Origin of the sequence: Sphingobium tyrosinilyticum, assembly GCF_042654265.1 — a bacterium.
Lineage (GTDB): Bacteria > Pseudomonadota > Alphaproteobacteria > Sphingomonadales > Sphingomonadaceae > Sphingobium > Sphingobium tyrosinilyticum.
Map to the genome: position 1 here is coordinate 1 of NZ_JBHSFZ010000011.1, position 54,360 is coordinate 54,360.

General features: G+C 64.0%; 58 protein-coding genes and 1 tRNA gene (1 of these 59 only partly in view). 26 read left to right on the forward strand and 33 right to left on the reverse strand.

Annotated elements, in window-relative coordinates; translation table 11 throughout:
* The first annotated feature begins 133 nt into the window (after positions 1-133).
* Positions 134-210 (forward strand) — tRNA-Met (locus tag ACFO3E_RS07245).
* A gap of 684 nt (positions 211-894) precedes the next feature.
* Positions 895-1,806, forward strand: a complete 912-nt coding sequence (locus tag ACFO3E_RS07250; protein WP_225870509.1) for an oxidoreductase — start codon at positions 895-897, stop codon at positions 1,804-1,806.
* A 68-nt stretch (positions 1,807-1,874) separates the two neighbouring features.
* On the opposite strand, the gene pgeF is transcribed toward ACFO3E_RS07250, so the two are convergent.
* On the reverse strand, positions 1,875-2,633 hold the full coding sequence (pgeF, locus tag ACFO3E_RS07255) for a peptidoglycan editing factor PgeF (RefSeq protein WP_066528890.1): 759 nt from the start codon (positions 2,631-2,633) through the stop codon (positions 1,875-1,877).
* A 146-nt stretch (positions 2,634-2,779) separates the two neighbouring features.
* Here pgeF and ACFO3E_RS07260 point away from each other — a divergent pair, with 146 nt between their 5' ends.
* On the forward strand, positions 2,780-4,396 hold the full coding sequence (locus tag ACFO3E_RS07260; protein ID WP_066525783.1) for an amino acid permease: 1,617 nt from the start codon (positions 2,780-2,782) through the stop codon (positions 4,394-4,396).
* A gap of 38 nt (positions 4,397-4,434) precedes the next feature.
* On the opposite strand, the gene ACFO3E_RS07265 is transcribed toward ACFO3E_RS07260, so the two are convergent.
* Positions 4,435-5,712, reverse strand: a complete 1,278-nt coding sequence (locus ACFO3E_RS07265; protein WP_066525780.1) for a multidrug effflux MFS transporter — start codon at positions 5,710-5,712, stop codon at positions 4,435-4,437.
* A 197-nt stretch (positions 5,713-5,909) separates the two neighbouring features.
* On the opposite strand from ACFO3E_RS07265, the gene ACFO3E_RS07270 reads away from it, so the two are divergent.
* Positions 5,910-6,206 carry an SEL1-like repeat protein gene (locus tag ACFO3E_RS07270; RefSeq protein WP_066525778.1) on the forward strand — a complete coding sequence of 99 codons (297 nt, stop codon included), beginning with the start codon at positions 5,910-5,912 and terminating at the stop codon, positions 6,204-6,206.
* Positions 6,207-6,209: 3 nt separating this feature from the next.
* On the opposite strand, the gene ACFO3E_RS07275 is transcribed toward ACFO3E_RS07270, so the two are convergent.
* The 5 genes from ACFO3E_RS07275 to ACFO3E_RS07295 all read right to left on the reverse strand — a co-directional run bounded on the left by ACFO3E_RS07275 (position 6,210) and on the right by ACFO3E_RS07295 (position 9,449).
* On the reverse strand, positions 6,210-7,373 hold the full coding sequence (locus tag ACFO3E_RS07275; protein WP_197486241.1) for a GNAT family N-acetyltransferase: 1,164 nt from the start codon (positions 7,371-7,373) through the stop codon (positions 6,210-6,212).
* Positions 7,336-7,968, reverse strand: a complete 633-nt coding sequence (locus tag ACFO3E_RS07280) for a glycerophosphodiester phosphodiesterase family protein (RefSeq protein WP_082919654.1) — start codon at positions 7,966-7,968, stop codon at positions 7,336-7,338. Before ACFO3E_RS07280 ends, ACFO3E_RS07275 begins: the two co-directional genes overlap by 38 nt.
* Positions 7,969-8,038: 70 nt before the next feature.
* A complete protein-coding gene (locus ACFO3E_RS07285) occupies positions 8,039-8,503 on the reverse strand; it encodes a RidA family protein (RefSeq protein ID WP_066525771.1) in 465 nt (154 codons plus the stop codon).
* Entirely contained in the window at positions 8,500-9,156 is a 657-nt protein-coding gene (locus ACFO3E_RS07290) for an HAD family hydrolase (protein ID WP_066525768.1), read from the reverse strand. Before ACFO3E_RS07290 ends, ACFO3E_RS07285 begins: the two co-directional genes overlap by 4 nt.
* The gene (locus ACFO3E_RS07295; RefSeq protein WP_066528888.1) at positions 9,153-9,449 is read right to left on the reverse strand and encodes a DUF3572 domain-containing protein; all 297 of its coding nucleotides are present in this window, start codon (positions 9,447-9,449) and stop codon (positions 9,153-9,155) included. The genes ACFO3E_RS07290 and ACFO3E_RS07295 overlap by 4 nt, the downstream gene beginning before the upstream one ends.
* A 73-nt stretch (positions 9,450-9,522) precedes the next feature.
* Here ACFO3E_RS07295 and ACFO3E_RS07300 point away from each other — a divergent pair, with 73 nt between their 5' ends.
* Both ACFO3E_RS07300 and ACFO3E_RS07305 read left to right on the forward strand, forming a co-directional pair.
* Positions 9,523-9,885 carry a response regulator gene (locus ACFO3E_RS07300; RefSeq protein ID WP_197486240.1) on the forward strand — a complete coding sequence of 121 codons (363 nt, stop codon included), beginning with the start codon at positions 9,523-9,525 and terminating at the stop codon, positions 9,883-9,885.
* Between the two features lie 149 nt (positions 9,886-10,034).
* Positions 10,035-11,906 (forward strand): PhoX family protein, encoded by a 1,872-nt coding sequence (locus tag ACFO3E_RS07305; RefSeq protein ID WP_066525764.1) that lies wholly within the window; start codon positions 10,035-10,037, stop codon positions 11,904-11,906.
* A 179-nt stretch (positions 11,907-12,085) separates the two neighbouring features.
* Here the strand turns inward: ACFO3E_RS07305 and rpmG are convergent, their stop codons facing one another.
* Positions 12,086-12,253, reverse strand: coding sequence for a 50S ribosomal protein L33 (gene rpmG / locus ACFO3E_RS07310; protein WP_007687342.1), 168 nt, complete (start codon positions 12,251-12,253; stop codon positions 12,086-12,088).
* Positions 12,254-12,466: 213 nt separating this feature from the next.
* Between rpmG and ACFO3E_RS07315 the strand changes: the two genes are divergently transcribed.
* From ACFO3E_RS07315 to ACFO3E_RS07325, 3 genes are all read left to right on the forward strand, one after another.
* Positions 12,467-12,793 (forward strand): hypothetical protein, encoded by a 327-nt coding sequence (locus tag ACFO3E_RS07315; protein WP_066525763.1) that lies wholly within the window; start codon positions 12,467-12,469, stop codon positions 12,791-12,793.
* 18 nt (positions 12,794-12,811) lie between these two features.
* Positions 12,812-13,378, forward strand: a complete 567-nt coding sequence (locus ACFO3E_RS07320; RefSeq protein ID WP_066525760.1) for a TMEM165/GDT1 family protein — start codon at positions 12,812-12,814, stop codon at positions 13,376-13,378.
* A gap of 119 nt (positions 13,379-13,497) precedes the next feature.
* Positions 13,498-13,989 (forward strand): Dps family protein, encoded by a 492-nt coding sequence (locus ACFO3E_RS07325; protein WP_066528884.1) that lies wholly within the window; start codon positions 13,498-13,500, stop codon positions 13,987-13,989.
* A gap of 58 nt (positions 13,990-14,047) precedes the next feature.
* Here the strand turns inward: ACFO3E_RS07325 and ACFO3E_RS07330 are convergent, their stop codons facing one another.
* The 6 genes from ACFO3E_RS07330 to ACFO3E_RS07355 form a co-directional block, all read right to left on the reverse strand.
* Positions 14,048-14,518 (reverse strand): GreA/GreB family elongation factor, encoded by a 471-nt coding sequence (locus tag ACFO3E_RS07330; RefSeq protein WP_066525757.1) that lies wholly within the window; start codon positions 14,516-14,518, stop codon positions 14,048-14,050.
* A gap of 50 nt (positions 14,519-14,568) precedes the next feature.
* Positions 14,569-16,395 (reverse strand): cobaltochelatase subunit CobT, encoded by a 1,827-nt coding sequence (gene cobT / locus ACFO3E_RS07335; RefSeq protein ID WP_066525754.1) that lies wholly within the window; start codon positions 16,393-16,395, stop codon positions 14,569-14,571.
* Positions 16,395-17,180, reverse strand: coding sequence for a tyrosine-protein phosphatase (locus ACFO3E_RS07340; protein WP_380803520.1), 786 nt, complete (start codon positions 17,178-17,180; stop codon positions 16,395-16,397). Before ACFO3E_RS07340 ends, cobT begins: the two co-directional genes overlap by 1 nt.
* Positions 17,177-17,596 (reverse strand): OsmC family protein, encoded by a 420-nt coding sequence (locus ACFO3E_RS07345; RefSeq protein ID WP_066525749.1) that lies wholly within the window; start codon positions 17,594-17,596, stop codon positions 17,177-17,179. The genes ACFO3E_RS07340 and ACFO3E_RS07345 overlap by 4 nt, the downstream gene beginning before the upstream one ends.
* A gap of 4 nt (positions 17,597-17,600) precedes the next feature.
* Complete coding sequence (gene cobS, locus ACFO3E_RS07350; protein WP_066525747.1) at positions 17,601-18,608, reverse strand: cobaltochelatase subunit CobS; 1,008 nt, start codon at positions 18,606-18,608, stop codon at positions 17,601-17,603.
* 86 nt (positions 18,609-18,694) lie between these two features.
* Positions 18,695-19,342, reverse strand: coding sequence for a J domain-containing protein (locus ACFO3E_RS07355; protein ID WP_066525744.1), 648 nt, complete (start codon positions 19,340-19,342; stop codon positions 18,695-18,697).
* A 44-nt stretch (positions 19,343-19,386) separates the two neighbouring features.
* Here ACFO3E_RS07355 and ACFO3E_RS07360 point away from each other — a divergent pair, with 44 nt between their 5' ends.
* Both ACFO3E_RS07360 and ACFO3E_RS07365 read left to right on the forward strand, forming a co-directional pair.
* Positions 19,387-19,674, forward strand: a complete 288-nt coding sequence (locus tag ACFO3E_RS07360) for a BolA family protein (RefSeq protein ID WP_066528882.1) — start codon at positions 19,387-19,389, stop codon at positions 19,672-19,674.
* A 16-nt stretch (positions 19,675-19,690) separates the two neighbouring features.
* Positions 19,691-20,596, forward strand: coding sequence for a pirin family protein (locus ACFO3E_RS07365; protein ID WP_066525743.1), 906 nt, complete (start codon positions 19,691-19,693; stop codon positions 20,594-20,596).
* 139 nt (positions 20,597-20,735) lie between these two features.
* Here ACFO3E_RS07365 and ACFO3E_RS07370 read toward each other — a convergent pair whose 3' ends face one another.
* Positions 20,736-21,557 carry an MJ0042-type zinc finger domain-containing protein gene (locus ACFO3E_RS07370; RefSeq protein WP_066525741.1) on the reverse strand — a complete coding sequence of 274 codons (822 nt, stop codon included), beginning with the start codon at positions 21,555-21,557 and terminating at the stop codon, positions 20,736-20,738.
* 170 nt (positions 21,558-21,727) lie between these two features.
* Between ACFO3E_RS07370 and ftsE the strand changes: the two genes are divergently transcribed.
* From ftsE to ACFO3E_RS07390, 4 genes are read left to right on the forward strand one after another with little or no spacing between them, the layout of a single operon-like run.
* Positions 21,728-22,444 carry a cell division ATP-binding protein FtsE gene (gene ftsE, locus ACFO3E_RS07375; RefSeq protein WP_066525739.1) on the forward strand — a complete coding sequence of 239 codons (717 nt, stop codon included), beginning with the start codon at positions 21,728-21,730 and terminating at the stop codon, positions 22,442-22,444.
* Positions 22,441-23,343 carry a cell division protein FtsX gene (locus ACFO3E_RS07380; protein ID WP_066525736.1) on the forward strand — a complete coding sequence of 301 codons (903 nt, stop codon included), beginning with the start codon at positions 22,441-22,443 and terminating at the stop codon, positions 23,341-23,343. The genes ftsE and ACFO3E_RS07380 overlap by 4 nt, the downstream gene beginning before the upstream one ends.
* A complete protein-coding gene (locus ACFO3E_RS07385) occupies positions 23,340-23,870 on the forward strand; it encodes a YdcF family protein (protein WP_380803527.1) in 531 nt (176 codons plus the stop codon). Before ACFO3E_RS07380 ends, ACFO3E_RS07385 begins: the two co-directional genes overlap by 4 nt.
* Before the next feature lie 11 nt (positions 23,871-23,881).
* Positions 23,882-24,598 (forward strand): lysophospholipid acyltransferase family protein, encoded by a 717-nt coding sequence (locus ACFO3E_RS07390; protein ID WP_066525731.1) that lies wholly within the window; start codon positions 23,882-23,884, stop codon positions 24,596-24,598.
* 73 nt (positions 24,599-24,671) lie between these two features.
* Here ACFO3E_RS07390 and ACFO3E_RS07395 read toward each other — a convergent pair whose 3' ends face one another.
* Genes ACFO3E_RS07395 through ACFO3E_RS07405 form a run of 3 tightly spaced genes read right to left on the reverse strand, consistent with a single transcriptional unit; the run spans position 24,672 to position 27,671 of the window.
* Positions 24,672-25,577 (reverse strand): prephenate/arogenate dehydrogenase family protein, encoded by a 906-nt coding sequence (locus ACFO3E_RS07395; protein ID WP_380803529.1) that lies wholly within the window; start codon positions 25,575-25,577, stop codon positions 24,672-24,674.
* A gap of 3 nt (positions 25,578-25,580) precedes the next feature.
* Positions 25,581-26,678 (reverse strand): histidinol-phosphate transaminase, encoded by a 1,098-nt coding sequence (gene hisC / locus ACFO3E_RS07400; protein WP_066525728.1) that lies wholly within the window; start codon positions 26,676-26,678, stop codon positions 25,581-25,583.
* Between the two features lie 42 nt (positions 26,679-26,720).
* Positions 26,721-27,671 carry a 2-hydroxyacid dehydrogenase gene (locus ACFO3E_RS07405; protein WP_066525727.1) on the reverse strand — a complete coding sequence of 317 codons (951 nt, stop codon included), beginning with the start codon at positions 27,669-27,671 and terminating at the stop codon, positions 26,721-26,723.
* 66 nt (positions 27,672-27,737) lie between these two features.
* On the opposite strand from ACFO3E_RS07405, the gene metX reads away from it, so the two are divergent.
* Positions 27,738-28,874, forward strand: coding sequence for a homoserine O-acetyltransferase MetX (gene metX / locus ACFO3E_RS07410; protein WP_380803533.1), 1,137 nt, complete (start codon positions 27,738-27,740; stop codon positions 28,872-28,874).
* Entirely contained in the window at positions 28,871-29,464 is a 594-nt protein-coding gene (metW, locus tag ACFO3E_RS07415; protein WP_066525721.1) for a methionine biosynthesis protein MetW, read from the forward strand. The genes metX and metW overlap by 4 nt, the downstream gene beginning before the upstream one ends.
* Here metW and ACFO3E_RS07420 read toward each other — a convergent pair whose 3' ends face one another.
* The 8 genes from ACFO3E_RS07420 to rpmI form a co-directional block, all read right to left on the reverse strand.
* Positions 29,465-30,085: a glutathione S-transferase gene (locus ACFO3E_RS07420; protein ID WP_066525720.1), complete on the reverse strand. Its 621-nt coding sequence runs from the start codon at positions 30,083-30,085 to the stop codon at positions 29,465-29,467.
* A 22-nt stretch (positions 30,086-30,107) separates the two neighbouring features.
* Positions 30,108-31,673: a peptide chain release factor 3 gene (locus tag ACFO3E_RS07425; RefSeq protein WP_380803535.1), complete on the reverse strand. Its 1,566-nt coding sequence runs from the start codon at positions 31,671-31,673 to the stop codon at positions 30,108-30,110.
* 155 nt (positions 31,674-31,828) lie between these two features.
* The gene (locus ACFO3E_RS07430; protein WP_380803538.1) at positions 31,829-32,710 is read right to left on the reverse strand and encodes an aldose 1-epimerase family protein; all 882 of its coding nucleotides are present in this window, start codon (positions 32,708-32,710) and stop codon (positions 31,829-31,831) included.
* 148 nt (positions 32,711-32,858) lie between these two features.
* Positions 32,859-35,273 carry a phenylalanine--tRNA ligase subunit beta gene (pheT, locus tag ACFO3E_RS07435; protein ID WP_380803540.1) on the reverse strand — a complete coding sequence of 805 codons (2,415 nt, stop codon included), beginning with the start codon at positions 35,271-35,273 and terminating at the stop codon, positions 32,859-32,861.
* Positions 35,270-36,361, reverse strand: coding sequence for a phenylalanine--tRNA ligase subunit alpha (pheS, locus tag ACFO3E_RS07440; protein WP_066525712.1), 1,092 nt, complete (start codon positions 36,359-36,361; stop codon positions 35,270-35,272). The genes pheT and pheS overlap by 4 nt, the downstream gene beginning before the upstream one ends.
* A gap of 71 nt (positions 36,362-36,432) precedes the next feature.
* On the reverse strand, positions 36,433-37,050 hold the full coding sequence (locus ACFO3E_RS07445) for a LysE family translocator (RefSeq protein WP_066525710.1): 618 nt from the start codon (positions 37,048-37,050) through the stop codon (positions 36,433-36,435).
* A gap of 214 nt (positions 37,051-37,264) precedes the next feature.
* Positions 37,265-37,627, reverse strand: a complete 363-nt coding sequence (gene rplT, locus ACFO3E_RS07450; protein WP_022682430.1) for a 50S ribosomal protein L20 — start codon at positions 37,625-37,627, stop codon at positions 37,265-37,267.
* A gap of 13 nt (positions 37,628-37,640) precedes the next feature.
* Positions 37,641-37,844 carry a 50S ribosomal protein L35 gene (gene rpmI, locus ACFO3E_RS07455; protein ID WP_007689506.1) on the reverse strand — a complete coding sequence of 68 codons (204 nt, stop codon included), beginning with the start codon at positions 37,842-37,844 and terminating at the stop codon, positions 37,641-37,643.
* A gap of 157 nt (positions 37,845-38,001) precedes the next feature.
* Between rpmI and ACFO3E_RS07460 the strand changes: the two genes are divergently transcribed.
* Together ACFO3E_RS07460 and ACFO3E_RS07465 are read left to right on the forward strand one after the other, a co-directional pair.
* Complete coding sequence (locus ACFO3E_RS07460) at positions 38,002-40,182, forward strand: AsmA family protein (protein WP_066525708.1); 2,181 nt, start codon at positions 38,002-38,004, stop codon at positions 40,180-40,182.
* Between the two features lie 135 nt (positions 40,183-40,317).
* On the forward strand, positions 40,318-40,848 hold the full coding sequence (locus ACFO3E_RS07465) for an O-acetyl-ADP-ribose deacetylase (protein ID WP_066525701.1): 531 nt from the start codon (positions 40,318-40,320) through the stop codon (positions 40,846-40,848).
* 3 nt (positions 40,849-40,851) lie between these two features.
* On the opposite strand, the gene hisN is transcribed toward ACFO3E_RS07465, so the two are convergent.
* A complete protein-coding gene (gene hisN, locus ACFO3E_RS07470; RefSeq protein ID WP_066525698.1) occupies positions 40,852-41,637 on the reverse strand; it encodes a histidinol-phosphatase in 786 nt (261 codons plus the stop codon).
* Between the two features lie 76 nt (positions 41,638-41,713).
* Here hisN and ACFO3E_RS07475 point away from each other — a divergent pair, with 76 nt between their 5' ends.
* Positions 41,714-42,142 (forward strand): VOC family protein, encoded by a 429-nt coding sequence (locus tag ACFO3E_RS07475; protein WP_066528879.1) that lies wholly within the window; start codon positions 41,714-41,716, stop codon positions 42,140-42,142.
* A 52-nt stretch (positions 42,143-42,194) separates the two neighbouring features.
* Positions 42,195-42,434, forward strand: a complete 240-nt coding sequence (locus ACFO3E_RS07480) for a hypothetical protein (RefSeq protein ID WP_066525696.1) — start codon at positions 42,195-42,197, stop codon at positions 42,432-42,434.
* A gap of 24 nt (positions 42,435-42,458) precedes the next feature.
* Here ACFO3E_RS07480 and ACFO3E_RS07485 read toward each other — a convergent pair whose 3' ends face one another.
* A complete protein-coding gene (locus ACFO3E_RS07485) occupies positions 42,459-43,394 on the reverse strand; it encodes a ribose-phosphate pyrophosphokinase (protein ID WP_066525693.1) in 936 nt (311 codons plus the stop codon).
* A 118-nt stretch (positions 43,395-43,512) separates the two neighbouring features.
* Between ACFO3E_RS07485 and ACFO3E_RS07490 the strand changes: the two genes are divergently transcribed.
* Together ACFO3E_RS07490 and gltX are read left to right on the forward strand one after the other, a co-directional pair.
* The gene (locus ACFO3E_RS07490) at positions 43,513-45,168 is read left to right on the forward strand and encodes an NAD+ synthase (protein ID WP_066525689.1); all 1,656 of its coding nucleotides are present in this window, start codon (positions 43,513-43,515) and stop codon (positions 45,166-45,168) included.
* Positions 45,169-45,290: 122 nt separating this feature from the next.
* Positions 45,291-46,616: a glutamate--tRNA ligase gene (gene gltX, locus ACFO3E_RS07495; RefSeq protein ID WP_066528876.1), complete on the forward strand. Its 1,326-nt coding sequence runs from the start codon at positions 45,291-45,293 to the stop codon at positions 46,614-46,616.
* A 69-nt stretch (positions 46,617-46,685) separates the two neighbouring features.
* On the opposite strand, the gene ACFO3E_RS07500 is transcribed toward gltX, so the two are convergent.
* From ACFO3E_RS07500 to hemC, 4 genes are all read right to left on the reverse strand, one after another.
* Positions 46,686-47,435 (reverse strand): esterase/lipase family protein, encoded by a 750-nt coding sequence (locus ACFO3E_RS07500; RefSeq protein ID WP_066525687.1) that lies wholly within the window; start codon positions 47,433-47,435, stop codon positions 46,686-46,688.
* Positions 47,436-47,548: 113 nt separating this feature from the next.
* Positions 47,549-48,436, reverse strand: a complete 888-nt coding sequence (locus ACFO3E_RS07505) for a hypothetical protein (RefSeq protein WP_066525685.1) — start codon at positions 48,434-48,436, stop codon at positions 47,549-47,551.
* 10 nt (positions 48,437-48,446) lie between these two features.
* On the reverse strand, positions 48,447-49,115 hold the full coding sequence (locus ACFO3E_RS07510; protein ID WP_380803548.1) for a uroporphyrinogen-III synthase: 669 nt from the start codon (positions 49,113-49,115) through the stop codon (positions 48,447-48,449).
* Positions 49,112-50,050 carry a hydroxymethylbilane synthase gene (gene hemC, locus ACFO3E_RS07515; protein WP_066525680.1) on the reverse strand — a complete coding sequence of 313 codons (939 nt, stop codon included), beginning with the start codon at positions 50,048-50,050 and terminating at the stop codon, positions 49,112-49,114. The genes ACFO3E_RS07510 and hemC overlap by 4 nt, the downstream gene beginning before the upstream one ends.
* Positions 50,051-50,095: 45 nt before the next feature.
* Here hemC and tsaD point away from each other — a divergent pair, with 45 nt between their 5' ends.
* From tsaD to ACFO3E_RS07530, 3 genes are read left to right on the forward strand one after another with little or no spacing between them, the layout of a single operon-like run.
* Positions 50,096-51,130 (forward strand): tRNA (adenosine(37)-N6)-threonylcarbamoyltransferase complex transferase subunit TsaD, encoded by a 1,035-nt coding sequence (tsaD, locus tag ACFO3E_RS07520; protein ID WP_066525678.1) that lies wholly within the window; start codon positions 50,096-50,098, stop codon positions 51,128-51,130.
* Positions 51,127-52,098, forward strand: coding sequence for an NAD(P)H-dependent glycerol-3-phosphate dehydrogenase (locus tag ACFO3E_RS07525; protein ID WP_380803552.1), 972 nt, complete (start codon positions 51,127-51,129; stop codon positions 52,096-52,098). Before tsaD ends, ACFO3E_RS07525 begins: the two co-directional genes overlap by 4 nt.
* Positions 52,099-52,147: 49 nt before the next feature.
* Complete coding sequence (locus ACFO3E_RS07530) at positions 52,148-53,671, forward strand: lipopolysaccharide biosynthesis protein (protein ID WP_066525672.1); 1,524 nt, start codon at positions 52,148-52,150, stop codon at positions 53,669-53,671.
* A 167-nt stretch (positions 53,672-53,838) separates the two neighbouring features.
* Here ACFO3E_RS07530 and ACFO3E_RS07535 read toward each other — a convergent pair whose 3' ends face one another.
* Positions 53,839-54,360, reverse strand: partial view of an adenosine kinase gene (locus ACFO3E_RS07535; RefSeq protein WP_066525668.1) — the 3' portion only. It continues 480 nt past the right edge of the window; only the last 522 of its 1,002 coding nucleotides appear in the window; its start codon lies beyond the right edge, outside the window; the stop codon is at positions 53,839-53,841.

The following is a 54,360-nucleotide window of genomic DNA, read 5'->3' on the forward strand; positions in this document are numbered from 1 at the left end:
GAAGAGTAGGGCGTCGCCAGGCATTGAAGCTTGCGCTTTGGATAAAACCCATTCACATCTCACAAAAGGGCGGCCCATAAAGCCGCCCTTTTGCGCCTCCTGGCCACGCAACGGCAGGAGCAAATATCGGTGACGCGGGATGGAGCAGCCCGGTAGCTCGTCAGGCTCATAACCTGAAGGTCGTAGGTTCAAATCCTACTCCCGCAACCAACATAACCAAAAAGGCCCCCCGCAAACCGCAGAGGGCCTTTGGTCGTTCTAAACAACCCCATTCCGCCCACTCAAGACGACGCTCACCTCAAAAGTCGAGCGCCAGCGCAGAAGTGCCCGCGCTCGCGGTCAAACCGTTTTGTGCTCCTGGCTCGGTATCGAAGCAAAGCCGCCCGCAGCGTTCCGGGCGTAATCGTACTTCCGGCTTCGTCGCCTGCCCCATCTCGTGCTGGACACCGCGGCCAGCCACACCTCCTCCATCGGCGCAGGACGATCCGGCCTGAGGTGAGCGTGACGCATGTCTCATCCGCCCCGCGCCGCGCCGAGACCGCCAGCGCAACCCGCCCACCAGCCGGATAGGCCCGCTGACATTCGCCCATGCTGCCCCGCGGGTCGGGCAACATCGCCCGGATGAGCAGCATATCAACCCCCGAATCCATTTGTGACCGGACGAGAAAAGGTGCGCACATCAGGCCGAGGCAGGCCGCTGTAAACCAGTCCGCCGACAGCTTTGATCGCGCCCTCCTGCCCTTCGCTAAAATGGACTCAAGCCCCCAATCTCCACCAGCATCAGGGCCAATCAGCACGTCCCGCTCGCCGCTCCGCAACCCTATGACGCATGGCGTTGTCTTTGCGCTTAGGAAGCGGCATTAGGAAACTCACCACCCGGCATAAGGGATGCTCATGGGCTTCAAGACTGCCGATGTACCAGATCAGCACGGCCGCACGATCCTGATCACCGGCGCTAACACTGGCATCGGTTTCGAGGCCGCCAAGGCGCTCGCCAGTAAAGGTGCGCGAGTGCTGCTTGGATGTCGCGATGCGGATCGAGGCGAAGCGGCGATCAGGGACATCGCCGCGGCGGCGCCGGGCGCCGACCTTGATCTGGTTCTGTTGGATCAGGCCGATCTAGTGAGCGTCCACGCCGCAGCCGAGCGTATCGCTGGGGAGCCGCGACTTGATGTCCTGCTCAACAATGCGGGCGTGATGATCCCGCCGCTCTCCCGAACGGTGCAGGGTTTTGAGCTCCAGTTCGGGGTCAACCATCTCGGCACCTTCGCGCTCACAGCCTTGCTACTACCCAAGCTCGCCCAAACGCTGGGCTCACGCGTCGTCGTCACGTCCAGTCTGGCGCACCGCAGAGGCCGTATGCTGTGGGACGATTGGAATGCGGAACGGAGCTATGATCCGGCGCGCTATTATGGTCAGAGCAAATTGGCCAACCTGCTGTTCGTCCTCGAACTTGATCGACGGTTGCGGGCAGCCGGCTCTCCGGTCCATGCAATCGGTTGCCACCCTGGCGTGTCGCTGACCGAGCTGATGCGCCATCTGCCTCGATGGACGCAGTCACTAATGCCGCTGGCGCGGCCCCTGTTCAACCCGGTATCCGCAGCCGCCTGGCCAGCGCTTCAAGCCGCCACCGATCCGCAAGCACAAGGCGGTGACTATTTCGGACCGCAAGGCCCTTGGGAGATGAGGGGTGTGTCAGGTTCCGCGGTCGTCGAAAGTTTCGCGCGCGAAGCCGAGAATGCGCGGCGGCTTTGGGACCTCTCCGTTGAGTTGACGGGAATCGATCCAGGGCTACCGGCGGTCTAACGAAAAAGCGCACCGGCGCATGCTGGTGGATTACGGCGAAGGACAGTCGATAGCTTCCACCGTCCTGCTCACCCCACGGCGATCATCGAAATTTGCCGTCCGTAGCTCGCCTCCCCCAAGTGGCAGGAGCGCCGATAGCTGAAGAAGCGCTCGGGTTGGCTGTAGGTGTCCTGATCGAGCATCTCGATCCGTCCGACGCCAGCGTCAGCAAGGCGCGCCGCTACATAGGCGGCAATATCGAACTGACAGTGGCCTTCTCGCCCTTCGGTGAAAAAGCGGCCATTTTTCGCATCCTTAGCTTCGAAATTGCGCGCGAAATCCAGCGTCACTTCATAGGAGCTGCGGCTAATACAAGGGCCGATGGCAGCGCTGATCCGGTCGGCGCGCGCACCCATCTTCTGCATCGCCGCGATCGTCAGGTCCGTCACGCCCGTGAGTGCGCCTTTCCAGCCCGCATGCGCTGCGCCGACAATGCCCGCCTCCGCATCGGCGAGCAGCACGGGTACGCAATCCGCCGTCAATATGCCGAGGATCAAGCCCGGCCGATCCGTCACCATTGCATCGGCAGCCGGACGATGCGCGTCGGTAATGGAGCCGGTTACGGTTATGACATCCGGCGAGTGGACCTGCCGCACCGTCACCAAGGCCGCGCCAGGCAGCAGGGCATCCTTCGCCAAGTCCCGGTTACTCAGGATGGCATCCCGCTCATCTTCCGAACCAAGCCCGACGTTCAGGCCCGCATGCACACCGGTCGATACGCCCCCCCGGCGGCCTGCAAAGCCGTGCGGAACGCCCTGCAGGCTTGCGGCGCGCAGCAGTTCGACCATTGAAAACTCCCTTTGGACAAGCGTGTCGAGGTCGCGCAACATACTTGCGCGCGCCATAATAAGCGATAGTCTCGGGCACAGAACAGAGGGGAACGGCCGCCGTGCGCCGTTTGGGCAAAAGATATGAAATATAAAGGGCTCCACACATGATCTTCGGCCGCATCAAGTCCTTGGACGCCATATTGGCGACGGCGGAAAAAAAATCGCTGGTGCGAACCTTGGGTCCGATACAGCTGACCCTGCTTGGGGTCGGGGCCATCATCGGGACAGGTATCTTTGTATTGACCGCCGCCGCCGCGCAAAAGGCTGGCCCGGGCATGATGTGGAGCTTCGTGATTGCAGGCGCCGTCTGCGCCTTCGCAGCGCTTTGCTATTCTGAAATCGCGTCCATGGTTCCCGTGTCGGGCTCTGCCTATACCTACACCTATGCGGTGGTGGGCGAACTGCTGGCCTGGATGGTGGGGTGGGCCCTCATTCTGGAATATGCGGTGGCTGCCAGCGCGGTTTCGGTCGGTTGGTCAGGCTATTTCATGGGCCTGATGAAAAGCCTCACAGGGCTTGAACTGCCTCAGGCGCTTTCGGCGGGTCCTGCCTGGACCATGAATGGCCTGCTGCCCCATGCTGATTTTTCTCATGGGGTCATCAACATTCCCGCGATCGTCGTGGCGCTTGCGGTGACAGCCCTGCTTGTCATCGGCACCACGGAAAGCGCGCGAGTCAACGCCGTCCTGGTCGCAATCAAGGTCGCGGCGCTTACGGCTTTCATCGCCCTCACATTGCCAGTTCTCGATACAGGCAATTTCTCCCCCTTCGCACCCAATGGCTGGTTTGGCCCGGAAGGGACGAGCGGCATGGGGGTCGTGGGCGCGGCGGCTTCTATCTTCTTCGCCTATGTCGGCTTTGATGCCGTCTCCACTGCAGCGGAGGAGACCAAAAACCCTCAGCGCAACGTGCCCATCGGCCTGATCGGCAGCTTGGCGATCTGCACGATCTTCTACCTGCTCGTCGCGGCCGGGGCGATCGGCGCCATTGGCGCGCAGCCGGTGATCGGCCTGGACGGTTCGGTCGTGGCGCCGGGATCGAAGGGTTTCGCTGAAGCCTGCGCCACCGCCGCTCATGCCGGAGACCTGGTCTGCTCCAACGAGGCGCTTGCCCATGTGCTGCGTTCGATCAACTGGACGGTTGTGGGCAACGCGTTGGGCCTCGCCGCTAACTTGGCGCTACCGTCCGTCATTTTGATGATGATGTTCGGCCAAACCCGCATCTTCTTTGTGATGGCTCGCGACGGCCTGCTGCCCGAAAAGCTCGCCAGCATTCATCCACGCTTCAAGACGCCCCATATCGTCACCATGGTGACGGGTGTTTTCGTCGCCATTGGTGCGGCCTTGCTGCCGGTGGGCCAACTGGCGGACATTTCCAATTCCGGTACGCTTTTCGCCTTCTTCATGGTGTCGATCGCGATACTCGTGTTGCGCGTACGCGATCCTCACCGCGTCCGTCCATTCCGCACGCCCGCCGTGTGGTTCATCGCGCCCATGGCCGCGGTCGGCTGTCTGTTTCTCTTCTTCAACCTGCCGGTCGATGCTCAGCTGGTCCTGCCGGTTTGGGGCGGCCTCGGCCTGTTCCTCTATTTCCTATATGGCTATCGCAAGAGTCATGTGGCCCGCGGCATCGTCGAAACGCATGAGCAGGATATCGGCATTCCGCCGCAACCCGTGCCGCCCATGCCGGGTGCGCACACGCCGGGCGGGCAAGACGCCTGATCAAGCAGGGGGGCGGCGGCGCGAACCGCCGCCTCTTTTCAATGAATCGTATCTAATTCCGGTTCGCGCAGCGCGTCATGACGCGGGCGGGTGAACAGCTTGCCCCTCTCCGCGAACAGCACGATCAGGAAAGCCGCGCCGCCAAAGATCAGCATGCCCACGGTCAGCGGCAGGGTGGTGCCGTCAAATGCCCGTCCGACCACACTACCCAGCGCACTGGACACGGCGGTCGTCAGAAATGCCTGGAAGGATGAGGCGGCGCCCGCTCCCCTGGCGAACGGCTCCATGGAGATCGCGCCGAAATTGGACGCGGTGAAGGCCACCGCCATCATCGTCGCCGATTGGAAGAACATGAAGCTGTACATCGTCTCCATTCCGGCGACGATCACGACAAGGTGGATGGCGCTGGTCAGGATCAACGACAGCACTGCGCCTTGGCTGAGCCGCCGCGCGCCGAAGCGCGATACCAACCGGCTGTTCAGCAGGCTGCCGACACCCATGCTGCCCGCCATCACGGCGAAGGCGAGAGGGAAGGCCTTTTGCGCATGGAAGATGTCGAAGAAAATCTGCTGCACGGACAGGATGAAACCGATCAACCCGCTCATCACCACGCCGCTGGCCAACATATAGCCAGCAGAGCTGCGATGGGTCATTACGGCAGCCATGGTGCGGAAGATCGTCGCCGGGTTCATCCGCAGCCGGTTTTCCGGCCTCAACGTCTCGGGCATGCGCAGGATCATCCATATCAGGATCAGCGCCGCTTGGATCGCCAGTATCCAGAAGATCCATCGCCATGGCGCGAACCACAATATGGCTTGGCCAAAGCTGGGAGCGACCACGGGGATCAGCATGAATACGGCAAGTATAAGGGACATGACCTTCGCCATGGCGTCGCCCTTGAACCGGTCGCGGATGATCCCGACCGCGACCACCCGGCTCGCTCCCGCGAAGAATCCGGCAAGGAAACGCCCCACCAGCATCATGGGAAAGCTGTGCGCCACGGCACAGCCGATCGTGGACAGGATGAAAAGCGCCAACGCGCCGCCCAGCACGGGTTTGCGGCCAAAACGGTCCGACAGCACGCCAAACAGCAACGACCCGATCCCCAGGCCCAGAAAATAGGTGCTGATGATGAGCTGGCGGTCATTGGCCGCCTCTATCGCCAGGTCGCGGCCGATGTCCGGCAGCGCCGGCAGCATCGGGTCGGTGGACAGCGCGTTCATCGCCATCAGGCATGCGCTGAGCACGACGAACTCGCGGAAGCCGACATCTTTTTGCGATACTGTGGCGGCGACCGGAAGGGGTGGGTTGGTCATGGCGCGGCTATGGGGATAAACCCTCCGTGAAGCCAGCCCTAGATGGGTCGCCCCGCCGCATTAACCTTGCTCATCCCGCTTTTCCGGCCTTGGCCGATTATCACCACGAACGTGCGTTAACCATTTTTTATCGCCTGCCGGTGCACCGTGACGTCTGTAGAGAAGCTTTATGTCGAAATCCACAGGGGGATTCGGTCGTGGCGAACAGTCTGAAGAGTGCACAGTTTCTCATGGAAAGCCGCCTGTCGGACACAGGCTGGGAATCGGCGGAGGCCTGTTTTGACCTCGGCGTCGCCTATAGCTGCGGCACCGGCGGCATGCCGGTCGATCTGATCGAAGCGCATAAATGGTTCAACCTCGCGGCCCTGCGCGGCAGCGAAGAGGGCCAGGCGATGCGCGCCGAAATTGCCGAAGAAATGACAGCGCGCGAAATCGCCGAGGCCCAGCGCCAGGCCCGCGCCTTGCTTGCCGCGGGTCAGCTGCGCGCCGCCTGATCGTCAGCCGTCCTTCCGGAACGGCGCGCGTTCGGAAAGCCAGATGCGATCGCGCTGCACGCCCGTCCGCTCCGCCGCCAGAAAGTCGGCCACTGCTCGCCGAAAGGACGGATTGGGCAGAAAATGCGCGGAATAAGTGGGCTCAGGTCCATAGCCCCGCGCCAGCTTGTGACTGCCCTGCGCGCCCGCCTCGACCCGTGCCAGTCCGCGCGCGATGGCGACATCGATCGCCTGATAATAGCATAGTTCAAAATGCAGATGGGGCACATCCTCGACGCAACCCCAATAGCGGCCATACAGGGCTTCGTCGCCAATCAGGTTGAGCGCCCCTGCAATCGGTCTGCCCTGCCTTTTCGCCAGCATCAGCAGCACGCGATCGGCCATGCTTTCGCCCAGCATCGAGAAAAAGGACCGGGTGAGATAGGGCCGACCCCATTTGCGTGAGCCGGTATCCTGATAAAATCGCCAGAAAGCGTCCCAATGCGCTTCCTGAAGGTCGCTGCCGGTCAGGTGGACGATCTCCAGACCTTCGACTGCGCGCTCACGTTCCTTGCGAATATTCTTCCGCTTGGCGCTCGACAAGGTGGCGAGGAAATCGCCAAAGTCGCGATAGCCGCGATTAGTCCAATGGAACTGGCTGTCCTCGCGGATCAGCCAGCCCGCCGCTTCGAACAGCGGCACCTGCGCCGGATCGATGAAGGTCGCGTGGGCGGAGGACAGGTCGTTACGCTCCACCACCGCCTCAATGCCCGCGATCAGCGCCGGAGCGAGCGCGGGATCACGTAACAGCAGCCGGGGGCCGGGGACGGGCGAAAAGGGCGCGGCGAGCTGAATTTTGGGATAATATTGGCCTCCAGCGCGCTCCCAGGCATCGGCCCAGCCGTGGTCGAACACATATTCGCCCTGGCTGTGCGTCTTGCCATAAAGCGGTGCCGCAGCCGCGATGCGCCCATCCGCGCCGTCGATGACTAAAGGCAAAGGCTGCCATCCGGTGCCGGGGCCTACGCTGCCCGACCGTTCCAGCGCGCCTAGAAAATCCCAGCTCATGAAGGGATTGCCGCCTCCGGAGCAGGCGTCCCACTGGTCACGCGGAACATCCGCCACGCCGCCAGCCATCCGCGCGACGCATTCAGTCACGCGGAATCTCGAATATGATCTGGTCGGCATGGATTGCGGCATTGGCGCGCTCACTCGCCGTCCGCACGGTCCAAGTCAGCACGGGCAGGCCCTGCTCGCGGGCTTTTGCCGAAAAAGAGGGGAGGTCGCGAATATCACAAGCGACAAAATCGGGTTTCGCCACCCAAAGTGCAAGGCCGCGTCGGGCCGCGCCGCGCCAACCGGCTTCACCCTGCTCCGTCACCACCAGCCCCCGCACCACTTGCGGCATGCGCCGGGCGAACCAGCGGATCGCTACGGGGTTGAAGGACATGACGGCGGCAAGCGCGCCAGGATGGCGCGCCAGATCCCGAGCGACAGCGGCACAGAGCGGTCCCACATGACGGCCTATCACCTTGAGTTCGATCAGCAGCGGGACGTTCGGTCCGCATAGCTGGAGCAATGCCTCCAGACGGGGGATGCCGCCGCCGTCCGTTAGCTTGGTCTGTTCGAGTCTTTCTGCGGAGAGATCCGACAGCAGCCCTTCGGCGCCGGTCATGCGCAGCAGCGCCACATCGTGAAAAACCATCGCCACGCCATCGCGGCTCAGCCGCACATCGCACTCGATGCCATGGCCTTGAGCAATGGCTGCGCGAAAGGCGGCCATGCCATTTTCGCTGATCCCCACCCCATGCAGCCCGCGATGGGCGAAGGGACGGGCGGTCAGGAAGGAAAGGTCATGCCGCCGGCCGGACAAGGACGATCGCGTCGATTTCGACTGCTGCGCCAAGCGGCAGCACCGGCACACCCACCGCGCTGCGGGCATGTTTCCCCGCCTCGCCGAAAATTTCGACCATCAGTTCGGATGCGCCGTTCGCAACCTTGGGCTGATCGGTGAAGCCGGGGACGCTGCTGATGAAGGCGCCCAGCTTCACGATCCGCTCGACCCGGTCCAGGTTGCCCAGGGCCGCCTTCATCTGCGCGATCAGGTTGAGCCCGCAGGCGCGCGCCGCCTTGACGCCAAAGTCGAGGTCGCGATCCTCGCCGAGACGGCCGGTCATCAGCTGACCATCGGACAGGGATATCTGGCCGGAAATATGCAGCAGGCCGTTGACCTCTACCGTGGCGACATAGGCCGCGACCGGCGCGGCGGCTTTCGGCAGGGTAATGCCTAGTTCGGTCAGGCGGGCTTCGACGCTCATGCAGGGGCTCCATCGGAATGATAAATGTCAGAAGGGGCGGGGCCTTCGCCCAGCCGCGCCATGATCCATGCTTCGGCGCTGGTCCAGTCGTCGATCCGTGCATGGGCGAGGGGCGCTACATCGATCTGAGGCGCGATTTCCCGCTCACCGACCATGTGCAGGCGCCACACGCCCGGCGCATGCTGCGCAACCGATTGATGATGTTCCGCCAGATCGTCGATGAAGAGGGCGGTCGAAGGGCGGCGCTCAGCCACGATCGCGGCCAAGGGTTCGCCCTTGGGGCCATGATTCCAATGGACCGGAAAGTGGAGGCCGTGGGCCGCCAATTGCTCGACCCGCTGCTGGTGATGCCGCTCGCCGATATTGGTGAGAACCACAATGTCGGCGACATGCGATAGCCGCGCCATCGCTTCTACCGCGCCGCTGATGGGCTTTTGCCGGTGCATTTCCGTGTCGAAAAAGCCGACCAACAGTTGCCACACCAGTTCGCGCTCCAGCGGGATGCCGCTGTCTTTGTGGCGCAGCGCCTCGGCAAAGCCGCGTTCGCGCATGTCGAAATGGACGTCATGATGCTCGTCCAGCCATTCGCGAAAAGGGACGACCATGTGCAGCAGCACTTCGTCGCAATCGGTGATGATCAGCGGCCGGCTCATCGCCCCAGTTCCTGCCGGGCGGCGATCAAGGCTGCTGGTTTTGTATCCAGCGCCTCGGCGCAGGCGATCAGGTCCGGCTCATGATCGGCCAGGAATTCCAGTACCGCCCGCAACACGGCCGGATTGCCGACCCCCGCGCGCAGCGCGTCGGCGTCAAGGCCCGTCAACGCCAGCAATCGGTCGGCGCGCCGCTCATCATTCAGCGTCCAAGCCAGCGCCATCAGCGCCAGCGTGCCGGCTTCCTCGCCATCTTGGCGGCTATCCTGCTTGCCATCGGGGTTCTCGGGACGCATGATCGATTCTCGGCCAAGGGCAGTTTTAAAAAAGCGCGCTTTTCTTATGCGCATTATCTAACGCGGGTGACTGGTGGCAAAGCGCGTGCTCGTTGTCGAGGACAACGAACTCAATCTCAAACTTTTTTGCGATCTGCTGCGCGCGCATGGCCATGAGGTGCTGCCGTTGCGCGATGGCCGCGATGTCGTGGCGCAGGCGCTGGAATTTCGCCCAGACCTGGTGATTACCGATATTCACCTGCCCCATGTCAGCGGCCTTGACCTCATCATTTCCCTGAAACGCGACCCACGGCTGGCGCTTGTGCCGATCATGGCCGTGACTGCCTATGCCGGAAAGGGCGACGAAGACCGGATTCGCGGGGCAGGGGCGCAGGCTTATGTGTCCAAGCCGATTTCGGTGCTGCGCTTCATCGAACAGGTGAACGCCCTGCTGTAACGCGCGAGTCACAACTGTCATTATACGGTCATTCAATTTTCATGGGCGCGCCTTTGAAGTGAAGCCTTGATTACATGCGCCTCTGCCAACTCCCCGGGCCAAGGACGCGGCATCCCGCCGACAGTCCGATCCGCAACAGGGGTAAATCCATGTCTCACCTCACCGACGAGGCGCGCGCGCCGTTTCGTGATGCCGAGCCCAAGATCGACGCTGGCGACAATTGCCTGGAAGCGATCGTCGCCGCCAACCCGGCTCGCCGCTCTGTCCTGAAGAACGGCCTGCTCGGCCTGTCCATGCTGCCGATGCTGGGCGCGCTCGCCGCTTGCGGCGATGACGATGATGGTAGTTCGCCGACTCCCTCACCCAGCCCGACGCCGACCCCGACTCCCGCGCCCAGCTATTCCATCGCCTTTGCACCCGTTGCAGCCAACCAGAATGACACGGTCACCGTTCCCACCGGTTACACTGTCGATGTGCTGCTGAAGGCTGGCGATTCGGTTGAGGCAGGCACGGCCTATGCCGGCAGCTTCCCGACTCCCGCTGACGCCGAAAAATGGGCCGGCGGCAATCATGACGGCATGGAATATTTCGAGCTGTCGGGCGTTAACGCCAACGGTGGTGGTCTGCTCGCCATCAACCATGAACTGGCCGACTATAATATCCTGTTTTCCGGCAGCTATAATGCGGCCACCGCGACGGCGGACCAGAAAGCGCTCGCCCTGTCGGCGGTCGGCATTTCGGTCGTTGAAGTCGCCAAGGGGACGGACGGCAAATGGGCGGTGAAGGCGGGCTCGCGCTTCAACAAGCGCTACACGGGTAACGGCAGCTACCGCGCGGGCGGCCCCGCCGCGGGCCAGCTTTCGGGCTCGATCAAGGGCATGCTGAACAACTGCTCTTCCGGCCGTACGCCCTGGGGCACTTATCTGACCTGTGAAGAGACCACGAACAATTATCTCGATCCGACGCAGCCCGCCACCAACTATGGTTGGGTTGTCGAGATCGATCCGTATCAGGAATTGGCCGAGCCGACCAAGCGCACCGCCATGGGCCGGTTCAGCCATGAAAATGTCGCCTATCTCAACGACAGCAACAATCGCGTCGCCTTCTACATGGGCGATGACTCGACGCCGGGCTGCATCTACAAATTCGTTCCTAACCGGGCCTACAGCGCGAACAATCGCGCAGCCAACACCGACCTGCTCGACTATGGCACGCTCTATGTCGCCCGCTTCAACGCAGATGGCACAGGCGAATGGCGCGCGCTGGTGCAGGGGCAGAACGGGCTGGTCGCCGGTGCGGCCGATCCGGGCAATGTCAGCCAATCGACCACGCCGCCCCCGCCGGTCACGGTCAATTTCAACACGACCGCCGATGTGTTGATCAACACCCAGGCGGCTGCGCGCGTGGCTGGCGGCACGCTGATGGACCGTCCGGAATGGATCACGGTTGCGCCGAACAAGCAGGCGATCTTCGTGACGCTGACCAACAACAGCGGCCGTCGCGTGACCGACAATCCCAATCCGCGCGTCACCAACCTGCACGGCCATATCCTGAAGTTCCGCGAGGCCGGCGATTCGCCGCTCGCCACCACATTCACTTGGGAACTGTTCCTGCTGGCGGGCAATCCGCAGCTGGCCGAAGCGAACCTCAAGGGCAATATCAACGGCGACTTCTTCTCCAGCCCCGATGGTCTCCGCATCGATCCGCAGGGCCGCCTATGGGTGCAGACTGACCATAATCTGACCGGCAATGCCGGCACGTTGAACGGCGCCGCGGTCAACATGGTCCAGGCTTTCGGCAACAATTCGATGTATTATATCGATCAGGCCAGCAAGCAGTCGAAGCGTTTCCTGGTCGGGCCAACCGGCTGCGAAATCACCGGCATCGCCTATACGCCGGACCTCAAGACCTTCTTCATCAACATCCAGCATCCGACCGGCAACTGGCCCGTGGCAGGGCAGCAGCCGCGCTCCTCGACGATCGTCGTGACGCGGACGGACGGTCAGCCGGTCGGCAACTGATCCTTCTCCCTCCGTTCGTTTCGAGCTGGGCGAGAAGGTTTCTCAACTTCGCTCGAACGAACGGACGGTTAAAATTTGCTCGATTTTATCGCGAACAAGGAAAGGCCCGTTCCCACAAGGGGACGGGCCTCTTCTGTCAGCCACGCAAGTGGACCGAGGCGGGCGAACCCGCCTTCAGATCACTTGATCTTGGCTTCCTTGAACTCGACATGCTTGCGCACGACCGGGTCATATTTGCGGAAGCTCAGCTTCTCGGTCTTCGTGCGCGGGTTCTTCTTGGTGACGTAGAAGAAGCCGGTGTCAGCCGAGCTGACGAGGCGAATCTTGACGGTTGCTGGCTTGGCCATGGCCCTGGTTCCTGAATATCGTGAAAAAGAAAAGCGGCCCCCCAATTCTTGCGAAAAAGGGCCGCCCCGTTTCAGCAGCCGCCCATGAGGGAGATTCGGAATAATGTCAATACGCGCGTGGCAGGGACTCACTGGCCATGCTAGGCTTTACGCGGCCTTAACCCGTTCCGGTACATGCTGTCATCGGAGCGACAGGACAGGGGGAGACTTCCCATGCGACATGATCCGATGCTGGCCATTCTTGTAGATCTGCTGCGCCGTGTGGACGGCCTTGCCGGACAGCGAGGCCATGTGAGCTTGGCGCGATTGCGGGATGAGGTGGATCATATCCGCCATGTCGCGCGCGCCTATCAGATCGACAGCGTCGAAGGATTGGCGGGAACGCTGCAGTCGGCCTTGTCGCTGCAGGGGATGGGCCCTGTGGTGCTTTCCTATCTTGATCTGATGCGCGACGCGATCGCGGCCGAAATGCCGGAGGCGCAGGTCATACCGATGCCCATGGCCGTCAAGCCGATCGCCGGAACGCCGATGTCTCTCTGACGATCGGCCGGCGGGTTCATGGATGCATTGCTGACCGCGCTGCTCGGGTGCTTCCTGGCTGAGATCGGTGACAAGAATCAATTGCTGGTGCTGGCGCTCGCGGCCCGGTTCGGACGCGACGGCGCGATGATTGCGGGCATATTTATCGCGGCCGCCGCCAACGCCGCGATCGCCGCTGCGGCTGGCGCCTTCCTCGCGCCGATGCTGGGATCGGACGCGCGGCTGCTGTTCCTTGCTCTGGCGTTGCTGTTCCTGGGCATTGGCCTGCTCTGGCCGGTGAAGCCGCCCGATCCGCTCGTCGGCTGGCCTACGGGCCCGCTGTTGACCTCCGCGCTCGGGCTCTTCATCCTGGGCTTTGGCGACGGCTCGCAATTCCTGATCCTCGGCATCGCTACCCGCACCGCTGACCCGATACTCGCGGGCATAGGTGGTGCTTTGGGAGTGGCGACCGCCCTAGTCCCGGCGGTGCTGCTGCGGGAGCGACTGCTACGCGTCGTCCCCGTCCGGGCGATCCGCTATGGCGGCGCTGCGGTCACCCTGATCCTGGCGGCAGCTCTTGCCATCAGCGCGCTGCAACTGGCCTGATCGAATGCGTCCATCAGACTGAACGAGGATTTTGGCGGGCAATTCACGCCTTGTCATGGCACCTTCTCGGCACCAGATCATTATACGCGCGAAATCATCGCATGAGCCAGGAGCACAGCATGACAGCCCCCGACCTCAAAACCCCGACGGACCTGCGCAACAACGCCACCAAATCTGTGGCACAGGCGCTGAATGGCGTGCTGGCGGACAGCTATGCGCTCTATTTCAAGACCAAGAATTTCCACTGGCATGTGTCGGGGCCGCACTTCCGCGACTATCACCTCATGTTCGATGAGCAGGCCACGCAGATTCTCGCTACCACCGACGCCATTGCCGAGCGTGTGCGAAAGACCGGCAACACCACGTTGCGCTCGATCGGCGACATCGGCCGCCACCAGTCTATCGCAGACAATGACGCGGATTATGTCAGCCCCGCCGACATGCTGAACGAACTGCGCGAGGATAATCTGCGCCTGGTCGAAGCCCTGCGCGCCGCCAAGTCCGCCGCCACCGAAGCAGGCGACAATGCGACAGAGGGCATTATCGACGACTGGACCGACCAGGCCGAAGAACGCGCCTGGTTCCTGTTCGAGGCAGGCCGGAACGGCTGATCAGGTCGTTCTTCGCAGACACGCGCTCCATGCGCCTCTGCGAAGAACAAGATTGCGATCAACCCTCCTGGATCGGATCGATCGAAAGGATCTCCACAGCGTCCGCCTTCCCACCGAAATCGAGCAGCTCGCCCACTTCGGCATTCATCATCGCGCGGGCAAGTGGCGAAGAGAAGCTGATCCGCCCTTCATTAGGATCAGCTTCGTCGTCACCGACTATGGCGACGGTCTTGGTTCGGCCATTCAGCCGATAAGTAACGCGCGCGCCAAACGCCACGGCTCTGCCATCCGGCGCCGGTCGCAACTCCGCCGTCGCCAGCCGCGTGCGCCAATAGCGCAGCTCGCGCTTCAGCTTCTTCGCCTCGTCCTCGGCCATAGCGGCGATATCGATCGCTTCCAGCGCATCGACCTTCTCGCGCGTCAGCCGAAGCCCGCGCTCTGTCACCCAGTTGGGGCCCAGCGGCAGCGGGATCTCGAAGGTGGGCTCCAGATGCTCCTCATCGCTTTCGCGGCGAAAGGCGACGCTCATAAATATCTCCTGAGAATATCCGGCCGAGATTGGGTGGCCAGAGCGGCCTTTCAATCCTCGTCGAACAAACCGGCGAGTTGCTCGACCATCGTGCCGCCCAATTGTTCGGCATCCATGATGGTGACGGCGCGCTTATAATAGCGCGTGACGTCATGACCGATGCCGATCGCCACAAGCTGGACGGACGACCGATTTTCGATCCAATCGATCACCTGTCGCAAATGCCGCTCCAGATAGGTGCCGCTGTTGACCGACAGGGTGGAGTCATCCACCGGCGCGCCATCGGAAATCACCATCAATATGCGGCGTTCCTCGTTGCGCGCGATCAGCCGGCTATGCGCCCACAGCAGCGCCTCCCCGTCGATATTTTCCTTCAGAAGCCCTTCGCGCATCATCAGGCCCAGATTACGGCGCGCCCTGCGCCACGGTTCGTCGGCTTTTTTGTAGATGATGTGCCGCAGGTCATTCAGCCGCCCCGGCATCGGCGGCCGTCCCGCAGCCAGCCAATCCTCGCGGCTCTGGCCGCCCTTCCAGGCGCGCGTGGTGAAGCCCAAAATCTCGGTCTTGACGCCGCAGCGCTCCAGCGTGCGCGCCATGATGTCGGCGCTGATCGCCGCGATGCTGATCGGCCGCCCGCGCATCGATCCTGAATTGTCGATCAGCAGCGTGACGACGGTGTCGCGAAATTCGGTATCGCGCTCAATCTTGTAGGACAGCGACCGCGTGGGATCGATGATGATCCGCGCCAGCCGGGCCGCATCCAGCATTCCTTCTTCCTGATCGAAGTCCCAGCTACGCGATTGCTGCGCCATCAGCCGCCTTTGCAGCCGGTTGGCGAGCTTCGTGACCGCACCCTGCAGGCTGACCAACTGCTGATCCAGAAAGCCCCGCAGCCGGTTCAGTTCCTCCTCGTCGCACAGATCCTCGGCCGTCACGACTTCATCATGCGCTTGGCTGTAGGGCTTATAGTCGAAGCCCGGCGGCAGGTCAGACAGCGGCCGGTTGGGGCGAACCGGCATCATGCCTTCTTCGCCCATATCGTCGGCGCCTTCATCGCTGTCGGCGTCGAACTCGTCGCTATATTCGGTTTCGCCCTCCTCGGTGTCGCCGCCCTTATCCTCGGCGCGCGCCTCGGCGTTCATGTCGCTGTCGCCAGCCTCATCCTCGCCGGAATCGCCGTCGTCCTGCTGCTCCTCCTCGTCCTCGCCTTCTTCCTGCGGCTCATTCTCGTCGGTTTCAGGCGGCACATCGCTGTCGACCAGCTGCAAATGCTCCAGCATCGCCTGGGCAAGCTTCTGGAACGCGCGCTGGTCGTCGATCGCCAGTCCCAGCGCGTCGAGGTCGGCGCCCGCCTTCTCCTCGATCCAGGCATCGACCATAGCCATGCCCGACGCCGCATCCTTGGGGATAGCCTGCCCGGTCAGCCGCTGTCGCACCTTGAGCGCTAGCGCGGTCGATAGCGGCACTTCATCGGCTGAGCGCGCGCGGCGCAGGGGGTCCGACTTCAGCCGCAACTCCAACGCATGGTTGAGATTGGCGCGCACGCCCTCCATCGCGCGCGATCCGATCGCTTCCACCCGCGCCTGCTCGACCGCGTCATAGACCGCCCGGGCCGTCGCATCGGCTGGCGCAGCCGCCGCGTGCATCCGCAAATTATGGTGGCGCAACCGCAGCGCATTGGCATCGGCAAAGCCACGGGCAAGCGCGACCTGTTCGGGCGGCAGGTTACGGCCGGGCATCGGCACTTTGATCGCCTTCCCCGCCATATGCGGCGCGTCGGCGGTGAAGCCCACCTCCACCTCCGCATCGCGCGCCATCGATCGCGCCGCGCCTGACAGCACATCCTTGAAGGCGTCGAGGGGTGACCGCTCCGCCATCAGTCGAGCAGTCTCGTGCGCAGCGCCTTGCGTGCCGCCTCATCGACGCCCAGCGCTTGGGTCAGATAGCCGTCAACCCCGCCATGCCTTTCGTCCAGAACGGCGAACAGAGCGTCTAGATAGGCCACATCGACCGTGAGCAGCGGCTCCAGCACCTCCGGCCGCACGCGCCGTGCTCGCGCGACGAGCGTGTTGCGCTGGGCCAGAAGCCAGTTCCAATCGGCATGCTCATTGGTCAGAAGATAATCTGCGACGATGGTCTCTCGCGGCACGCCCAGCGCCGCCAGGATCAGCGCGGCGCCAACACCGGTACGATCCTTACCCGCCGAACAATTGATCAGGATGGGAACGCGCCCGTTCGCGATCTGCGCGAACATGGCGCGATAGGATGCGGCATGGTCAACGGGAATGACACGATAGAGCGACAGCATCGCTTCGCGCATGTCTTCGGCCGTCGCGTCCGTACGCTTCAGCATCTCGCCCAGAAGGCCGCTGCTCTCGCTATAGTCGCGGCAGAAATAATCGACCTCCGCCCCATGCCAGAGCGTCGGTTCGGCGGTCCGTTCATTGCCCCGCCGGAAGTCGCAGATCGCCCGGATGCCGAGCGAGCGGAGATGCGCGGCATCCGCGTCGCTCAGCAGCGCCATTGTTCCCGAACGGTAAAGCATGCCCCGCCGGACCACGCGTCCGTCGGCGGTCGCGTAACCACCAAAATCGCGCAGGTTGAACGCGCTCTCCAGTCGCAGGCGGCCCCTTTGGGCAAACGGCGCGTCCGCGCTGTTCACGGCCGCTCGCCTTCACCCACACGCGGCACGGCTACGGTTTCGATCCGCGTGTCGACTTCGCTCATCAGCTTGTGGACAGGGCAGCGCGCGGCGACGCCGATCAGCGTGTCATGCTGCTCGTCGGTCAGCGGGCCGCTGAGCGCAATGCGCGTGGTCAGCCGGTAGATGCCGTCCCGTTCCTGGCTCGCGTCGCGGATCACCCCGACATGAATGCCTTCGACCGGGATGCCCTTGCGCTGCGCATACCAGAGCATGGTCATCGCCTTGCACGCGCCCAGCGCCGAATCATACAGGTCGTGCGGATCGGGACCCGCATCATGCCCGTCCGGTGCGGTCATGTCGGCGATCAGCTCATGCCCGCGGATGCTGATCCGGTGGGCGCTGCCGTCCGGGGCGATGCGTTCGACGACGATCATCGCGTCATGCCGCCCGGTGGGCGACGCTTTCGGGCAGATCCTTGCCGAACACGCGCTGATAATATTCGGCCACCAACGGCCGCTCCGCCTCATCGCACTTGTTGAGGAAGGACAGGCGGAAGGCAAAGCCGATATTTTTGAAGATCAGCGCATTCTGGGCCCAGCTGATCACGGTGCGCGGGCTCATCACCGTCGAAATGTCGCCGTTGATGAAGCCCTGGCGGGTCAGTTCCGCCACCTTGATCATATTCTCGACTTCCTTGCGGCCGCCCTCATGATCGTACTCGCCCGACTTGGCGAGGACGATCTGCGCCTCGGTCGCGGCGGGCAGATAGTTGAGCGTGACCACCAGGTTCCATCGGTCCATCTGGCCCTGGTTGATCTGCTGCGTGCCATGATACAGGCCGGTCGTGTCGCCTAGGCCGACCGTGTTGGCGGTCGCGAACAGGCGGAAATGCGGGTTCGGCCGGATGACCCGGTTCTGGTCGAGCAACGTCATCTTGCCGTCGGTTTCCAGCACGCGCTGGATCACGAACATCACATCCGGACGGCCCGCATCATATTCGTCGAACACCAGCGCGACAGGACGCTGCAGCGCCCAGGGCAACAGCCCTTCGCGGAATTCCGTCACCTGCTGCCCGTCCTTGAGGACAATGGCGTCGCGCCCGACCAGGTCGATACGGCTGATATGCGCGTCGAGGTTAATGCGGATGCACGGCCAGCGCAGCCGCGCGGCGACCTGCTCGATATGGCTCGACTTGCCGGTGCCATGATAGCCCTGCACCATGACGCGCCGGTTGAAGGCGAAGCCCGCCAGGATCGCGAGCGTCGTGTCCGGATCGAACACATAGGCGGGGTCCAGGTCCGGCACCCGCTCATCCGCTTCGGAAAAGGCCGGGATCTTGAGATCGACGTCCACGCCGAACACCTCGCGCGCATCCACCTCGCGGTCGGGCGCGGCCAGCAGCGTTTCGGCACGAGTATCGGGCTGGACGTTCGGGATGTCGGTCATTTCCTGGTCTTTCTGGTCATGTCACTCCAGCCCCTAAACGATCGGGCAAGGGCCTGTCGATAGAGTGGAGCCTCCTTCTCCGCCGATCAAGCGGCCCCTTTCGCCCGATTGGCCTGCTCAACGAAGGCGGGCGCCTTGCGCAGCAGTCCATAGGCTTCGATCACGCCCTGCAGCGCATGTTCATGCGTACGATCGCCGCCATTATGGTCGGGATGATAGCGGCGCAGCAGTTCCGTATAACGCTGCCGCAGCGCCTTGCGATCCGCATCGATGGGCAGCCCCATCACCGACAGCGCTTTGCGGTCCTCGTTCGACAGGAACTTGCCGTCCTGCCGGATCTGATTGTCGGCCCGCGCCTTTGGCACCCGCTCCTTGAATTTGGCGCCGATCGCGTCGAGCGGGTCGGTAAAGTCCGCCCATTTGGGACCGGGGCTGTGCGCGTTGGAGGAGAAGGCGCGCGTCTCCCGCTCCCAACCCGCATAGGGCCGCTGGGCGGCGGCGATCTCGTCCGGGCTCATGCCTGTGAAGAAATTATAGCCCTGGTTGAACTGGCGCACATGTTCGAGGCACAGCCAGCGCCAGCGGGGCCCCTCATGGCTCGATCCCTTGCTCTCCAGCGGCGGCGCGCGAAACTCGCCGGGCTCTTCGCAGCCTTCGACCGCGCAGGGGCGGTCGCTTTCCACACGGCCGTGAAAGCGGTTGAACCGGCGGGTCGAGAAGGGGTCGGTAGACAAGATTGCCCTGATGCATGATGGAACAAAGGGCCTATATAGGGGCGATGAGCACCCAACTGAAAGGCCCAGTGGCCACAGAGATTGAACAGCGGCTGCGCGCCGCCCTGTCGCCAGAGCATCTCGCCGTGATCGACGAAAGCGAAAAGCATCGCGGTCATGCAGGCCATGATGGATCGGGCGAAAGCCACTTCACGGTGGAGATCGTCTCAGCCGACTTTACGGGCAAAAACCGCGTCGCGCGCCAGCGGCTGGTCAACGCCGCGCTGGCCGACCTGCTGCGGGAAAAGGTCCACGCCCTTGCCATCAAGGCCCGCGCGCCCGGCGAAGCCTGAATTGGAAGGGAGACTCATGACCTTAGACGATCTCGTCATCCAGACGATTACGCCAACCACTCACGACCTCGGAGACTTTCGCGTCCACCGTTCGCTCCCCGCGTCCGGCCGGACGATGGTAGGTCCCTTCATCTTCTTCGACCAGGCTGGCCCGGCCAAGATTGGGGCGGGGCAGGGCATAGACGTGCGTCCGCACCCCCACATCAATCTCGCCACCGTCACCTATATGTTCGAGGGTGCCTTCCTGCACCGGGACTCGCTCGGCACCGAGCAGCTGATCGAGCCGGGCGCGGTCAATCTGATGACGGCGGGCAGCGGCATCGTCCATTCCGAACGCTCCCCCGACAGCGACCGGGTGAAGGAGTCCAAGATTTCCGCGATCCAGACCTGGCTCGCGCTTCCGGATGGTCAGGAGGAAATGGCCCCAGCCTTCGAACATGTCAGCGAGGGCGGACTGCCGGTTATCGATTGCGGTCGCGCCAGCGCGCGCGTGATCATGGGTAGCCTGTGGGGCGCGATTTCCCCGGTCACCACCTATGCCGACACCATCTATGCCGATATCCAGCTATCTCCCGGCGGAACCGTGCCGATCGACACCGACGGCGATGAGCGCGCCCTTTACGTGGCGGGCGGCGACGCCGCGCTGGATGGCGTGGCCCTACTGCCCCAGACGCTCTACGTTCTTCGGCCCGGCGCCCGCTCCACGTTGATGAGCGTCGATGGCGGTCGCGTCATCTATTGCGGCGGCGAAGCGTTCAAAACGCCGCGCCATGTCTGGTGGAATTTCGTCTCTTCGAGCACTGACCGGCTCTACCAAGCGCGCGAGGATTGGGAAGCGATGCGCTTCCCCCTGATCCCCGGCGACGATCAGGAATTCATTCCGATCCCCAAAGGCCGTCCCAAGACCGTCAGCTATCCTTAGGCAGGCATCGGAACCTGTCCCCCGTTCGGGCTGAGCCTGTCGAAGCCCCTTTCTTCAAGATGTGGAGCCCTTCAACAAGCTCAGGGCGAACGGGCTGGTGGATCAGTTTGCCCGCCGGCTCCGCCTTATGCGGCGCCACTCACTGCACAAAAGTCAGTGACAGATTCTCGGCATTTTTCGGAATATCGATCCGGCTTTCGTTGATCGACGCTTCCTCGCCCGGTTTCAGGCTGGTGCGATCGGCCTTGGTCGTCCAGCTGAACACCAGCCGATTCTGCTGATCGCGCAGCTGCACCAGCACCGGCGGCACCGGCAGCGTCTGCTTACCGCTGTTCACGATCCGCGCGCCGAAAGCGAAATATTCCTCGCCCGTGGGCAGCTTGCGCCGCTCGGCGGGCTTGGACAGGTAGAAAAGCAGGTCGGGATCGCCTTCCTCCCCGACCAGCCCGAGATTGATCGCCCAGCTCGGCGTACCGAAATACCAAAGCGCACCGCCCACGCCGCCGATCGCCAGGCAGAAGAGAATCGCGGCATAGGTCCACAGCTTCAGCCGGTTGCGCCGGGGTTTCACCGGCGCGGCATAGCTGTCTTCAACCTCGTCCCGGCGGCGACCGTAAATGTCATCGACGCGATAGTCCCTGGCCGGAGCCGCCGCCGCTTCCGGAGCCGCCGCGACAGGTTCCGGAGCAGCCGCCGTCACCGGCTCAGCCACCGGGGCAGCCGTGCGCGCAGGCTCCGCCTCGACCGGAGCAGGGGGCGGCGCAGGTGGCGCGACGGGCGCGGCGGCTGCGGCGACGGGCGCATCGGTCATCGCCACGGCCTCTTCCCGAGGCGCGAGCGCGGGTCCTTCCTGGAACCAGCTATGTTTGCAGGAGGCGCAGCGAACCTGGCGGCCATTGGGGCCGACGGCGCTGTCCGGCACAATATAGCGCGTGGCGCAATTGGGACACACCAGGATCATGACGCTTCATAGGCACGGCTTGGACTCGAGGGCAAGCGGCATTGAAGAGGCGATGCCAAGATGCCGCGACTCGCCTGTTTAAAGCCGGTTGGGCTTTACGCCTGCCTGCCCGCTGTGCCATGGCTGTGGCCACGGGGCAGAAGGGAGCGCTTGCGCGCATTCATTGAGGCATGTCGGCGATCGTCCAGTTCGAAAATGTCGGCCTGCGCTATGGTCTGGACAGTGAAACGCTGTCTGACGTCAGCTTCTCCCTGCATGGCGGCGGCTTCTATTTCCTGACCGGCGCATCGGGCGCGGGAAAGACCTCGCTCCTGAAGCTCCTCTACCTTGCCCAGCGGCCTAGCCGCGGCGTCATCCGCCTGTTCGGGGAGGATGTGGTGACGCTGCCTCGTAAGCGCTTGCCCGGCTTCCGCCGCCGCATCGGCGTCGTCTTCCAGGATTTCCGGCTGGTCCCGCACCTTTCCGCCTATGATAATATCGCCCTGCCGCTGCGCGTGGCAGGCATGGCCGAAAGCGAGATTGACGCGTCCGTCTCGGAAATGCTGAACTGGGTGGGCCTTGGCGATCGGGGCCAGGCGCGCCCGGCGACGCTGTCGGGCGGAGAGCAGCAGCGCGTCGCCATCGCCCGCGCCGTCATCGCCAGGCCCGAGATCCTGGTTGCCGACGAACCCACCGGCAACGTGGATGCCGACATGGCTCGCCGCCTGCTCACCTTGTTCGAAGCGCTCAATCGCCTCGGCACCACCATCGTCGTCGCCACCCACGACCTGCCGCTCATCGGCCAGGTGGAAGGCGCGCAGATGATGCGGCTGGACAGGGGGCGCCTGTCCGATCCCACCGGATCGCTGCGCTATCCACCCCGGCCGCAAGGCGTCGTCGCGTCATGACCGGCGCAGACCGCCGCGCCGCCGCCGCCGCGCGCCACCGGCTGCTCCCCGAAGGCCGGGTCGCAGGTCCGATGCCCTGGGTCATCGCGATCATGATGTTCCTGACCGTGCTGGCCGCCGCCGCCGGGCTTGGCCTAGCCGCCGCCGTGCAGTCGGTGGGCGCAGACCTTGCCGGCCGCGCCACCGTTCAGATCGTCGAGGCCAATGCCGACCGGCGCGAGGCGCTGAGCGGGGAGGCAGCGCGCCTGCTGCGAAAATCCCCCGATGTGCGCAGCGTCCACCCCGTCGATCCCGCAGCGCTCGCGGACCAGATCCGCCCCTGGCTCGGCCAGGACGCGGCAAGCGGCGACCTGCCTATCCCGGCGCTGATCGATGTGGAGCTGAAGCCGGGGGGCACCCGCGCTCAGGTGCAGCGCCTTGGTCGTGTCCTTGCCACCCTGTCGCCCCGCATCCGCGTGGAGCCGCACGCCGCCTTCCTTCGGCCGCTCGGCAGCCTGCTGACGGCGCTCGGCGGATTGGCGGCGGGCATCGTGCTGCTGATGGCGCTCGCCACCGCCGCCATCGTCGTGCTGGCGGCGCGGGCGGCGCATGACAGTCATCGTGGGACGATCGACGTCCTTCACCTGATGGGCGCGACGGATGTCCAGATCGCCCGGCTGTTCCAGCGCCGCATCGGCCTGGATGCGCTGTTCGGCGGATTGCTCGGCTTCGTCACCGCGCTGCTGGTCATCATCCTGCTCGGTACGCGCCTCACCGCGACCGGATCGGACTTGCTCGCCGCAATCAGCCTGCCGTGGAGCAGCTGGCTCATCCTCACCGCCCTGCCGGTGGGCGGCGTGCTGCTGGCGACGCTAGCCGCGCGCTGGACCGTGCTGCGCTCGCTGGGACGGCTGCTATGATCGTTCGCCTCTTCGCCGTGACGCTGCTCACATGGATGCTGGGCTTCGCCTGGTTCGCGATCTTCCTGCCGCAGCCGCTCGACGGTCGCCCGACCGACGCCATCGTCGTGCTGACCGGGGGAGCTGGCCGCATCGACCGCGGCCTTGCATTGTTGCAGGAAGGCGCGGCCAAGCGGATGCTGATCTCCGGGGTCGATCGCTCGGTCCGTCCGTCCGAACTTGCTGCGCAATATGACGCGCCGGAGCGGCTGTTTTCCTGCTGCATCACCCTTGGCCGCGAAGCGATCGATACGCGCTCCAACGCGATCGAAACCTCCCGCTGGCTGGAGCGGCGGCATTTCAGGACCGTCCGCCTTATCACCACCGACTGGCATATGCGCCGCGCCGCGCTGGAACTGCGCCAGGCAGTGCCGGGCCGCCTCACCATCATCTATGATGCCGTGCGCAGCAGGCCCAGCCTCACCATGTTGATGCGTGAATATAATAAATATCTGCTCCGCCGTGCCGCTGCGCTGGTCGGGATTTGAAGGGTAGGGGCATGATCACCGCCTTGCGCTCGCTCGCCTTCATGCTGGCATTCTACAGCGGCTCTGCGCTGCTGGTGCTGACCGGGTTGCTCGCCGCATGGCCTTGGCCCCGCGCCGTGCCTGCGATCGCGACCGCGTGGAGCCGCTTCCACCGCTTCTGCGCGCGCTGGCTGCTGGGGCAGAAGGTGCGGATCGAAGGCGATCTGCCGCAGGGGGGCTATCTCTATATCGTCAAACATGAATCGATGTTCGAAACGATCGATCTGCTCTGCCTGTTCGACCGCCCCGTCATCGCGGCCAAGCGGGAACTGCTCGACATGCCTTTCTGGGGCCGGATCGCACGGCTCTACGGCCTAATCCCGGTCGAACGCAGCGCGGGCGCCAGCGCCCTGCGCACGCTACGCGCCGCCGCGCGCGCCGCCACCGAACAGGGCCGGGCCGTCTGCCTTTTTCCCGAAGGCACGCGCGTCCCCCATGGCGAAACCCCGCCGCTGCGTGCGGGCTTTGCCGGACTTTATTCGCTGCTCGCCATGCCGGTGGTGCCCATCGCGATCGACAGCGGGCGTCTGTCCCCGCGCGGCAAGTTCATGAAGCGCGCGGGCACCATCACCTACAAGGCGGGGGAGATCATCCCTCCCGGCCTGGACCGCCGCGAAGCTGAGATCCGGGTGCATGCGGCAATCAATGCGTTGAACAGCTGCCCTCTCGACCCCGTTCGTCCTGAGTAGCCGATAAGCTTGTCGAAGCGGTGTAGCGCAAGACAGGGCGGTGCTTCGAAAGGTTTAGCCCAACCGGAACGACTTAATGCGACCGCCCAAAGTCGGGCTTGGGATCATCCTGCCCCTGCTCGATGATCGACCGCCGGATTGCCCGCGTGCGCGTGAACAGGTTGAACAGCGCATCGCCGTCATTCCATCGGATCGCCCGCTGCAGGGCGGACAGGTCCTCTGAAAAGCGCTGCAGCATCTCCAGCACCGCATCCTTGTTCGCCAGGAACACGTCGCGCCACATGGTTGGGTCCGATGCGGCGATGCGGGTGAAGTCGCGGAAGCCGCCGGCCGAATATTTGATGACCTCCGATTGGGTCACATCCTCCAAGTCGCTCGCCGTGCCGACGATCGTATAGGCGATCAGGTGCGGCAGGTGACTCGTCACCGCCAGCACCAGATCATGATGCTGCGGGTCCATCGTCTCGACATCCGCGCCGACCCGGTGCCACAGTTCGGACACCCGCGCGACCGCTGCCGGATCGGCATCGGCAGGCGGCGTGATGATGCACCAGCGGCCCCGGAACAGGCTGGCGAAGCCCGCCTCTGGCCCGCTATTTTCGGTGCCCGCCACCGGATGCGCCGGGATGATCGCCCGGCCCGGCAGGGCAGCCGTCAGCTGCGCCAGCACATCGGCCTTGCATGATCCCACATCGCTTATGATCGCTTCGGCAGGCAGGTCTTCTGCGATTTCCGCCGCTGCCGCGCCCATAGCGCGCACCGGCACGCATAGCACCACCAGATCGGCGTCGGTGACGCTCGCGCCCGCCGTGTCGGTCACATCATCGCACAGGTCGATCGCCCGCGCGATCTGTCGGACCTGCGGGTCGGCATCATGCCCCGTCACCCGGACGGTCGGCATGGTTTCGCGGATCGCCCGCGCCAGGGAGGAGCCGATGAGGCCCAGGCCGATGATGGTGACGCGGGAAAAGGACAACATGGTTCAGGCCGCCTCCGCCATGGCGCGCAGCTTCGCCGCGACCGCGCGCACCTGTTCCTCGGTGCCGATGGTGATGCGCAGGCCATTGGGCAGCCCTTGGCCGGGCAGCCAGCGCGTCGCGAAACCTTCGTCCCACAACCCCTTCATTGCCGCTTCCGCCGTCAGCTTGCCGTCGAACAGGATCAACAGGAAATTGGCCTTGCTCGGCACCGCGCGAAGCCCATGGTTGGACAGCGACGCAACCTCGTCGGCCAGCCACTGTCGCCACTGGCGATTATGCGACCGGCTCGCCTCGACCCAGGCTTGGTCCTTCATCGCCGCAATCGCCGCCGCCTGTCCCGCCGTCGTCACATTGAACGGCGCGCGGATGCGGTGCAGCGCGTCGATGATCTCCGCACTGGCATAGCCCCAGCCGATCCGCTCGGCAGCCAAACCATAGATTTTTGAGAATGTGCGGGTGACGAGAACATTGGCGGCAGACTTCGCCAGCTCCAGCCCGCCATCATCCTCGTTCGCGTCCAGATATTCGGCATAGGCTTGATCCAGCACGAACAGGATATCGGGCCGCAGCGCCGCATGCAGCCGCGCAATCTCCTCGCGCGGCGTCATCGTGCCGGTGGGATTATTCGGGTTCGCCAGGAAAACGACCTTGGTCTTTTCGGTCACGCAGGCAAGCAGCGCGTCCACATCGGTCGCATAGTCCTTGTCCGGCGCGATCACCGGCGTCGCGCCGACCCGCCGCGCGGCAATGTCATAGACTGAAAAGCCGTAATGAACGTACAGAACCTCGTCGCCCGGCCCCGCATAGGCGCTCGCAGCGATATGCAGCAACTCGTCCGATCCGGTGCCATAGATCACCCGTGCCGGGTCCAGCCCATGCGCCGCTGCAATCGCCTCGCGCATCTTCGCCGCGCCGGGATCGGGATAGGTCGCCAGGTCTGCCGTCGCCGCCAGCAGCGCCGCGCGCGCCGCTTCTCCGGTGCCCAGCGGGTTTTCGTTGGCACTGAGCTTGATCAGCGGCCGGCCGTCATCCGCAGCCGCCTTGCCGGGCACATAGGGCGAAATGCCCAGAATCCATTCCTTGGGTGCAGGTTTCGTCATGGCCCGCGCTTTAGCGCCATCCGCGCCAAAGGCAAAGCGCTGCTAAATGACCGGAGTGACCAGCGGTTCGCCCGCCACCCAGGCGTCCAGATTGGCCAGCACCAGGTCCGCCATCGCCTTGCGCGTATTTTCGGTCGCGCTGCCCTGATGCGGTTGAAGCACGACATGGTCCATCGCAAACAACGCTTCGGGCACATGGGGTTCGTTCACGAACACGTCCAGCCCCGCGCCCCCGATCCGCCGTTCCGTCAGCGCCGCGACCAGCGCATCTTCGTCGATCACGCTGCCCCGGCTGATATTGACCAGCACGCCCTGCGGCCCCAGCGCGTCCAGCATCGCCGCGTCCACCAGTCCGCGTGCTTCCGGCCCGCCCGACGTCGCGACGATCACCGCGTCGCACTCCCGCGCCAGCGTCATCGCGTCGGGCACATAGCGATAGGGTGCATCCATCACCGCGCGGCGGCTATGATAGGCTATCTCCCCCGCCACCGGCTCCAGCCGCCGCGCGATGGCACGGCCGATCCGGCCCAGCCCCAATATCCCGATCCGCCGCCCGGTCACGCTGCCGCTGAGCTGCGGCCTCTCTCCCCGCGCCCAAGCGCCCGACCGCACCATTCGGTCATTGGCCGCGATATTGCGCACCGTGGCGTAGAGCAGCCCCACCGCCAGGTCGGCCACGTCGTCAGTCAGAACATCGGGCGTATTGCTCACCCTGATGCCCTTGGCGCGGGCATGCTCGATATCGACCTTGTCATAGCCCACCGAAAACAGGCCGATTATCTCTAGCTTGGGCAGCGCATCCATGATCGCCGCCGAAGCCCCCACAGCGCCAAAGGGGATCAGCGCCCGCGCCTCCCGCACCTCTTCGGGAAGGCTGGCCGGATCGGCATCCACCGGCACCTGATGCACGGTAAAACGGGCCTGCAATTGCGCCTCAAGATAGGACGAAAGCGGACCATAGGCGATGACGGGAATGGAGTGGCTGGCGCTCATGCGCATTCTCTACGCCATAGTCTGCCGATTGACAGCCTCTGTCCGCAGTCCTAGCCCCCATCCACCATGGCCAGCGCCCCGCTTTCCGATGACAGCCGTTTCGGCCTCCGCCGCCAGGTTCGCCTGCCCGGCCCCTTGCGGCTGGACAGCGGCGCGGCCCTCGCGCCCGTCGATATCGCCTATGAAACCTATGGCGCGCTGAATGAGGATAGGTCCAACGTCGTCCTTATCTGCCATGCGCTGACCGGCGACCAATATGTCGCGTCCGACCACCCGGTCACCGGCAAGCCCGGCTGGTGGTGGCGCATGGTGGGGGAGGGCAAGCCCGTCGATCCGGCCCGCCACTTCATCGTCTGCGCCAATGTCATTGGCAGCTGCATGGGCTCCTCCGGCCCCGCCAGCCCCGATCCGGCGACGGGCGAACCCTACGCCATGCGCTTCCCGGTCCTGACCATCGCCGATATGGTGCGCGCGCAGGCGCTGCTGCTCGACCATCTGGGCGTCGGCCGCCTGTCTGCCGTCATCGGCGGCTCCATGGGCGGCATGCAGGCGCTGAGCTGGCCGACCATCTTCCCCGATCGCGTCGAAAGCTGCATCGTCATCGCCTCGACCGCGCGCCATAGCGCGCAGAACATCGCTTTCCACGAAGTCGGGCGTCAGGCGATCATGGCCGATCCCAACTGGCGCGGTGGCGACTATTATGCCGACGCCCAGGTGCCGAGCGCGGGCCTCGCCGTCGCCCGCATGGCGGCGCACATCACCTATCTGTCCGAAGCGGGCCTCACTGAGAAATTCGGCCGTCGCCTTCAGGGGCGCGATGCGAAAACCTTCGGGTTCGACGCAGACTTCCAGGTGGAATCCTATCTGCGCCACCAGGGCCTGAGCTTCGTCGAGCGGTTCGACGCCAACAGCTACCTCTATATCACCCGCGCCATGGACTATTATGACATTGCGGATGATCATGGCGGCAGCCTCGCCACCGCTTTCGCTCCGTCCCGGGCGCGCTTCTGCCTGGTCAGCTTCGATACGGACTGGCTCTACCCCACGGCGGAATCCCGCGCCATCGTCCACGCCCTCAATGCCAGCGGCGCGCAGGCGAGCTTCGTCGAACTGTCGAGCCCCTTCGGCCACGACGCCTTCCTGCTCGAATGTCCTGAACTCAACCGCGTGGTCGATGGCTTCCTGAAAGGCGGCCGCGCATGACCGAAGCGCTGCGCCCCGACCTCGCCCTAATCGCCCGCACCGTGACCCCCGGCGCACGCGTGCTGGACGTCGGCTGCGGCGATGGCGCGCTGATGGCCGCATTGCGCGACGCCAAGCAGGTCGATGCCCGCGGGCTAGAGATCGATGGCGGCAATGTCGCCGCCGCGGTCGGGCGCGGCCTGTCCGTGGTGCAGGGTGACGCCGACACTGACCTCACTTATTATCCGGACGCCAGCTTCGACTATGCGATCCTCAGCCAGACGCTGCAGACCACCCGCCGCCCGGACCTGGTGGTGGAGGAACTGCTGCGCATCGGCCGCCAGGCGTTCGTCTCCTTCCCCAATTTCGCCCATTGGCGCGGACGGCTGTCGCTGATGTGGGGCGGCCGCATGCCGGTGACGCGCCTGTTGCCCGACACCTGGTATGACACGCTCAACATCCACCATGTGACGGTCGATGATTTCCGCGCCCTGGTGAAGGATCGCGGCTGGACGATCGACGGCCAATGGTTCCTGAAGGGCGACAAGGAAACCACCCACGCGAACGCGAACCTCTTCGCCGAACATGCGGTGTTCTTGCTGCGCAAATAATCAGCGCAGAAACACGGCCTCATCACCCTCCCGCCACGCAGCCACACGCAGCATAGCCCGGGCGAAAAGATCGGACGCCAGATGTCCATCCAGCCAGCGTCGCACTTGTGGCAGGGGCTGGACGGCGAACCAGTCCGAATCGGTCGCCGCAAACTGACGGATGAAGGGAAAGATCGCCATATCGGTCAGGGATCGCCGCTCCCCGGTCAGATAGGGGCTCCGCTCCAGCCGCATCTCCAACTCGCCAAGCCATGTCATGGCCTCGTTCCGATGCTCGACCGGATCGGACCCATGACGCGTGGCATATTTATAGCGATCGAGGTGCCCTTTGAACGGCCCGTCATTCGCGGCGATCAACCCGCGATTCTCGCCTGCCAGCCACTGTTCCGGATCATCACGCCCAAGCGCCCAGCGCATGATATCCAGGCTCTCGTCCAGAACCTGTCCATCCGGCAACAGGAGCACGGGCACCGTGCCCTTGGGCGATATGGCCAGCATCTGCGCGGGCTTGTCGCGCAGCGCCACCTCGCGCAGTTCCACTGCCTGCCCGCTCACCAGCAACGCCATCCGCGCCCGCATCGCATAGGGGCAACGGCGAAAACTGTAGCAGATCGGGTACATGCGATTCCCTCCGCAGAGGCGATCAGCGCTCCTTGGTCGCGCTGAACTTCACCTTGGGATGGCGTTCTTGCTGATAGCCGATGTCCCACGCGCTTTTCGCCATGAACACGAGATTGCCGTCGCGATCCTTGGCCATGTTTGCGCCGTTGAAGGCGACCAGATCCTTGATGGCCGCATCCTCGCCGCTGATCCATCGCGCCGTGTCGAAGGGCGACGCCTCCAGCCCGGCGGCGACCTTATACTCCGCCTCCAACCGCGAAATCAGCACATCGAGCTGCAACTGCCCGACCACCCCAACGATCCAGTTCGACCCGATCTCCGGATAGAACACCTGGATCACGCCTTCTTCGGACAGGTCGTCCAGCGCCTTCCTCAACTGCTTGGTCTTGGTCGGGTCCTTCAGGGCCACGCGCCGCAATATTTCCGGCGCGAAGTTCGGAAGGCCGGTAAAGCGCACGCCCGCCTTCTCCGACAGGGTGTCGCCGACCCGCAAGGTCCCATGATTGGGGATGCCGATAATGTCGCCGGGGAAAGCCTCATCCGCGATTTCGCGATCCTGTGCGAAGAAGAGGATCGGCGAATGCACCGCGATCGGCTTGCCCGACCCGCTCGGCGTCAGCTTCATGCCGCGCCGGAACTTGCCCGAACATAGCCGCATGAAGGCGATGCGGTCGCGATGCTGCGGGTCCATGTTCGCCTGCACCTTGAAGATGAAGCCGGTGACTTCGCTATTTTCCGGCTCCACCGGCGCTGGCTCGGCCGGCTGCGCGCGCGGCGGGGGCGCATGGGCGGCGAGCGCATCGATCAGCTCGGTCACGCCGAACAGCTTCAACGCAGATCCGAAATAGACCGGCGTCAGGTCGCCATGCCGGTAAGCGGCCAAGTCGAAATCGGCATAGCCGCCGACCGCAAGTTCAGCCTCCTCACGCAGCTTTTCCAACCCTTGGGCGGAGATATGCTCGGCCAGCGCATCATCATCGATGCCATCGATGAACACTTCCTTGCCCTCAAATTCCTTCGAAGCGCCCGAAGGCTGCCGCAGCCGGTTCCTGGCGAAGTCGTAAATGCCCTCGAAAGTCCCGCCCATGCCGACCGGCCAGCTCATCGGGCATACGTCCAGCGCCAGCGCGTCGGCCACCTCGTCCAGCAACGCAAAGGCGTCGCGCCCTTCGCGATCGACCTTGTTGATGAAGGTGATGATCGGCACGTTCCGCAACCGGCAGACCTCGAACAGCTTGCGCGTCTGCGGCTCGATGCCCTTGGCGGCGTCGATCACCATGACCGCCGAATCCACCGCCGTCAGCGTGCGATACGTATCTTCGGAGAAATCCTCGTGCCCCGGCGTGTCGAGCAGGTTGAAGGTGATCCCATCACGCTCGAAGGTCATGACCGAACTGGTCACGGAAATGCCGCGCTGCTGTTCGATCTTCATCCAGTCCGACCGCGCCCGCCGGTTCGCCCCGCGCGCCTTGACCTCGCCCGCCAGGTGGATGGCCCCGCCCTCCAGCAGCAGTTTTTCGGTCAGCGTGGTCTTACCGGCGTCAGGGTGAGAAATGATCGCGAAGGTACGGCGGGATGGGATGGTCATTCGGATGTCCAGATAGTCCAACAGCCGTTCGTGCTGAGTAGTGACTGAGCGACATCGAAGGCCCGTATCGAAGCATCGCGCGCTCAAGTCAGTCCTTCGATACGCTACTTCGACAAGCTCAACAGCTACTCAGGACGAACGGAATCACTGGCTCCCTAGTCGGTAACCAGTGTTACGTCCATGCGGAACCGCCGCTCATCCCCCGGCAGCAGCCGCATGATGCCCTGCTTCTCCCACACATCGCCGTCAAAGCCGACCAGGTCTGCCATCCCGGCCCACGGTTCGACGCACAGGTAACGCGCGCCCGGCTTCTGCCACAGCCCCAGCCAAGGCGTGTCCGGAAAGTCGATCTTCAGCCGCGTCCGTCCCGGCACGCCCCAATAGAGGCTATGGCTCTCCAGTTCATCCCAGATCAGTGCATCGCCCTCGAACATCGCATGGCTGGGCGTCAGGATATTGCCCTTGACCGGCGACGCAACGCTCTCCCGGGCGATCAGCCCCGGCTCGTCGCCGACCTTGCGCAGCGGCATGGCCTCGGCTTTTTCGAACTCCACAATATGGTGCTCCGCCGCTCCGCCATAAGGCAGCGGCCAGGCGAAGGCCGGATGATAGCCAAAGGAAAAGGGCATGTCGGCCTCGCCCCGGTTCATCACCGTCGCCGTCATCATCAGCGTGGCACCCGCGACCGCAAACTGCATGTCCAACCGGAAATCGAATGGATAGACGGCCCGCGTCACCGCATCTGCCTCCAGCCGAAAGATCACCGATTCGGGCAGATGCTCCACCTGCGCGAAGGCCATGCGCCGGGCAAAGCCATGCTGGGCGATCGGATAGTCATGTCCGTTCAGGCGGTAGGCGTCCCCGCGCGAACGCCCGACAAAAGGAAAGAGCAAGGGCGCATGCCCGGTCCACCAGCGCGGATCGGCATCGGTCATCAACTCGCGGCCCTGCGCGTCCGTCAGCGACCAAAGCTCCGCACCGAGGGGATTGATGCTGGCGGTCAGGCCATCCGAAGCGATTGTTACAAGCTCGTCCACGGCACCCCCTCCTTTCTTCTTACCCACGCTCACTCATCCCGTAAGGCAAGTGAGGTCAGGCCATTCTACCAAACCCCCGTTCGTTTTGAGTGAAGTCGAGAAGCGCTCTCGCATCCCCCTCCACCCAAACCGAATGAAGGCCAAAGCCTTACGCCCGAAGCGTCCCGCCCAACTTCTCCGCAGCCTTCACCACCGCAGCGCTGATCGCATCCAGCTCCTCCTGGGAAAAACTCTTCTCCCCCGGCTGCAACGTCACTTCGATGGCCAGGCTCTTGCGCCCTTCTTCGACCCCCGGTCCCACGAAGACATCGAACAGCCGCGCATCGACGATCGCCTTCTTGTCCGCGCCCTTGACCGCGCGCACCAGTGCATCTGCCTCGACCGCCTCATCGACGACGAAGGCGAAGTCGCGCTTCACCGCCTGCAGGGCGGGCGGTGCATAAGGCGCGCGCATGAAGCCGTTCTTCCGCTTGGCCGGGATTGCATCCAGGAAGATTTCGCCCGCAACCACCGCGCCCGTCAGGCCGAATTGCTTAGCCAGCGAAGGATGCAACACGCCGAATTCGGCCAGCACCACCTTGGGGCCCAGCCGCAACGTGCCCGACTGCCCGGGATGATAAGCGCCCGACGCGTCGCCAAAGCTCTGCAGGTTCGCCACCGGCGCGCCAGCCGCCGCCAGCAGCGCCAGTACTTCCGCCTTGGCATCGAAAGCAGAAAAAGCCTGCGCCTTGCCCGTCTGCCAGCCGCGAGGCGTCTTTTCGCCCGCCAGCACGAAGCTGACGGTCGCGCGCTCCTTGTCGGAGAAATAGCGTCGTCCGACCTCGAACAGCCGTACCGACGTCGCACCGCGATCCATGTTGCGCCGCGTTGCTGAAAGGAGGCCGGGCAGCAGCGAAGGCCGCATGACCTTCAGATCCTCCGAAATCGGATTGGCCAGCGTCCAGTCGCCGCCGCCGACTGAGGCCGCTTCCTTCTCCGAAATGAAGGACCAGTTGATCGCCTCTGCCAGGCCGCGCGCCGCCGCCGTCCGGCGCACCCGCCGTTCGACCAGCTGCTCCGCCGTTGCTGTCGGCCGCGCCACGCCGGGCATGCGGGGCAGGGGAGTGGACGGCACCTGATCCAGCCCCACGATCCGCACCACTTCCTCGACCAGATCGGGCCAGCCATCGATGTCACGCCGCCAGCTCGGTACGGTTACAGTCCAATTCGCTGGCGTGGTCACCGGCATGCCGTCTTCATAGGTGAAGGTCGCGTCATTGCCTTGGATGCCAAAGCCCAGGCTCTCCAGGATGCGCCGTTGCTCGTCGTCCGCCACATCGACGCCTGCCAGCGCCAGGCATTGCGCCGGATCATAGGTGACCGTCTTGGCGGCGATCGGCGGCGCGCCCGCCCGCGTCGGCTGGCTCGGCGTGCCGCCGCACAGCTTCAAGACCAGATCGGTCGCGATCGACAGGCCATCGTCCAGAAAGGCCGGGTCCACGCCGCGCTCGAACCGTCCGCGCGCATCGCTGGTAAGCCCCAGCTTCTGCCCCGTCACCGCGATCCGCTCCGGCGTGAAATAGGCGCATTCGATCAGCACATCGGTGGTGGCGTCCGTTGCGCCCGAATGTTCGCCGCCCATGATGCCGCCAATGTCATGCACAGCTTCATCATCGGCGATGACGGTCATCGTCTCGTCAACCGTGTAGCTCTTCCCGTTGAGCGCCAGTACCTCTTCGCCCGCCTTGCCGCGGCGCGCGGTGAGCGGGCCTTTCAGCGCGGCCATGTCATAGACATGCAACGGTCGGCCAAGGTCGATCATCAGATAATTGGTGATATCGACCAGCGTGCTGATTGGCTTCTGCCCGATCGCCTTCAGCCGCCGCGCCATCCATTCGGGCGACTGGCCGTTGGCGACGCCGCGCACGGTCCGCGCGAAGAATGCCGGGCATCCGTCCGCATCCTCGACCCGCACGTCCGGCCCCGGACCCACGCCCTCCACCGCTGGCACGATGATCGGATTGAGCGTCCCCAGTCCCGCCGCCGCCAGATCACGCGCAATCCCCCGCACGCCCATGCAGTCCTGGCGATTAGGTGTTATACTCACATCAATCACCGGGTCATTAAGCCCCGCCCAGCGGGCATAGACCTCTCCCACCGGAGAATCCGCGTTTAACTCGATAATTCCTTCATGATCTTCGTCCAGTTCCAGCTCCCGGAACGAACACATCATGCCGTTGGACTCGACCCCGCGAATGGCGGTCTTCTTGAGCACCATGCCATTTACCGGCACCACCGCGCCCTCGGTCCCGAACACGCCGACCAGACCCGCCCGCGCATTGGGCGCGCCGCAAACGACCTGCAAAGCCCCATCGCCGGAATCCACCGTCAGCACCTGCAACTTGTCCGCCTGCGGATGAGGCTCCGCCGTCAGCACCCTGGCGATGCGGAATGCGCCCAGCTTCTCGGCCGGATTCTCTACCCCCTCGACCTCCAGCCCGATATTGGTCAGCCCCTTGAGGATCGTGGGCAGGTCGGCATCGGTGCTCAGATGCGTCTTGAGCCAGCTCAGCGTGAACTTCATGCGCCCACTCCTCCGCTCAGCGTCGGAACATCCAGCGCCGAGAAGCCATAATGTTTCAGCCAGCGCAGATCGCCATCGAAGAAAGCGCGCAAGTCGTTCATCCCATATTTCAGCATGGCGAGCCGGTCGACGCCGGTGCCGAAGGCGAAGCCCTTCCATTCATCCGGGTCCAGCCCGCACGCCTCGATCACGCGGCGGTTGACCATGCCGCTGCCCAGCACTTCCAGCCAGCCGCCGCCCGGCGCATCGCCGTCGCCACCGATCACCCGCTGGCCGTTGATGAGGGTGTAACCAACATCCACTTCGACCGACGGCTCGGTGAAGGGAAAATAGCTCGGCCTGAGGCGCAGCACGATGTCGTCCCGCTCGAAGAAAGCCTTGAGGAAGGTTTCCAGCGTCCATTTGAGATGGCCAAGGGTAATGCCCTTGTCGATCACCAGCCCCTCGATCTGATGGAACATCGGCGTATGCGTGGCATCGCTGTCCGACCGATAGACCCGGCCCGGCGCGATGATGCGGATCGGCGGCTCGCCGTTCATCATCGTGCGGATCTGGACCGGCGAAGTGTGAGTGCGCAGCAGCATCTTTTTGCCCGAAGCGTCGTCGGGGAAATAGAAGGTGTCATGCATCGCCCGCGCCGGATGCGTCTCCGGGATATTGAGCGCGCTGAAATTATGCCAATCGTCCTCGATCTCCGGCCCCGTCGCCACGGAGAAGCCCAGATCCGCGAATATCTCCGCCAATTCGTCCATCACCTGGCTCACCGGATGCACCGATCCCTGCGCGCCGATGTCGGCGGGCAAGGTCATGTCGATCTTTTCGGCCGCCAGCTTCGCGTCGAGCGCCGCTTGCTCCAGCGCCGCCTTCTTCTCCGCCAACGCGGCGGTCACGCTCTCGCGCAGATCCTGGATCGCCGGGCCTTTCTCCAGCCGCTCCTCCGGGCTCATGGGGCCGAGGGTCTTGAGCAGCCCCGTAACGACGCCATTCTTGCCCATGGTGCCTACCCGCAGCGCCTCCAGCGCGTCGAGCGTATCGGCGGCGGCGATGTCAGCGATCAGGCCGGCTTTTAGATTGGCAATTTCACTCATGATTCTTCGTCATTCCTACGAAGGCGAAAATATGGGCGCGCCTTAGCCGGGCGCGCGGCGCAAGGAAAGGGTCAGGCCCGCGCGCCGAGCAGCGCGCCACCAAAACCGATGAACAGCACGCCCGTCCCCCGGTTGAACATCTGCTGCCGATTGGCCGGCTCCAGCCAGCGCTTCAGCTTCGTCCCGCCCAGCGCATAGACGCTGTACCAAAAGCTTTCGATCACCACGAAGCTCACAACCAGAATCGCAAGCTGGATCACAAACGGCCGATCGGTGTCGATGAACTGCGGAAACAGAGCAGCGGCGAAGATGATGAGCTTGGGATTGGAAAGACCGGTCAGCAGCCCCGTCCCGTACAGCGCCCCCGCCGACTGCGGCTGCGCGGCGATGCCTCCCCCGGTGCTCACCGGCGCACGCCACGCCCTGATCCCGAGCCAGATAAGATAGGCGACCCCCGCATAGCGCAGCAAGTCGAAGAGCTGTGGAGACGCCTCCAGCAGTGCGCCCAATCCCAACGCAGAGGCGATCAGGCATAGTAGCACCGCGCTCATCAAGCCCGCCATGGTCATCATCGCCTTGCGCGGCCCATGGGCGATGCTCTGCGTCATCACATGCAGCATGTTCGGTCCCGGCGTCGCCGAGATCAGGAAAACCGCTGTGACATAGAGCCACCAGAGATGGAGTGACATGGGTTTGCCCCTTTAGGTCAGTATCCGTTCGCCCTGAGTAGGGACTGAGCCTGTCAAAGTCCCGTATCGAAGGGTCTCTCGCAACGCCGCCCTTCGATACGTCGCTTCGGCAAGCTCAGCGGCTACTCAGGGCGAACGGAAGGAGAGAAACAAAAAGGGCGCCGGAAGCATCTGCCCCGGCGCCCTTTTGGACGATCTTGCGACCTGTCCTGCCTTAGGCTGCGGGCAGCGCAGCCTTCGCCTGGGCGATGATGGCGCTAAACGCCTCGCCCTCGTGCATCGCAATGTCGGCCAGCACCTTACGATCCAGATCGACGCCCGCAAGCTTCAGGCCGTGCATGAACTGCGAATAGGTCAGGCCCTCGGCGCGAACGCCAGCATTGATGCGCTGGATCCACAGTCCACGGAAGGTCCGCTTCTTGACCTTGCGGTCGCGATAAGCGTACTGGCCGGCCTTTTCGACGGCTTGGCGAGCGATACGGATCGTATTCTTGCGACGGCCATAATAGCCCTTCGCCTGATCTAGAATCCTCTTATGCTTCGCCTTGGTGGTCGTACCACGTTTTACGCGTGCCATGTGCCTCTACTCCTTACTTCAGGCCGTAGGGCGCCCAGAGGCGCACGTGAGCCACATCGGCGTCGGACATGACCGAGGTGCCACGGTTTTGACGGATATACTTGGCGTTGTGGCTGATCAGGCGGTGACGCTTGCCAGCGACGCCGTGCTTGACCTTGCCGGAAGCGGTGAACTTGAAGCGCTTCTTCACACCGCTCTTGGTCTTGAGCTTGGGCATTTTCGTCTCCTTTTACAGCGCGACGATTACGGACAGCCACGGCAGCCCTAGTTAGCCGGGCGGTCCTTCCGAATATCGCGAAGGGCGGCCCTTAGTCGGAAGTTGCGGGCAAGGCAAGCGATTCGGACCCAAAAGCCCGGATCGGCGTTGTTGAGCCATGGCCGACGCCGATCCCCTCCGGCCGGGTACTCCGGCCACAGCGGCTCCTTCGTCACAGCCCGCCCCGGCGGGCGTAGGCCATTATTGGGCGCGCACGCGCGAAGGCTGGCACAAGGTCCCGCTGCCGCTGCGCATTCTCGCCTATATCATCGGCTTCATCTTCCTCCTCTGGCTCATCCTCTTCATCACCAAGGGGAGGTTCCTGAAACATCCTTTCGAACGCTTTTTATCCGGCCGCTTGGAACGCACGGTCAAGGTCGCGGGCGACTTCCAACTCTATTTCGACCCGATCACCATCAAGTTCCGCGCGGAAAAGATGGCGATCGCAAACACGCCCTGGGCCAGCCGTCCCAACTTCTTTCACGCCGATTTGATCGACACGCGCATCGCGCCGTTGAGCCTTCTCTTCGGTGACAAATATCGCATCCGCTGGCTGGAACTCCGCAATGGTGCCGCCGATCTCGAATGGTCGCCCGATGGCAAGAGCAACACATGGACATTCGGCGACCCTGAGAAGAAGGGTGAACCGCTCGATCTGCCGCTCGTGCGCCGCGCGCTGCTTGCGGGGACGAGGATGCGCTATCGCGATCCGCGCATGCAACTCGCCACGGATATCAGCTTTGAAACGGTGAAGGCGCAGGACACACGTTTCGCCAGCGACATCCGCTTTTCCGGCGATGGCACGATGCGTGACCGGCACTTCAGCCTGCGCGGCGGTCTCCTTTCCCCTAATGAGACCGTCACGGGCGGGAAGAACAGTCTAGCCCTTCGCGCTCAATCTGGCGCGACGGTGATGGACGTCAGCGGCACGCTGCCTGGCGCCACCGAGATTGAGGGCGCGGACCTGCGCCTGCTGACCCGAGGTCCCAATCTTGCCCTGCTGTTTGATTTCTTGGGAGTCGCTATTCCCGAAACACGGACTTATCGCATCACTTCGGCGCTCACCAGGCAGGATGACGAGTGGCGCTTCACCCATCTCAAAGGACGTTTCGGCGACAGCGATCTTGCGGGCCGCATGACCGTCTCCATGCCTGAGAACCGTCTGCGCCTGAAGGCCGATCTTACCACCCAAACGCTCGACATCATCGATGTCGGTCCTTTCATTGGCTACAACCCGCAAAGATTGGAGGCGCGGGGTGCCGACGGCGCTATCCAGAATGTGGGCGGTGCGCCCCGCATCCTGCCCGATGCTCCCCTCCGGGTGGAAGCGTTGCGCAATTTCGACGCGAATGTCCGCTACGATGTCCGCCGTATCCGTGCGCCCAATGTTCCCATCTCCAATGTGGGATTGACGCTGGCGCTTGAGCGCAGCCTGCTGACGCTGTCTCCACTCACCTTCGACATGTCGGGCGGCCATGTGAGTTCGGATATAGAGATCAACGCGCGCGGCAGGCCGGTGCGAACCCGCTATGACGTACGCCTGTCCCCCACGCCAATGGGTAAGCTGCTCGGCCGCTGGGGTGTGGAAGAATCCGGCACCACCGGCATTATCAAGGCGCGTGCGCAGATGACGGGCCTTGGCGACACAGTGCATGATTCGCTCAGCACCTCGAACGGCCGCATCGCCGTGATCCTTCCCGCAGGGACCATGTGGGCGCGCAATGTGCAGCTATCTGAACTCGACATTGGGACCTTCATTACGAAGATGTTCGAAAAGAAGTTGAAGGAACCGGTGCAGATCAACTGCGGCCTAATCGCCTTCACCGTCCGCAACGGCATCGCAGCGGCAGACCCGATCATCATCGACACCAAGAAGAATGTGATGCTGGGACGGGGCGGCTTCTCCTTTAAAAATGAAAGCCTGGACCTTGCCTTTCGGGCGGACGGGAAGAAGTTCAGCCTCTTCTCGGGCCAGTCGCCGATCGGCATCAAAGGCTATTTCGCCAAGCCCGGCATCGACGTGATCAGTCCCGAACTGATAGCGCGCGGCGGTGCCGCGGCTGCCTTGGGGATCGCGGCTAGCCCCCTCGCTTCCGTCCTCGCCTTTGTCGATATAGGCGACGCCAAGGGCGCCGCATGTGGTCCCGTGCTGGCAGGGGCCACCGCCGCTGCCCAGCGCACCAAGAGCGGCAAGCCGCGCGATGATGTGGGGCGGGGCACCACGTCCAAGGAGGAAAGCGGCAAAGATAATCCCAAGGAGAAGAAGGAGCAGAAGAAAAAATTCCTGGGGATTTTCTGAGTTTTCTGCAGCTTTCGGGTCATAGCGGCTCGCTGAAGTATTTCGGGGTTTTCCCACGCCGATGGCGCACAGAGGCATAAGCGTGACTTGAATGCCAATGCAGTCAGACGCCTCCGGATCGAGAGTTGTGAAACCATGATAATCGGCAACACCCGCTGGGACGTCCTTACCGCCGACATCACCCGCTGCACGGTGGAGGCAATCGTCAATGCCGCCAACAGTTCGCTGCTGGGCGGCGGAGGGGTTGATGGCGCGATCCACCGCGCGGCGGGACCCGAACTGCTCGCGGAATGCCGGAGCCTTGGCGGCTGCCCGACCGGAGAGGCGCGGATGACGCGCGGCTATAATCTTCCCGCTGCGCATGTCATCCACACCGTCGGTCCCATCTGGCGAGGAGGGGGTGCGGGTGAACATGACCTGCTGGCGAACTGTTATCGCTCGTCACTGGGACTCGTGCGAGATCATGCGCTGCGCAGCATTGCGTTCCCCGCGATCTCCACCGGCATTTATGGATTTCCGAAGGATCAGGCGTCTCTGGTCGCTGCCAGCGCGGTGCGGGACGAACTTGCGGCTTTCCCCAACTCCTTCGACCTCATCCTGTTCATCTGCTTCGATGAAGATAGCGCGGACATCTATAGTCGCGCGGTGGAGGAGCTGCTGGGTTGACCCTCAATGGTCGTGATGTCCTTCGGCAAGAGCTTCCAGCACATCATCCAACCGGGCGGGGTCGCCCAGCGCGATCACCTGGCCGTCACTTTCCGCCGTGATCGGATCGCCGACCCAGTCACACATGCGCCCGCCCGCGCCCTCAACCACAGGCACTAGCGCTGCAATATCGTGCAGTTTCAGACCCGCTTCGATCACAATGTCCACATGGCCTGACGCCACAAGTCCGTAATTATAGCAGTCGCCGCCCCAAACAGTGTCCCGACACTGACCGGCGAGGCGGGAGAAATGTTCTCCGGTGCAGCCTGGGAAATATTGCGGACCGGTGCTCGCGACGATCGCCTCCTCCAACGACCGGCAGGCACGCGTCGTCACGGGGGCGCCGTTGAAGGTCGTCGGCTGGCCCATCATTCCGGCCCAGCGTTCCTTGGTGATCGGCTGGTCAATGATGCCGATGGTCGGCCAGCCTGCCTGGGTGAGCGCGATCAGCGTGCCAAAGATCGGCCGCCCAGCGATGAAGCTGCGAGTGCCGTCGATCGGATCGAGTATCCACACCCGCTCCGCATCTTCGCGGCTGGCCCCATATTCCTCGCCGATGATGCCGTCCTGCGGCCGCTCCTTTTCCAGGATCGTCCGGATCGCCGCTTCGGCGGCGCGATCGGCCTCCGTTACCGGCGACTTGTCCGACTTGAACTCCATGTCATAGCGTGCACGGAAAAACGGCCGGATCGCCGTCGCGGCGGCGTCGGCAAGGCGGTGGGCAAGGGTCAGGTCATCGCGGGTCGTCATGGCCCCCGCCTAGCGGGAAAGCGCCGGGCGCGCTAGGCTGCGCCATTCCGATTCCTCGTCCATGAAGGAGGGAAATATGCCCGGTTCGCCTGTGATCCCCGGCCTGCGATATGCCGATGCCCCTGCAGCCATCCGCTTCCTTTGCGACGCATTCGGCTTTGAATTGCGCGCATCCTATGAGGATGAGGCCGATCCCCGCATCATCCACCATGCCGAACTGGCGATGGGGGACGGCATGATCATGCTGGGAAGCGCGCGCGACGGTGAGGAAGAATCGCTCTATAGCTGGACGACCCCGCGCGAGTTGGGCGGCGTCACCGCCTGCATTTATGTCGTGGTGCCCGACGCCGACGCGCATTGCCTCCATGCTCGCAATGAAGGGGCCGTGGTCGTTAGCGAGCCGCATGACAACCAAGGCTATCCCGGCCGCGGCTATGAGGCGCTGGACCCCGAAGGCAATGTATGGAGCTTCGGCACCTATGATCCTTGGGCGGCGAGCATTTAAGCCTTCCGCAATATCGACGGTTTAGCCTTGCGCGCAGATAAAGGGGTGTTGCGTGGCGTTGATCGGCTGGATCTTGAGTTTTGCGGCTCTGCTGGGAGCATTGGCGCTGCGGCAGGACATGCCGGTCGGCGACTCTGCCGGCCTATCCAACATGCTCTTTTTGCTGACGCTCCTCGCCTGCCCGATGCTGTGGCGGGATAAGCCGCTCGGCATTTCCCGCGCCCAGCGGGTGGTCGGCGCCTTGGTCCTGCTCTTCTGCCTGCCGCTGGTGCTACTGCCGGGCGCTTCATAAAGTCGCGCGGCGCAACTTCCTCGCTTAATCGAACAGACTGGAAACCGAGCTCTCGTCCGCGATGCGCTTGATCGCCTCGCCGAGCAGCGGCGCGATCGGCAGGTGACGGATGCTCTTGGCGTTGCAAACCGCGTCGGTGCCTTGGATCGAATCGGTGATCACCAATTCCTTCAGCTCCGATGCCTCCACGCGAGCCACCGCACCGCCCGATAGTACGCCATGGCTGACATAGGCGACGACATCTTCAGCGCCCGCGGCCTTGAGCGCACCGGCCGCATTGCACAGCGTGCCTGCCGAATCGACAATGTCGTCGATCAGGACGCAGAAGCGGCCCTTCACATCGCCGATGATGTTCATGACTTCCGATTCGCCCGCTCGCTCGCGCCGCTTATCGACGATGGCGAGGGGGGCGTTGTCGAGCCGCTTGGCCAGCGCGCGGGCGCGCACCACGCCGCCCACGTCGGGCGAAACGACCATCAGGTTGCGGTCGCCGAAACGCGCCTGGATATCGGCCGACATGACCGGCGCGCCAAAAAGGTTGTCGGTCGGAATATCGAAAAAGCCCTGGATCTGCCCGGCGTGCAGATCGACCGATAGCACTCGGTTAGCGCCCGCCGTAGTGATCAGGTTCGCCACCAGCTTGGCCGAGATCGGCGTGCGGGGTCCCGGTTTCCGGTCCTGCCGAGCATAGCCGAAATAGGGAACGACCGCCGTGATTCGCTTCGCCGACGCGCGCTTCAGCGCATCGATCATGATCAGCAATTCCATCAGATTGTCGTTCGTCGGATAGGCGGTCGACTGGATCACGAACACGTCTTCGCCGCGGACATTCTCATGGATCTCCACGAAAACTTCCTCGTCGGCGAAGCGGCGAACGCTCGCATCGGTCAAGGGGATTTCGATATAGTCTGCAATTGCAGCCGCAAGCGGCTTGTTGGAATTGCCGGTCATGAGTTTCATGGCCAAACCCCCGTGACGAATTGATGACGCTGTGTGAAACGCGGCCCCTTTAGCGGGGCTTGCCGCCAGTGGAAAGGCGCTTTTGCGCCTTGCGGTAAAATGCTCTACGGGCTCGCCCATGACCGACAAACTCGTGATCGCCCTTGCCCAGATGACGCAATCGGTGGGCGACCTCACCGCCAATGCCGATGCGATGCTGGAATGGCGCAGCCGGGCGGAGGGCGCTGACCTCATCGTCTTCCCCGAGTTGCAACTGATCGGCTACCCGCCCGAGGATCTGGTGCTGAAACCCGCTCTGGTTGATCGCGCCAATCATGAACTGGATCGCCTCGCCCAGGCGACCGCCGACGGCGGCTCGGCGATGCTGGTCGGCACGGTCGTTGCGTCGCAGGGCGTTCTGTTCAACGTCGTCGCCCTGCTCGAAAATGGCGCGGTCACCGCGATCCGCCAGAAGCGCGAACTGCCCAATTACGGGACGTTCGACGAGAAGCGGCTCTTCGCGCCGGGCCCGCTGCCCGCGCCGATTGACTTCAAAGGCGTCAAGATCGGCGTCCCCATTTGCGAGGATATCTGGTTTCCCTTCGTCACCGCGCATCTGCGGGCGGAGGGCGCGGAAATCCTCATCAGTCCCAATGGGAGTCCGTTTGAGATCGACAAGGACGATCGCCGCATCAACGGCGTAGCGGGCACGCGCGTGCGCGAAACCGGCCTGCCGCTCGTCTATCTGAACCGTGTCGGCGGCCAGGACGAGCTGGTGTTCGACGGCGCCTCTTTCGTCATGGGTGCGGACCGCAGCATCGCCCATCAGCTGCCTGATTGGGAGGAAGCGCTGGTTCTGACCCACTGGGAAAAGTGGGACGGCCAATGGGTCTGCATCCCCGGTGAGCGCCACGCTCTCGATGCGCGTCCGGCCGACATCTATAATGCCATGGTGCTGGGCCTGCGCGACTATGTGAATCGCAATGGCTTTCCCGGTGTCGTGCTTGGGCTGTCAGGCGGCATCGATTCGGCCCTGTCTGCCGCTGTCGCCGTCGATGCACTGGGGCCTGGGCGCGTATGGTGCGTGATGATGCCCTCGCGCTTCACCAGCCAAGATAGTCTGGATGATGCGGTCGAGTGCGCCCGGCTCCTCGGCGTGCGTTACGACACTATCCCGATCGAGCCTGCCGTCGATGCCTTCGACACCATGCTGGCCCCCGCCTTCGAAGGCCGCCAGCGCGACCTCACCGAAGAAAATCTTCAGTCCCGTATTCGCGGCGTGACGCTCATGGGGCTTTCCAACAAGTTCGGCTACATGCTGCTCACCACCGGCAACAAGAGCGAGATGTCGGTCGGCTACGCCACCATCTATGGCGACATGGCGGGCGGCTATTCGGTGCTGAAGGACGCCTACAAAACCACCGTTTTCGACCTCAGCCGCTGGCGAAACGAAAATCTTCCCTCACTCGCGATGGGGTCTTCGGGGGCGGTCATGCCGGATCGGGTGATCACCAAGCCGCCGAGCGCCGAACTGCGCGAGGACCAGAAGGATGAGGACAGCCTGCCGCCTTATGAGGTGCTGGACCCGATCCTCTACGGCCTAGTCGAAGAGGAGCTGTCCGTCGAACAACTGGTCGCCCGAGGCTTCGACAAGGATGTCGTCGCCCGCATCGAACGGCTTTTGTATGTTGCCGAATATAAGCGTCGCCAGTCGCCTCCCGGCGTGAAGCTCGGCATCCGTAATTTCGGCCGTGACCGCCGCTACCCGATCACCAACGCGTTTCGGACGCTCTAGCCATAGAAAAGGCCGTTCGTGCTGAGTAGGGTCTGCGCTTGTCGAAGCCCCGTATCGAAGCATCCTTCGATACGCCATTTCGACTTCGCTTAATGGCTACTCAGGACGAGCGGGTTGCAAATATGAAAATCATCACCCGCTTCGCCCCTTCGCCCACCGGCAATCTGCATGTCGGCAATATCCGCGCCGCGCTGCATAACTGGCTGTGGGCGCGCAAGAGTGGCGGCCAGTTTCTCCTGCGCCTCGACGACACGGACCTGGAACGCTCGCGCCCAGAATATGCCGACGCGATCAAGGCCGATCTCCAATGGCTCGGACTTCACTGGAACGGGGAGGAAAAGCAGTCTGACCGCTTCGCCCTCTATGAGGAAAAGTTCGAGAGGCTGAAGGCGTCAGGCTATGTTTACCCGGCTTATGAGACGAGCCAGGAACTCGAACTCCGCCGCAAAGTCCTGCTTGGGCGCGGCTTGCCGCCGGTCTATGACCGCTCAGCGCTGCATCTGACGGCGGATCAGATCGCCACTTTCGAGGCGGAAGGCCGCAAGCCCCATTGGCGCTTCAAGCTCGACCACGACCAGCCGATCGTCTGGACCGACCTCATCCGCGGCGAGCAGCGCTTCGACCCCAAGCTCCTCTCCGATCCGGTGATCCGCCGCGCGGACGGCAGCTGGCTCTACATGCTGCCATCGGTCATCGACGATATCGACATGGGCATCACCCATGTGCTGCGCGGCGAGGATCATGTGTCCAACACGGCAACGCAGATCCAGATGTTCACCGCGCTTGGCGCGCCACTCCCGCATTTTGCGCACGAAGCCCTTCTGACGGGCAGCGAGGGCAAGTTGTCCAAGCGCCTCGGATCGCTGGGAGTCGCTCATTTCCGCGAGAATGGACTCGAGCCGATCGCCATTCTGGCGCTGCTCGCCCGGCTCGGGACGTCGATGCCGATCGAGCCTTTCAGCGACATACAGCCGCTGATCGACAGTTTCGACTTCGCCCATTTCGGCCGCGCACCCGCGCGGTTCGATGAAGCCGAACTTGCCGCGCTCAATCAGAAGATCGTCCATCTGCTGCCCTATCAGTCCGTGTCTGAGCGCCTGCCACAGGGTATGGACGAAGCTGGGTGGGAGGCGATCCGGCCCAATCTGGAGACCGTCGCCCAAGCGGCTGACTGGTGGCGGATCGTCACCGGCCCGATCGAAGCCCCGGAACTGGAGGAGGAGGACCGCGCCTTCCTTGCCACCGCGCGAGAAATCCTGCTGGAAGCTCCCTTCGACACCGCCATCTGGCGCACGCTGACCAACATGCTGAAGGACCGGACGGGGCGGAAAGGCAAGTTTCTCTTCCTCCCCCTGCGCCGCGCGCTCACGGGCCTCGACCATGGTCCCGACATGGGGCAGTTGTTGCCGCTGATCGGAAGGGACGAAGCGGTAAAACGCCTGTCCTAGCCCGTCATCCCAATGAAAGCTCGGATCCGGCGTCATATCAGATGCGCGCCGACGTCACCCGGCGTCCGGTCAGTTGGCCATTGCCTCCATCGCCTTGCCTACCGCCAAAATTCCCTCTGGCGCCACCGCAAAGCCCATATGCGTGCAGTCCACTTCGATCGCCCGATCGCGCTCGCCAGCACGGCCCTTGGCGCATTCGGGCAGTATGACCCCGTCCCGTCGCGACCATAGCGCGACTGTCGGCACCGGCGGCTTTACTTCCCGCGTGCAGGCGAAAGGCGGGCAGTCCACCGCATGGCCCGACACCAGTTGGTACAGCCGCCAAGCGTGATTGGCCCGCACATCCCCGGAAAAGGGCGTGCCCATGGTGACGACGCCGCCAACCTTGGTGCTTGCATATTTGGCATATTCCCGCGCGAACAGCCCGCCCAAACTCCAACCCACCAGAGTCACGGGCTCGCCGCTCTGACGCCGAATTTCATCCACGCGCCGGTCGATCTTCTCAAGGCTGTCGGGCCGGGGCCCTAAATTTCGCCCCATGCCCCAGCCATGGGCCCTGAAACCGGCAGCTTCCAATATGCCGCGCAGTGCCTCCATTCGCTGTTCAGACGCCATGAGACCGGGGATCAGCAATATCTGCCGACCATCCCCGCGGATCGCTTTCGCCAGTAAATCGGCCTGCGCGCGGCTGCGGGCAAGGTCAAAGGGCATGGACGCATTGGCCAACAAATGCTGGATCGAAGGCAACTGAGGCGCGCGAGGGCCAGCGGCTAGGCGTCCTTTCCAGAAGCTGGCGATCGAATCGGCATAAGGCGGCATGAGAATAAGGTCTCCAAAGCCCGAAGGCGAAAGATGACATTCTCATGACAAATGCGCCACGCGTCCATTGGTTTCGCGCATGTGCGCGACCCATTCGTCGATTGTGACAAAGATCAGGGTGCGAGCGGAGAGGTCTGCGCCACTGCTGCGCCATCTGCAGCGCGCAACTGCCGCGGTTCCAGAATGGCGGCCGTTTCGATGAGGTCGAGCGCGCGGCGCGCTTCCAAATAGCGGCGGGCATACTGCATCCAGCGGTCGGCGGTCGCGCGTCCGGGCATCCGCTCGACTTCGGTCAGCGCTGCACTTACGCGTCCCGCATCGATATAGTGGAGCGCCCGGTCCATCGCCGCCTGCGGGCGGGGTGAGGGCGTCGAGGCGCGGCGGATGGTCACCAGTTCGCGCGCCTCATGCTGGAACGCCTCCCACCAGCTTGTCTGTGGCCCTGGCGTCGTTAACTGGTCGGCGATGCTCGCAAGCCCGGCGCGGAGGTCGACCAGTGTCACCGGCTCGCGCGCGGCGTTGATGATCGTGGCGACCGCACGTGGCTGCGCCTGGCCAAAGCGCAGGCGCAGTTGCCCCTCCACATAGCCAAGCGGCGTACCGCTATCGAGCGCGCGGCGAGCTGCGAAGGCGACCAGCAATCCTTCCGCCCGCGCGGCATTGCCCGACGCGGCTTGGGCCTCAACGGTGATATGGTTCAGCCTTTCCTCCAGCTGCGCCACCCGGCCGTCCAGCATCTGCGCTGCTTCGCCGGTCAGTGGGCGCATCGCCATGCCGGGGCGCAGATAGGGATCGGCTACGGCTACGGGCTGCCGGGCGCTGCTGCCCCAGCGCTCCTGAAGGTAGGGCATCGCCAAGATTGTCAGTGTCACGCCGATCGCAAAGGCCAGCAGCAGGAGGATCAGCATCAGCCATGGACTGCGACCCCGCGTCGCGACAGGCGGTATCGCCGTGACGTTTGCCGCGCCGCCTTCTTCGCTCATCGGGGACCTTTCTTCCATCTTGGCGGGATCATTCGCACAATCGGGCGGCGAGGGCCAGCATCCTCTCATCATCGGGCTGATCGGGCGCTTCGCCGCTGGCCCAGCCCGACCCGCAGGCCGCAAGCGCTGCCGCACTGATGGCGATAACATGCAGGTTGCTCCGCCGCTGCGTGTCGATGAGGCTGGCAAGCCTGCTCCCCGCGCGGGGGGAATGCACCAGTAGCACCGCGCCGGGCTCCAGCAGCGGCTCCAGGTCCACCTCCGTCTTCTCGCCGATGGTGTACACCGCCACGTGCCGGATGCTGAGCGGCCCCGCCTCGATCGACGCAACGGTCGTACCGCCAAGGTGCAGTAATCTGCGATGGCCATCGGCTGCGATCCGCGCGGCGATTGCGCTGCCATCCTGATCGCCCGGCACGACTGCCAGAAAGCCAGCGTCCGCCATTGCGCATGCGGTCGCGCTCCCGACCGCATAAGCGGGAAGCTTGCGGTAACGATCAAGCGGCGGCCCACCCAGCCGCGCCGCCTGTGCGCTGGTCATCAACAGCGCATCGAATGCCCCGGGCGGCGGCGCATCCCAGTCGATCGGCCGTGCCTCGAAGAGCGGGCAGAGGCGGGGGGGAAGGCCCAGTCGCTTCGCCCGCGCAGCGCTCTCGCTCGCGCCAGGCTCGGGCCGCAGGATGACGACCGGCCTCACGCTTCGAACAGCGCGCGCAGCTCCGCGCTGGCGCGCTCCAGTAGTGATCGTCCCAATGTCTCGGCAGCGGCGGTGTCGCCGCGATCGATCGCGATACGGTCGCTGACGCACTCTCGCCCATCCGGGCTCAATATCTCGGCAGCCAGACGGATTTTCCCGCCCTCGAACTGCCCCAGCGCTGCAATCGGCGAGTGGCAGGTGCCCCCCAGCCCCTTGAGCACCGCCCGCTCGGCTATTACGCAATCTGAGGTCTCAGCATCGCTGATCGTCGCCAGCAGCGCCAGCATCGCCTTGTTACCGCTCAATGTTTCGATCCCGACAGCACCCTGCGAAGGCGCAGGCAGCATGACGTCAAGCGCAATGCTCGTCCCCACGGCATGCTGCCCCAGCCGGTCGAGGCCGGCGGCCGCCAGCAATGTCGCATGCACTTCGCCTGCTGCCAGCTTGGCCAGCCGCGTCGCGACATTGCCCCGGAACAGCACGATCTGCGCATCGGGTCGCAACCGCTTCACCTGCGCGGCGCGGCGCGGTGAGCTGGATCCCACCACTGGATTGGCCGGCAAGGCCGCGAAGCTGTCCGCGCCGACCAGCCGGTCCCGCACATCCGCACGGGGCAACATTGCCGCGACCTGGATTTCCTGCGGCCGGATAGTCTCCACATCCTTCATGCTATGGACGGCAAAGTCGATTTCGCCAGCCAGCAGCGCGCGGTCCAACTCCTTCGTCCAAAGCGCCTTGCCGCCGATTTCCGCCAACGCCCGATCCTGAATCCGGTCGCCGCTGGTCTGCACGATCACCGTGTCGATCGCGTCGGCTTCCCAACCCTGCCGAGCGCACAGCGCCTCCGCCGTCATACGCGCCTGGGCAAGGGCGAGGGGCGAACCCCGCGTACCAAGTCGGAGCGGGCGATCAGGCAAGGGAGAAGGCGTTGTCATATGCCGCTTGCTCTAATAGCCGTGGGCATTAGATGGAAGCAGCATATGACGATCATCCTCGGCCTGGAATCTAGCTGCGACGAAACTGCAGCGGCGTTGGTGACGGCAGAGGGCAAGATTCTCGCCCACCGCCTCGCCATGCAGGAGGAAGCGCACCGGCCCTATGGCGGCGTCGTCCCGGAAATCGCGGCCCGCGCCCATGTCGAGGCGCTTAGTCCCTTGATCGAAGCGGCGCTGGAGGACGCCAATCTGACGCTGGATCAGGTTGATGTCATAGCCGCCACGGCAGGCCCCGGCCTGATCGGCGGCGTGATGGTCGGCCTCGTCACCGGCAAGGCGCTGGCTCATGCGGCGAACAAGCCGCTGGTCGCGGTCAATCATCTTGAAGGCCATGCCCTGTCCCCGCGCCTTGCCGACCCATCGCTGCAATTTCCCTATTTGCTGCTGCTCGTTTCTGGTGGCCACTGCCAGCTGCTCCATGTCCGGGGGCCGGGCAATTATGCCCGCCTCGCTACCACGATCGACGATGCCTCGGGCGAGGCGTTTGACAAGACGGCGAAGCTCCTCGGCGTCGGCTATCCCGGCGGACCTGCCGTCGAGCAAGCGGCGGCCAAAGGCAATGCGAAGGCCGTGCCGCTGCCGCGCCCGCTTGTGGGCACGGCCGAACCGCATTTCTCCTTCGCTGGGCTCAAAAGCGCTGTCATGCGGGCGGCGCAATCGGGCAAATATTCAACAGAAGATATCGCCGCCAGTTTCCAGCAGGCGGTGATCGACTGTCTGATCGACCGAACCGAAAGACAACTCGCCGCGCATCAAGGCATGACGGCGCTTGTGGTGGCGGGCGGCGTCGCGGCCAACCAGTCGATCCGTGCCGCCCTTCAGGCGCTTGCCGCCCGCCATGATTTGCCCTTCGTCGCGCCGCCACTCTGGCTTTGCACGGACAATGCGGCGATGATCGCCTGGGCAGGGGCGGAGCGTTACGCGGCCGGGCTGATCGACGATCTCACCGTTCCGGCCCGGCCGCGTTGGCCGCTCGATCCGGATGCGGAAAAAGCGCGCGGGGCGGGAGTGAAAGCATGAAGGCGGGTGTCATCGGGGCTGGCGCATGGGGAACCGCGCTAGCGCAAACCCTCTCTTCGCAGGGGGAGGATGTCTGCCTGTGGGCGCTCGAGCCCGAAGTGGTGGAGGCGGTTAACCGCGATCATCTCAACCCACTCTACCTTCCCGGCATTCCTTTGAACTCCTCAGTGCGCGCGACCGGGGACATGGCCGACATGGCCGACCGCGACCTGCTGCTGATCGTCAGCCCTGCCCAGCATCTGCGCGGCGTAGTGGCGGGACTACCTGCCGGCGTCCCGCTCATCCTCTGTTCCAAGGGGATTGAGGCTGGCACTACCCTTCTCATGTCGGAAGTCGCGCAGCAGGCGCAGCCGGGCTCACCCATCGCCGTACTATCGGGACCCACTTTCGCGCATGAAGTGGCGAAGGGGCTGCCCACCGCTATCACCTTGGCGTGTGGGGACGCCGAGCTTGGAAGCCGCATCGCGGCGCGCATCGCTCGTCCCGCGTTCCGCCCCTATCTGTCCGACGATATTGTGGGAGCGGAGATTGGCGGTGCGGTGAAGAACGTCCTCGCTATCGCTTGCGGCGTCGCGGAAGGGGCTGGGCTTGGCCTTAACGCTCGCGCCTCGCTCATCAGCCGGGGTTTCGCTGAAATGACCCGTTTTGGCCTTGCGCGCGGGGCGCGTGCGGAAACCCTGTCGGGCCTTTCGGGTCTCGGCGACCTCGTCCTTACCTGCTCCTCCACCAATTCGCGTAATTTCTCGCTGGGGAAGGGGCTGGGGGAGGGGCGTCCCGCGTCCGAACTGCTCGCCAACCGGCGCACCGTTGCCGAGGGCGCCTTCACCGCGCCGGTCCTGCGCGAAGCGGCTCGCGCCGCCATGGTCGAAATGCCGGTGGTCGAAGCTGTCTGCGCCCTGCTCGAAGATGCCGCGCCGCTTGGACAAGTCATTGACGCGCTGCTCGCCCGCCCGTTGCGGCCGGAATAAATCCGTCGCTCTCCCCTGATTTATTGTTTACCATTCGGCAGCACGTAAAATGACGCGACAGGGGGACCTACATTCTTTGCCGGCTGAGCAGGCTCCCTCTTCGCAACAGGATGATATTGCGGCGCTCGCCAAGGGCGGCCGCACGAATATCTTTGGCTTCCTCCTGCGCCTTGCCGCGCGCCTGCCTTTCCTGTTCATCGCCGGCCGCTGGTATGGCGCGGACGCACTTGGTCGCTTTGCTTATGCCGTTCTGGTCGTCGAGTTCATCGCACAACTGGCGACGCTCGGGCTGAAACGCGGCCTGGCGGGCGCGCTCGCGCAGACCGAGCGGCCGCACAGCCATGTCGTCACCGATGCCATGCTCGTGACGCTGGTCGCCGCGCTGATTGGCAGCGGCTTGCTCGTCGCCTTTCCTCAAGCCATGTTCCCCAACAGCGGCATCAATGGGCTCGACCGGCTGCTCGCCCTGATCGTCATCGCGGTAGCCGGGTCGGACGTCGCGCTGGCCGCTTGCGCCTATCGCTTCGACATCGGCGCTACCGTTCGCGCCCGATCGATCATAGAGCCTTGGGCGATCAGCATCGGGGCTTTTGCCTTCGCTTTTTATTCGACGCGCGACGGACTTATCCTGTCATACGTCGTCTCCATGGTCGCGGCGCTGGTCGCCTCGATCCTCCCGATGACACGCCATTATGGCATTCCCCATGGCTGGCGGCCTGATGGCGGACGGCTTTGGCGCCTGGCCCGCCGCAATCTGCCACTCGCCGCAGCCGATGGCGTCGAATGGGGATCACGCCGCCTCGACCTGGCCATCCTCGGCCTGTTCGTCAGCCCGGCGGTGGTTGGCGTCTATTATGTTGCGCAGCAGGTCGCCTCGCTGCCGCAAAAGCTCAAGACCAGCTTCGACCCGATCCTCGGCCCGGTCATCACGCGCAACTTGGCGGAGGGCAATCTGAGCGCGATCGCGAAGCAGGTCAGCCAGGTCGGCTTCTGGATCATCGCCGCCCAGGCGGGCATTGCTCTGGCGCTGGGCATTCCGGGAGAAGCGGTGATGGGTCTGGTCGGCCCGCATTTCGTTGGCGGCACCGGTGCGCTCGCCTTTCTGCTGTTGGCCGAAGTCGTCGCGGCCACAGCGGTCGTCAGCGAATCCGCGCTGGTCTATATCGCCCGTCACCGCAACCTCATGATCTCGCTGCTCATGATCGGCTTGCAGGCCGCGCTCAGCTTCGGGTTCATTCTGCTCGCCCGGCGCTTCGGCCTGCCGCCCATGGCGATTGCCGCGGCGCCCGCCCTGGCGCTCAGTATCGCCTTGGGCGCCGGAGCGCTGGTCAAGGCCCGGCTGCTGTCACATTTGCTGGGCGCGAAAGTGAATGCGTGGCGTTGGCCGCTGCTCAGCGCCTGCGGCGTTGCTTGCCTCGTGGGGGCGGCTTTTGTGGCCCTGCCGCCCCAATATGAATGGGTCGAACTGGTTTTCGGCGTCGCGACGATCCTGGCTGTCTATGGCTTAGTCATTTGGCGATGGGGCTTCGGGCCAGAAGATCGCGCCCTGTTCCGCCGGCAAAAAGCGGCCTGATCGCCTGCTAGAGCATCCTGCTCCGCCAGACGATCGTCCCATCCGTTCGGGCCGAACCTGTCGAGGCCCTCTTCGGCGCGAACGAGATGATGCTTTAGCACCCGTTCGTTTCGAGCGAGCCGGGGAACGCAAGTTCTGACGTAACCCGGCCCGAACGACTACCTTGATCAACCCAGCAGCTTAGCCCGCAGCGCCTGCAGATCGGCCTCCGGCCGCGCGCCCCAGTGCGAAATCACTTCCGCCGCCGCCGCCGCGCCCAGTTCAAGGCAGTGATGCACATCCAGCCCTTCGATATGCCCGGCCAAGAATCCGGCGGCGAACAGGTCGCCCGCACCGGTCGTATCGAGAACCTGCGCAACCGGCGCTGCAGGCACTTCGTAGCGAAGGCCGTCCACAATGGCGATCGCGCCCTGCTCGCTACGCGTCGAGACCAGCACCGGCACTCGCCCAGCGAAAGACGCCACCGCCCGGTCGAAATCTTCGATCTGGGCCAGCGCCTGGATCTCATGCTCATTGGAAAAAAGGATGTCGATCAGGCCCTGATCAATCAAATCGACGAAATCGGCGCGGTGGCGCTCGATGACGAAGCCGTCCGACAGGGTGAAGGCGATCTTGCGCCCGGCGCCGCGCGCCGCGTCGATCGCCGCCCTCATCGCCGCGCGCGGCTGTTCCGGGTCCCACAGATAACC

Excerpts from the sequence above, each read along its gene's own strand:
- ACFO3E_RS07485 (WP_066525693.1), bottom strand. The coding sequence starts at position 43,394 with ATGAAACTCATGACCGGCAATTCCAACAAGCCGCTTGCGGCTGCAATT.
- rpmI (WP_007689506.1), bottom strand. The coding sequence starts at position 37,844 with ATGCCCAAGCTCAAGACCAAGAGCGGTGTGAAGAAGCGCTTCAAGTTC.
- ftsE (WP_066525739.1), top strand. The coding sequence starts at position 21,728 with ATGTCGGCGATCGTCCAGTTCGAAAATGTCGGCCTGCGCTATGGTCTG.
- ACFO3E_RS07395 (WP_380803529.1), bottom strand. The coding sequence starts at position 25,577 with ATGTTGTCCTTTTCCCGCGTCACCATCATCGGCCTGGGCCTCATCGGC.
- ACFO3E_RS07525 (WP_380803552.1), top strand. The coding sequence starts at position 51,127 with ATGAAGGCGGGTGTCATCGGGGCTGGCGCATGGGGAACCGCGCTAGCG.
- ACFO3E_RS07490 (WP_066525689.1), top strand. The coding sequence starts at position 43,513 with ATGACCGACAAACTCGTGATCGCCCTTGCCCAGATGACGCAATCGGTG.
- ACFO3E_RS07420 (WP_066525720.1), bottom strand. The coding sequence starts at position 30,085 with ATGTACCCGATCTGCTACAGTTTTCGCCGTTGCCCCTATGCGATGCGG.
- hemC (WP_066525680.1), bottom strand. The coding sequence starts at position 50,050 with ATGACAACGCCTTCTCCCTTGCCTGATCGCCCGCTCCGACTTGGTACG.
- ACFO3E_RS07390 (WP_066525731.1), top strand. The coding sequence starts at position 23,882 with ATGATCACCGCCTTGCGCTCGCTCGCCTTCATGCTGGCATTCTACAGC.
- ACFO3E_RS07250 (WP_225870509.1), top strand. The coding sequence starts at position 895 with ATGGGCTTCAAGACTGCCGATGTACCAGATCAGCACGGCCGCACGATC.
- ACFO3E_RS07275 (WP_197486241.1), bottom strand. The coding sequence starts at position 7,373 with ATGCCGACCAGATCATATTCGAGATTCCGCGTGACTGAATGCGTCGCG.
- ACFO3E_RS07260 (WP_066525783.1), top strand. The coding sequence starts at position 2,780 with ATGATCTTCGGCCGCATCAAGTCCTTGGACGCCATATTGGCGACGGCG.
- pheT (WP_380803540.1), bottom strand. The coding sequence starts at position 35,273 with ATGAAGTTCACGCTGAGCTGGCTCAAGACGCATCTGAGCACCGATGCC.
- ACFO3E_RS07345 (WP_066525749.1), bottom strand. The coding sequence starts at position 17,596 with ATGATCGTCGTCGAACGCATCGCCCCGGACGGCAGCGCCCACCGGATC.
- ACFO3E_RS07475 (WP_066528879.1), top strand. The coding sequence starts at position 41,714 with ATGCCCGGTTCGCCTGTGATCCCCGGCCTGCGATATGCCGATGCCCCT.
- ACFO3E_RS07280 (WP_082919654.1), bottom strand. The coding sequence starts at position 7,968 with ATGGCCGCCTTTCGCGCAGCCATTGCTCAAGGCCATGGCATCGAGTGC.
- ACFO3E_RS07320 (WP_066525760.1), top strand. The coding sequence starts at position 12,812 with ATGGATGCATTGCTGACCGCGCTGCTCGGGTGCTTCCTGGCTGAGATC.
- ACFO3E_RS07325 (WP_066528884.1), top strand. The coding sequence starts at position 13,498 with ATGACAGCCCCCGACCTCAAAACCCCGACGGACCTGCGCAACAACGCC.
- ACFO3E_RS07405 (WP_066525727.1), bottom strand. The coding sequence starts at position 27,671 with ATGAGCGCCAGCCACTCCATTCCCGTCATCGCCTATGGTCCGCTTTCG.
- hisC (WP_066525728.1), bottom strand. The coding sequence starts at position 26,678 with ATGACGAAACCTGCACCCAAGGAATGGATTCTGGGCATTTCGCCCTAT.
- gltX (WP_066528876.1), top strand. The coding sequence starts at position 45,291 with ATGAAAATCATCACCCGCTTCGCCCCTTCGCCCACCGGCAATCTGCAT.
- ACFO3E_RS07365 (WP_066525743.1), top strand. The coding sequence starts at position 19,691 with ATGACCTTAGACGATCTCGTCATCCAGACGATTACGCCAACCACTCAC.
- ACFO3E_RS07445 (WP_066525710.1), bottom strand. The coding sequence starts at position 37,050 with ATGTCACTCCATCTCTGGTGGCTCTATGTCACAGCGGTTTTCCTGATC.
- ACFO3E_RS07530 (WP_066525672.1), top strand. The coding sequence starts at position 52,148 with ATGACGCGACAGGGGGACCTACATTCTTTGCCGGCTGAGCAGGCTCCC.
- ACFO3E_RS07265 (WP_066525780.1), bottom strand. The coding sequence starts at position 5,712 with ATGACCAACCCACCCCTTCCGGTCGCCGCCACAGTATCGCAAAAAGAT.
- ACFO3E_RS07285 (WP_066525771.1), bottom strand. The coding sequence starts at position 8,503 with ATGAGCGTCGAAGCCCGCCTGACCGAACTAGGCATTACCCTGCCGAAA.
- hisN (WP_066525698.1), bottom strand. The coding sequence starts at position 41,637 with ATGACGACCCGCGATGACCTGACCCTTGCCCACCGCCTTGCCGACGCC.
- ACFO3E_RS07380 (WP_066525736.1), top strand. The coding sequence starts at position 22,441 with ATGACCGGCGCAGACCGCCGCGCCGCCGCCGCCGCGCGCCACCGGCTG.
- ACFO3E_RS07290 (WP_066525768.1), bottom strand. The coding sequence starts at position 9,156 with ATGAGCCGGCCGCTGATCATCACCGATTGCGACGAAGTGCTGCTGCAC.
- ACFO3E_RS07505 (WP_066525685.1), bottom strand. The coding sequence starts at position 48,436 with ATGGAAGAAAGGTCCCCGATGAGCGAAGAAGGCGGCGCGGCAAACGTC.
- ACFO3E_RS07385 (WP_380803527.1), top strand. The coding sequence starts at position 23,340 with ATGATCGTTCGCCTCTTCGCCGTGACGCTGCTCACATGGATGCTGGGC.
- ACFO3E_RS07370 (WP_066525741.1), bottom strand. The coding sequence starts at position 21,557 with ATGATCCTGGTGTGTCCCAATTGCGCCACGCGCTATATTGTGCCGGAC.
- ACFO3E_RS07315 (WP_066525763.1), top strand. The coding sequence starts at position 12,467 with ATGCGACATGATCCGATGCTGGCCATTCTTGTAGATCTGCTGCGCCGT.
- rplT (WP_022682430.1), bottom strand. The coding sequence starts at position 37,627 with ATGGCACGCGTAAAACGTGGTACGACCACCAAGGCGAAGCATAAGAGG.
- ACFO3E_RS07425 (WP_380803535.1), bottom strand. The coding sequence starts at position 31,673 with ATGACCATCCCATCCCGCCGTACCTTCGCGATCATTTCTCACCCTGAC.
- ACFO3E_RS07295 (WP_066528888.1), bottom strand. The coding sequence starts at position 9,449 with ATGCGTCCCGAGAACCCCGATGGCAAGCAGGATAGCCGCCAAGATGGC.
- metX (WP_380803533.1), top strand. The coding sequence starts at position 27,738 with ATGGCCAGCGCCCCGCTTTCCGATGACAGCCGTTTCGGCCTCCGCCGC.
- ACFO3E_RS07465 (WP_066525701.1), top strand. The coding sequence starts at position 40,318 with ATGATAATCGGCAACACCCGCTGGGACGTCCTTACCGCCGACATCACC.
- ACFO3E_RS07305 (WP_066525764.1), top strand. The coding sequence starts at position 10,035 with ATGTCTCACCTCACCGACGAGGCGCGCGCGCCGTTTCGTGATGCCGAG.
- cobS (WP_066525747.1), bottom strand. The coding sequence starts at position 18,608 with ATGACCGACATCCCGAACGTCCAGCCCGATACTCGTGCCGAAACGCTG.
- pgeF (WP_066528890.1), bottom strand. The coding sequence starts at position 2,633 with ATGGTCGAACTGCTGCGCGCCGCAAGCCTGCAGGGCGTTCCGCACGGC.
- metW (WP_066525721.1), top strand. The coding sequence starts at position 28,871 with ATGACCGAAGCGCTGCGCCCCGACCTCGCCCTAATCGCCCGCACCGTG.
- rpmG (WP_007687342.1), bottom strand. The coding sequence starts at position 12,253 with ATGGCCAAGCCAGCAACCGTCAAGATTCGCCTCGTCAGCTCGGCTGAC.
- pheS (WP_066525712.1), bottom strand. The coding sequence starts at position 36,361 with ATGAGTGAAATTGCCAATCTAAAAGCCGGCCTGATCGCTGACATCGCC.
- cobT (WP_066525754.1), bottom strand. The coding sequence starts at position 16,395 with ATGGCGGAGCGGTCACCCCTCGACGCCTTCAAGGATGTGCTGTCAGGC.
- ACFO3E_RS07330 (WP_066525757.1), bottom strand. The coding sequence starts at position 14,518 with ATGAGCGTCGCCTTTCGCCGCGAAAGCGATGAGGAGCATCTGGAGCCC.
- ACFO3E_RS07360 (WP_066528882.1), top strand. The coding sequence starts at position 19,387 with ATGAGCACCCAACTGAAAGGCCCAGTGGCCACAGAGATTGAACAGCGG.
- ACFO3E_RS07500 (WP_066525687.1), bottom strand. The coding sequence starts at position 47,435 with ATGCCGCCTTATGCCGATTCGATCGCCAGCTTCTGGAAAGGACGCCTA.
- tsaD (WP_066525678.1), top strand. The coding sequence starts at position 50,096 with ATGACGATCATCCTCGGCCTGGAATCTAGCTGCGACGAAACTGCAGCG.
- ACFO3E_RS07460 (WP_066525708.1), top strand. The coding sequence starts at position 38,002 with ATGGCCGACGCCGATCCCCTCCGGCCGGGTACTCCGGCCACAGCGGCT.